Genomic DNA, 57,671 nt, shown 5'->3' with positions numbered 1-57,671 from the left:
ATGGGCGACCGCACCGGCTTCGCCTGGACGCCGCCGCCGACCTACGGCCGGATCGACGAGCTGGTCGCCGCCAAGTGGGCGCGGCTCAAGATCCAGCCCTCCGGCGTCTGCACCGACGCCGAATACCTGCGCCGCGTCTCGCTCGACCTGACCGGCCTGCCGCCGACCGCCGAGGAGGTCCGGGCGTTCCTCGCCGACCCCGCCGAATCGAAGGCCAAGCGCGAGGCCCTCGTCGACCGCCTGATCGGCTCGCCGGCGTTCGTCGACTACTGGACGAACAAGTGGGCCGACCTGCTGCAGGTCAACCGCAAGTTCCTGGGCGTCGAGGGCGCCGCCGCCTTCCGCGACTGGATCCGCGCCCAGGTGGCCGCCGACCTCCCCTACGACGAGTTCGCCCGCAAGATCCTCACGGCCGCCGGATCCAACAAGGAGAACCCCGCCGCCTCGTACTACAAGATCCTCCGCGATCCCGAGGCGACGATGGAGAACACCACCCAGCTCTTCCTGGGGGTCCGGTTCAACTGCAACAAGTGCCACGACCACCCCTTCGAGCGCTGGACGCAGGACCAGTACTACCAGACCGCCGCCTTCTTCGCGCAGGTCGACCTGAAGCCCGACCCGGCCGGCGGCGGCAAGACCCTGGGCGGGACCGAGGTCGAGGCCGCCAAGCCGCTCTACGAGATCATCTCCGACGCCGCCACGACCGAGGTCGTCCACGACCGGACCAAGCAGGCGACCGCTCCCAAGTTCCCGTTCGAGAGCGCCCACGCGAAGGCCGAGCCGGGCTCGTCCCGGCGCGCCGAGCTGGCCTCGTGGATCACGTCGTCCGACAACCCGTACTTCGCCCGCGGCTACGTCAACCGACTCTGGGGCTACCTGTTCGGCGTCGGCCTCGTCGAGCCCCTCGACGACGTCCGAGCCGGCAACCCGGCGACCAACCCCGAGCTGCTCGACCACCTGGCGTCCGAGTTCGTCCAGGGGGGCTTCCGGGTCCGCAAGATCCTCCGCGAGATCTGCACCTCGCGGACCTATCAACTGTCGGTCGAGTCGAACCCGTTCAACGCCGACGACAAGACCAACTACTCCCACGCCTCCGCGCGTCGGCTGCCGGCCGAGGTGCTCTACGACGCGGTGAACCTGGCGACCGGCTCGATCTCGCGGATCCCGGGCGTGCCCGCCGGAACCCGGGCCGCGGCCCTGCCGGACTCGGGCGTCGAGCTGCCCAGCGGCTTCCTCTCGGCGTTCGGCCGCCCCGTCCGCGAGAGCGCCTGCGAATGCGAGCGGTCCAGCGGGCTGCAGCTCGGGCCGGTCATGGCCCTGGTCAGCGGCCCGACCCTGGCCGACGCCCTGGCCGACCCGGCCAACGAGCTGACGAAGATCGCCGCCCGCGAGCAGGACGACGCCAAGCTCGTCGAGGACCTGTTCCTCCGGATCCTGAACCGGCCGGCGACCCCCTCCGAGGTCGTCGCCGGCCGCGCGGCCTTCCAGGAGGTCGACGACGACCACAAGACGCTCGCCGAGACGCTCGGCCGCAAGGAGGCGGAGTACGCCGCCGACCGGCCCCGCGTCGAACGCGAGCGGCTGGCTGTCCTCGCCACCGCCGAGGCCGAGCTGGCCGCCTTCGACCGCGACCACGCGCCGAAGCGGGCCCAGCAGGAGAAGGAGCGGGCCGAGAAGGCCGCCGCCGTCGAGGCCGACCTGAAGGCCTATGAGGCCCAGCTCGCCGCCAAGGTCGCCGAGTGGGAGAAGGCCAACGCCGGCTCGGTCGTCGACCCCTGGGTGGTCGTCCAGCCCAAGGCGATGACGGCCTCCAACGGGTCGACTCCGACCCGCGAGGCCGACGGCTCCATCCTCGTCACCGGGCCGAACAAGAACGGCGAGCTGACCATCACGGCCGAGACCGACCTGGCCGCCGTCGCCGCCGTCCGCCTGGAAGTGCTGACCGACCCCAAGCTCCCGTCGAACGGCCCCGGCCGGGCGAGCGACGGCAACTTCGTGCTGAGCGAGTTCCAGCTCTCGGCCGCGCCCAAGGCGACGCCCGACCAGGCGAAGCCCGTCGCCCTGCACGGCGCGCTCGCCGACTTCAGCCAGGGCGAGTTCGACGTCGCCAAGGCCGTCGACGGCAACCTCGACGACCAGCGCGGCTGGGCCGTCTCCCCCCGCGCCGGCCTGCTCCACTGGGCGACCTTCCGAACCAAGGAGCCCGTCGGCGGCCCCGGCGGGACGGTCCTGACGTTCAAGCTCCACCACCGGTTCCAGGACGTCTGGACCCTGGGCCGGTTCCGGATCTCCGTCGCCCGCCGGGCCGACGTCGGCCTGGGCCTCCCCGAGCCGCTCCGCGCCGTGCTGGCGACGGCCCCCGACGTCCGCACCCCCGCCCAGGTCGAGGTGCTGATGGGCTACCATCGGGCGATGGACCAGGGCTTCCTGGACCGTCGCGCCGCCCTCGCCGCCGCCCAGGCCCCCCTGCCCGCCGACCCGGCCAAGGCCGCCCTGCAGGCCCGGATCGAGGCGGCCCGCAAACCCGCCGGCCCGCCGCCGGCCCTCGTCCAGCTCCGCCGCGACCTCGACATGAGCGTCCAGCAGGCCGCCGCCCGCCGCCTCACCGCCGCCCAGGACGTCGCCTGGGCCCTCATCAACAGCCCGGAATTCCTCTTCAACCACTGACCCGAGGGAGCCTCGCGATGATCATCGTCCCCGGACAGCCCGGCAAGGACCTCTGCGATCCCCAGCTCGGCACGACCCGGCGCGACATCCTGCGCGTGGGCGGGTCGGGTCTGATGGGCGTGAGCCTCGGCACCCTCTTCCAGCTCCAGGCGGCGACCGCCCGCGCCAACGACGCGACCGGCGCCAAGACGGCGCCGGGGTGGGGCAAGGCCAAGAGCATCATCATGGTCTACCTCCAGGGCGGGCCGAGCCACCTCGACCTCTGGGACCCCAAGGACGGCGTCCCCGACAACGTCCGCAGCCAGTTCAACCGCATCCCCACCAAGGTCCCGGGGATGGACCTCACCGAGATCCTCCCCAAGCTGGCCCAGGTCACCGACAAGCTCACGCTCGTCCGCTCGATGAGCTACACGCCCAACGGCCTGTTCAACCACACGGCGGCCATCTATCAGATGATGACCGGCTACACGACCGACAAGGTCAGCCCGTCCGGCCAGCTCGAGCCGCCCAGCCCGAAGGACTTCCCCAACTTCGGCTCGCAGATCGTGCGACTCCGCCCCCAGACGGTCCCGATGCTGCCGTTCGTGATGCTGCCGCGGCCGCTCCAGGAGAGCAACGTCGTCGGCAAGGGGGGCACGGCCGGGTTCCTGGGCAAGGCCTTCGACCCGTACACGCTGTTCCCCGACGGCGACGACATGGACATGACCAAGCTGGACCGGATCAAGATCGAGGACCTCCAGCTCCGCCCCGAGGTCTTCGCCCTCCGCCTCCAGCGCCGGGCGAAGCTCCGCGACGCCCTGAGCGCGGGCATGAAGGCCGTCGACGAGGCCACGGCCGAATACAAGCTCGACGAATATTACGACCGCGCCCTCAGCCTCGTCGTCTCGGGCCGGGCCCGCGACGCGTTCAACATCGGCGCCGAGGACGAGGCCACCCGCGACCTCTACGGCCGCACCACGTTCGGCCAGAGCTGCCTGCTGGCCCGCCGCGTGATCGAGGCCGGCGCGAAGGTCGTCGAGGTGATCTGGCCCAAGGTCGCCAACTCCGACAACCATTCGTGGGACCACCACACCGGCCTGACCGAGCGGATGAAGAACCAGTCCGGCCCCATGCTCGACCAGGGCCTCTCCGGCCTGCTGACCGACCTCGACCGCCGCGGCATGCTCGACGAGACGCTGGTGGTCGCCGTCGGCGAGTTCGGCCGCAGCCCCCGCAAGGGCGTCAGCACCTCCGGCAACGGCAACAGCGCCGACGGCCGCGACCACTGGCCGTACTGCTACACCGCCGTCCTCGCCGGCGCCGGCATCCGTCGCGGCCACGTCCACGGCTCGTCCGACAAGACCGGCTCGGCCCCGCTGACCGACCCCGTCCACCCCGGCGAGTTGCTGGCGACGATCTACCACGCCTTCGGCATCGACCCGGCCACGATGGTCCTGAACCACCTCAACCAGCCCCGCGAGCTGGTCAAGGCCGAGGCCGTCACCCGCCTCTTCGCCTGAGATCGACCCGCAAAGAGTCCGCCATGACCCGCGTCGTCCCCTGGTGCCTCGTCCTCCTGCTCGCGCAGGCGTCCGAGCCGGCCCCCGAAGTCAAGGCCGAGCTGAAGAGGCACCAGGGCGTCTGGCGGGCCGTCTCCTTCCGTCGCGACGGCAAGGAGACGGCCGAGGCGGTCGCCCGCTCGATCACCCGGACGGTCGACGGCGACCGCGTCGTCTGGCGCCGCGACGGCAAGAGCTTCTCGGGCTCGACCATCGTCCTCGACCCGTCCGCCGACCCCAAGACGATCGACATCGTCGCCGACGGCGGCCCCGGTCGCGACAAGACCGTCCGCGGCCTCTACAAGCTCGAAGGCGACGAGCTGACCCTCTGCACCGGCGACCCCGACGGCCCCCGGCCGAAGGAATTCAAGGCCGAGCTCGGCGACCATCAAACCCTGATGGTCTTCGCCCGCGAAAAACCCGACGCCGGGCCGTGACCGCCGGACGTCAGGCCGCCGGCCCGGGCAGGATCGCCTCCACGGCCACGACGCCCGCCTCCCGGCCGTCGAGGACGATGGGGATGGTCTCATCGCGCAGGTATTCCCGGCGCGAGCAATAGCCGGCCGAGGGATCGGCGTCGGTATAAACCTCGACGAGGCCGTCGACGAGGTTGACGATCCAGTAGCACGGGATCCCGCCGGCGGCGTACAGGCGGCCCATGACGTCGCGGTCGACGGCCAGGCTCGATTCGGCGATCTCGACGACGAGCCCCACGTCGAGCGTCGTCAAGTCGCGCCGGGCGTAGTCGCCGATCTCCCCGCGGATCACGGCCAGGTCGGGCTCGGGCTTGCTCCAGTCCGACGCCGTGATCGGATCCTCCTTAGCCACGCGCCAGCCGTCGGGGACGATCCTCAATAAGGCCGCGAAACCGAGCTTGCCGGCCTGGATGCGGGGACGATTCCGACCCGTCTTGGCCACCAACAATCCTTCGATCAGCTCCACCTTCTCGGCATCGAGGATGGCGTCGGCCGCGATCAGACGATCGTACTGCGCGACGCTCAGCCTCGACAGCCGCGAGGCGAGTTGCGGACTGATGTCGATGATGGCTCCAGGCGGTGTCATGGAAACGGCTCCAAGGCGGCGAAGCCTCAACGACTGGGGCGGACGCCCAGGTCCGCGTCTATTGTATACGACCCACCCGGCTTCGACTCGATCTGCACCGACTTCCCGCCGCAGCGGACGGTCGCCTTGCGGCCGAGGCGGGAGCGGATGGTCGCCGAGGTCAGACGGCCGTCCTTCCAGGCGAGGTCGACGTCGAACCCGCCGCGGGCGCGGAGGCCGGTGACGGAGCCGGTCGGCCAGGCGGCGGGGAGCGCGGGGAGGAGGTGGACGTCGCCGTCGGCCTCGTGGCTCTGCAAAAGCATCTCGGCGACGCCGGCGGGGAAGGCGAAGTTGCCGTCCATCTGGAAGGGCGGGTGGCTGCCGAACAGGTTCGCATACACGCCGCCGGGGCCGAGCTGCAACGTCCGCTCGATCAGCCGGAACGCGTGGTCGCCGTCGCCCAGCCGGGCCCAGAGGCTGATCTTCCAGCCGGTCGACCAGCCCGTCCCCTCGTCGCTCCGCGCGATCAGGGATTTCTTCGCCGCTTCGAGCAGTTCCGGCGTCGCGGGCGTAACCTGATTCCCCGGGTAGAGGCCCCACAGGAACGAGAGGTGGCGGTGGTGCGGCTCCGTCTCCGCGAACGGTTGGAACCACTCCTGGAGCCGCCCGTCCGGGCCGATCCGGGGCGGCGGCAGCTTCTTCAGGGCCGCTTCGAGCCGGTCGCGGAACGGGGCGTCGACGCCCAGGACCTTCGTCGCGGCGACGCAGTGGGTGAACAGGTCGTGGATCAGCATCATGTCCATCGTGCTCGCCATGCTCACGGCCGAGCGCTTGCCGTCGGGCCCGATGAAAACGTTCTCGGGCGAGGTCGACGGCGACGTCACCAGCCGGCCCTGGGCGGCCTCCACCAGGAAGTCCAGGCAAAACTCCGCGGCCCCCTTCATCAGGGGGTAGGCCTCGTCCCGCAGGAAGGCCTCGTCGCCGCCGAAGGCGTAATGGTCCCACAGGTGCTGGCAGAGCCAGGGCCCGGACATGGGCCAGAGGGCCCAGGTCGCGTCGCCCTGACCGTAGTCGCCGACCGGGGCCGACTGCCGCCAGAGGTCGACGTTGTGGTGCGCGACCCAGCCTCCGCAGCCGTAGTTGACGCGGGCCGTCTTCGCGCCGTTGACGGCCAGTTCGCGGATCAGTCCGAACAGGGGTTCGTGGCACTCGGCGAGGTTGGTGGTCTCGGCGGGCCAGTGGTTCATCTGGGTGTTGATGTTGACCGTGTAATTGCTGCTCCAGGGGGCTCGCACCTCGTCGTTCCAGATCCCCTGGAGGTTCGGCGGCTGCCCCCCCGGCCGGGCGCTCGAGATCAGCAGGTAGCGACCGTACTGGAAGTGGAGCGCGACCAGGCCCGGATCCCTCGCGCCGAACCGCTTCACCCGCTCGTCCGTGGGGACGTCGGCCGCGCCGGCCGCCGCGGGGCCGAGGTCGACGGCCACCCGACGGAAGAGGGCCTGATGGTCCTGGACATGGTCGCGCAAGAGAACATCGTACGACTTCGCCGCGGCCCCGGCGAGCCGGCCGGCGGCGATCGGCGAGGGGTCGACGCCGTGCCGGCCCGGCGACTTGTCGAAGCCGTTGAAGCTCGTCGCGGCCGAGAGGACGAGGGTCGCGGACGTCGCGGCCGTCACCTTGAGCGCGTCGTCCTCCGCGGTGACGGCCCCGTCCGAGATCGCCTTGAGGCGGACCTCGAATTCCATCCCCTCGTCGTCGGAGTACACGATCGGGTTCGGCCGGTCGTAGTAGTTGGGGTCGACGTGCGCGGGGGCCTTGCCGCGGAGGACCAGCGAGCCGTCGTCGGCCTTCGTGCGGAACCTCAGCCGGCTGCCCAGCCCGGCCGTGAACGCGAGCGCGCCGGGTCGGTCCGCCGTCAGCCGCACGACGAGCACGCGGTCGGGATGCGAGATGAAGGCCTCGCGCGTGTAGGTGACGTCGCCGACCTTGCAGGTCGTGGTCGCGACCGCCGTGTCCAGGTCGAGCGAGCGCCGGAAATCGCGGGGGGCGTCGGCGGGCTTCGCGAATGTCAGAGTCAGGTCGCCCATCGGCAGGTACGTCTGCGTGTAGGGCCCCATCATCTTCTTGCCCAGCTCGTGGGCCTCGGCGTACTCGCCGTCGGCGATGAGCCGGCGCATCTCGGGGAGGACCTTCAGGGCCCCGGGGTTGTCGCAATCCTTGGGACCGCCCGACCACAGGGTCGCGTCGTTGAGCTGGATCCGCTCGACGGGGAAGCCGCCGTAGACCATCGCGCCGAGCGAGCCGTCGCCGAGCGGCAGGGCTTCGAGCCACGCGGCGGCCGGCCTGTCGTACCAGAGTTTGAGCGCCTGCTCGGGCGGCGCCCCGAAGGCGAGAGAGCCCGCATGCAGCATCGCGACCGCGATCCAGGCCGTCGCCCTCGACGCGGGCCGGCCTTGACCGGCGCTGCTCTGCCATTTTGACGTCGTCGTCATGGGAGGGATCCTTCAACCGTTGTAGATTCGACCCGTCCGAGGGGCGTTTTTTGCCCACGCCCGATGCACGCCCGCCGAAGAATCGAGCGTAGCACGGCCCGGGCGACGAGGCCACGGGCGGGCGGTGCGTGGCGTTTCGTCGTCGCGAGCCCGCGAAACGCCGAGAAATCGCCACGCGACCCGCAAGCGTATGCGGGCATCCCGATCCGCCGGGGTTGTTTATGGAGTATTCTTCCTGGTGGCCAAGGCGAGTGGTACGCGGGTTGCTCTAGCAGTCCTGACGTCACCTGTCTTTCGGCAAAGTCTGATCTCCATTCGGAGGCGACCATGAGCCCGAAGAAGCGTCGCAAGATCTACGGGGTGCGTCGGGAATCGCGCAGGACGCGGGGCTGGACGCGATGGTTCCAGGAAGGCATGTTCGACGCCGACTCGGCGGGCGGCATCCGACTTCGCACGGTCCTCTGGGGCCAGAAATAAACGTCGCGGAACCGACGAGCGACCGATCTCTATCTCAGGAGACACCCTTCATCCACGCGCTTCGGGATGATCCCGAGTACCGACGTTTCCCACCTCCTTGACGCGGCGCCGGGCGGCCATCGTGCAACCCGGGCCGCGTCCGCGCTTCGAAGGCGGGTGCCGATGCGATCGGCGGCGCTTCATCCCGTCACGCCAGCATATCCTTGCGGATGCGGACGCCGTCCTCGACGCCGATCAGGCGCTGCTGGAGCCCCTGGTAGGGGTAGCGGAAGGTGTACGGATCCAGGCCGAGCTGGTTCAGGATCGTCGCCTGGAGGTCGTGGACCGGGACGGGGTCGGCGACGATCGAGGAGCCCAGCTCGTCGGTCGCGCCGATCGCGGCGCCGGCCCTGAAGCCGCCGCCGGCGACCCAGAGCGTGAAGCAGTGGGGGTGGTGGTCGCGGCCCAGGAACGTCGAGCCGCCGCGGGCCTCGTTCATCGACGTCCGGCCGAACTCGCCGCCCCAGACGACGATGGTCTCGTCCAGCAGCCCCCGGCGCTTGAGGTCGCGCACCAGGGCGGCGATCGGCTTGTCGACGTCCTTGCACTTCCTGGGGAGTTGATGCACGATGTCGTCGCCGGCGCCGGTGCCGTGGCAGTCCCATCCCCAGTCGAAGAGCTGGACGTAGCGGACCCCGCGCTCGACGAGGCGGCGGGCGAGCAGGCAGTTGTTGGCGAACGACGCCGCGCCCGGCTCGGCGCCGTACTCCTCGCGGATCGAGTCGGGCTCGCGGCCGACGTCCATCACGTCCGGGACCGACGCCTGCATCCGGAAGGCCAGCTCGTACTGGCTGATCCGGGTGAGGGTCTCGGGGTCGCCGTGCTCGCGGGCCTCGATCTCGTTCAGGCGGTCGAGCGCGTCGAGCGTGCGGCGGCGGTCGGCGCGGGTCATCCCCTTGGGGTCGCCGACGTAGAGGACCGGGTCGCCGACGGTCCGGCACTGCACCCCCTGGAAGACGCTGGGCAGGAACCCCGTGCTCCACAGGGCCTTGCCGCCGGTCGGGTCGGTCCCGCCGCTGATCATGACCACGAACCCGGGCAGGTCCTGGTTCTCGGTCCCCAGCCCGTAGGTGATCCACGAGCCCATCGCCGCGCCGCCGTTGCGGGGCGAGCCCGTGAACATGAACAGCTCGGCCGGGGCGTGGTTGAACTCGGTCGTCACCATCGAGCGGACGACCGAGGCCTCGTCGATCACGCCGGCGGTGTGCGGCAGCAGCTCGCTCATCCACTGGCCGCTCTCGCCCCGCCTGGCGAACTTGTAGGGCGTCCCCAGCATCTTGGGCCGGCCCTTGATGAAGGCGAACCGCTGGCCCTTCAGCAGCTCTTCCGGGCACAGCTCCATGTTGTGCTTGATGAGGAGCGGCTTGTAGTCGAAAAGGTCCTGCTGGGGCGGCCCGCCCGACATGTGCAGGTAGATGACGTTCTTGGCCTTCGCGGGCCGCTTCGGGATCGTCGGCGAGGCGTCGGCCCCGGCGGCCGGATCGGCCTTCGCGTCGGCGCCCAGGAACGAGGCCAGGGCGATCGCGCCCAGGCCGGTCTGCGACCGCCTGAGGAACTGCCGCCGGGTCTCCGCGCGGGCGAGCCGCATGCGGAGGATCTGGTTCAGGTCGAGGTCCGCGTCGAGGCCCACGGCGTCACCCCCTGGTCAGCACGGCGTCGAGGTTCAGGAGCACGTTGGCGACGGCCGTCCAGGCGGCCAGCTCGGCCGGGTCCAGGCCGTCGGGCAAGGGGCCGAGCGGCTCGGTCGCGAAGGCCGAGGCGGCCGTCGGGTCGCTGCGGTAGCGTTCGAGCTGCGCCGCGTACAGGGCGACCAGCGGGGCCGCCTGCTCGTCGCGCGGCGGGCGGCCGAGGCAGAGTTCCAGGCCGTAGCGGACGCGCTCCTCGGGCGAGCCGCCCCCCTCGCGGACGATCCGCCGGGCGAGCCCCTGCGCGGCCTCGACGTACACCGGGTCGTTGAGCGTGACGAGCGCCTGGAGCGGCGTGTTGGTGCGGACCCGCTTGACGGCGCACAGCTCGCGGCTGGGGGCGTCGAACGCGGCCATCGACGGGTACGGCACGGTCCGCCGCCAGAAGGTGTAGACGCCCCGGCGGTGGCGGTCGGGCCCCGGGCTGGTCGTCCAGGTCCGCTGGCCGTTGAACGCGGCCTGCCAGAGGCCGTCGGGCTGCACCGGGAAGACGCTGGGGCCGCCGATCTTCCGGCTCAGGAGCCCGGAGAGGGCCAGGACCTGGTCGCGGACCTCCTCGGCGTCGAGCCGCACCCGCGGGGCGTGGGACAGCAGGCGGTTCTTGGGATCTTTGGCGAGCGCCTCGGGGGTCGGCCGCGAGGCCTGCCGGTAGGTCGCCGACCTCACCAGGCGGCGGATCAGGCCCTTCACGTCCCATCCCGAATCCATGAAATCGACGGCCAGGCGGTCGAGCAGCTCGCGATGGCTGGGGGGCTCGCCCTGGGTGCCGAAGTCCTCCTCCGTCTCGACGATCCCCGCGCCGAAGAGGAGCGCCCAGGTGCGGTTCACCGCCACGCGGGCCGTCAGCGGGTTCTTGCGGTCGACGAGCCATTGCGCCAGCACCAGCCGGTCGACGGGCTTCCCCTCGGGGGCGGGGTTGAACGCCTTCGGCAGGCCCGGGCCGACCTCGGGCCCCGGGTCCAGGAAGTTGCCCTTCATGAGCACGCGGGTGACGCGGCGCTTCTCCTTCGGCAGCTCGACCATGACCGGCAGCGTGGGGACGTCGGCCCGGGCCTTCTCGACCTGGGCGATCTCGTCCCGGAGCGCCGGGGCGGGCGGTCCCACGATGGCGTCGAGCTTCGCCTTCAGCCCCGCGAGGCGGGCGTCGAGGCCGCTCAGGCGTTCGGACTCCTCGGCGGTGATCCAGGGCATGACGGGGGCCTCGTCGGGGCGGTCGGCGTCGGCCGTCTGGTTGAAGATCGCGAAGGCGCTGTAGTACTCCTCGTTCGAGATCGGGTCGTACTTGTGCGTGTGGCACTTGGCGCAGCCCATCGTCAGGCCCATCCAGGCCTGGAACGTGACGTCGACGCGGTCCTTGACGGCGGCGATGCGGAACTCCTCGTCGTCGGTGCCGCCCTCGGTGTTGGTCATCGTGTTGCGGTGGAAGGCGGTCGCCGCCCGCTGGCGGTCGGTGGCGCCGGGGAGCAGGTCGCCGGCGATCTGCTCGAGCGTGAACCGCTCATAGGACAGGTTGCGATTGAGGGCGTCGACGAGCCAGTCGCGGTATCCCCAGATGGTGCGCAGCGGGTCGGAGCCGTACCCGGCCGAGTCGGCGTAGCGGGCCAGGTCCAGCCAGGGCCGCGCCCAGCGCTCGCCGAAGGCGGGGTCGGCGAGATAGCGTTCGACGGCCCGCTCGTAGGCGTCGGGCGACGGGTCGTCGGCGAACGCGCGGGCCTCGGCGGGGGTCGGCGGCAGGCCGCGAAGGTCGAGGCTCAGCCGCCGCAGCAGCGTCGGGCGGTCGGCCTCGGTCGAGGCGTGCATCCCCTCGCGGTCGAGTCGCGCCAGGATGAAGGCGTCGAGCGGGTCGCGGGGCCACGAGGCGTCCGACACGGCCGGCGCGGGGGCCGGTTCGGGGGCGACGAGCGCCCAGTGTTCGGCGTACTCGGCGCCCTGGGCGATCCACCTGCGGAGGATCGCGACCTCGGCCTCGGCGAGCCGCGGCCCGGCCTTGCGGGGGGGCATGCGGAGCGTGTCGTCCGCATCGAGGATCCGCTCCAGCAGGACGCTCGCCTCGACGTCGCCGGGGACGATCGCCGCGTCGCCGCTCTCCAGCGGCTTGAGCGCCTCGCCCCGGACGTCGAGCCGCAGCTTGGCGGCCCTGGCGGAGGCGTCCGAGCCGTGGCAGGCGAGGCAGTTCTTCGACAGGATCGGCCGGACTTCGCGGTTGTAGTCGACCCGATCGTCGGCCCCCGCGGACGAGGCCGCCGCCATCGCCGTCGCCGCCGTCCCGAACCATGCCGCGAATCGGTGCATCGGAATGCGACTCCCGTCTCAGGCCGGATTCTTCATCGAGGGATCTTGGAAGGAGGGCCGACGACCAGGGGCGAGGCGGGTGCGGCAGGTCGAGATCGCCCGGCAAGGGCCTGCGGCCTCGCCCATTGTGGCACGACCCGCCGCCGGCGTTCAAGCCCCGGCGTCGGGCGGGCCGACGTCCTCGCGACGCCTCACGCTGGGCGGACGCGTCGACGATACGCGACGCGACGGCGATTCCGTACACCGGCCGGGGCCCCTCGCGTCGGTCGGGGCGTAAAGAACGTCGTGCGACTCGTCGGTGATGCGGGCGCGGCTCCCGTCCGACGACTCGATCGGTCTGGGATCACGAAGGGGTGACATCATGAGGATAGGAATTCGGGCGACCGCCCTGGCATGCCTGGCCTGCGCCGCGTTCGCGGCCCCGTCGTCGGCGGGCGTCGTGTTCACCCTGACCGACGTCGACCTCGTCGCCGGCGGCGGGCTGCCGGCGGGGACGCTGACGGGGTCGTTCACGCTCAGCGACGACCTCCACACCATGCTCGCGGCGGATATCACGGCGTCGGCCGCGACGGTCGATGGCTTCACCTACGCGTCGGCCACGTACACGCTGGCGGACGCCACGTTCACCTACACCGACCAGCTCCCCTACAACTTCCGGATCGACCTCGGCCCGACGAGAGAGCTGCAGCTCGTCTTCCTGAGCGGGCTGGCGGCGACCGGGGCGACGAACATCTATACGGGTTCTTACGAATGGCAGGCCGACGCGGGGTCCCGGACCGTGGCCTCGGGCTCGGTCGTCGCGTCGCACGGCAGCGTCCCCGAGCCTTCGTCCGTCGTGCTCGCCGCCGTCGGCGCCTCGGCGGCCCTCCTCGCCGCCCGCCGCATCCGGCGGCGACGCGCCGGCTGACCACGGCCCCCGCCGGGGGACCGCCCCGCGAAACCCGTGGCCCACGCCGCCGGTCGAGCCGACGGCGTCGGGCCTCGTCGCATCGCCTGCGGAGCCTCTCAGGATGACGCCGTCCGGGAAGGCCCGCCCTGGGGTCCGATCGCGGAGGATGCGACGTCGAGACCGGTCGCTCTCGACGGTGACGACTTCCCGGGGACTCGACGGCGCTGGTAAAGTTAAAGGGCTGTTCAACACCGCACACCCCGCCGAAGCTCGATTCCCGCCCCTTCGGGAGACCCCCCCATGCCTCCTGGTTTCCGACCCCTCGCGGCGGCCGTCCTGATCGCGGCGACGCTCGGCCCGGCGATCTCCCGGGCGGGAGAGCCCTCGCCGACGAAGGCGAAGGTCGATTTCGCACGCGAGGTCCGGCCGATCCTCTCGGACGCCTGCTTCGCCTGCCACGGCTTCGACGAGAAGGAGCGCAAGGCGGGCCTCCGGCTCGACACCCACGAGGGCGCGTTGGCGAAGCTCAAGTCGGGCGACGCCGCGATCGTGCCGGGGAACGTCGAGGACAGCAGCCTGGTCTTCCGGATCGAGACCGACGACGCCGAGATGGTCATGCCGCCCAAGAAGTCGGGCAAGTCGCTGACCCCCGAGCAGGCGGACGTCCTCAAGCGCTGGGTCGCCGAGGGGGCGTCGTGGAGCGGCCACTGGGCCTTCACCCCGGTCGCCAAGCCCGAGGCCCCCAAGACGGCCGACGCCGCCTGGGCGCGGGGCCCGATCGACGCGTTCCTGCTGGCCCGGATCGAGGCCGAGGGCCTGAAGCCTTCCGCCGCCGCCGACCCGACGACCCTCCTGCGACGCGCCACGCTCGACCTGACCGGCCTGCCGCCGACGATCGCCGAGGTCGACGCTTTCCTGGCCGCGGTCGCCGCCGTCGGGCTCGACCCCGCCTATGAGAAGGCCGTCGACCGCCTGCTCGACTCGCCCCGCTACGGCGAGCACATGGCCCGCTACTGGCTCGACGCCGCCCGCTACGGCGACACCCACGGCCTGCACCTGGACAACTTCCGCGAGATGTGGGCGTACCGCGACTGGGTCGTGAAGGCGTTCAACGAGGACAAGCCGTTCGACCGCTTCATCATCGAGCAGCTCGCCGGCGACCTGCTCCCCGACCCGACGCCCGACCAGCTCGTCGCCACCGGCTTCAACCGCTGCCACGTCTCGACGTCCGAGGGGGGGTCGATCGAGCAGGAAGTCTACACCCGCAACGTGGCCGACCAGGTCGACACCAACGGCTCCGTCTTCCTCGGCCTGACCGTCGGCTGCGCCCGCTGCCACGATCACAAGTACGACCCGATCACCCAGAAAGAGTACTACCAGTTCTTCGCCTTCTTCAACAACATCGACGGCCCGGCGATGGACGGCAACAAGTCGCGCTGGGAGCCGATCCTGAAGACGCCGACGCGCGAGCAGGCCGAGAAGATCGCGCGGAACGACGCCAAGCTCGCCGAGCTGAAGGCCAAGGTCGCGTCCGAGGCCGCCCGGTTCGCCGCGTCCTACGACGTGAAGGTCGACGCCGGGCTCTCCGAGGTCGTCCGTCGCGACGACTACACCTGGATCGACGACGAGCCGCCGGCGGGCGCCGCGGCGTCGGGCACGGGCGAGTTCGTCGCGGCCCCCGACCACCCCGTCAAGACCGGCCGCGCCGCGCTGCGGATCGAGGCCAAGGGCCTGACGCAGAAGATCGTCGAGGCGAACGGGCCCAAGCTGAAGGTGGGCAAGGGCGACTCGCTGTTCACCCACGTCTACCTCGACCCCCGGAACCCTCCCCGCGAGGTCATGCTCCAGTGGAAGACCGGCGGCGCGTGGTCGCGGCGGGCCGTCTGGGGCGAGAACCTGATCGACTGGGGCAAGGACGGGAGCGTCGAGCGCCTCCGCATCGGCGACCTCCCCGCCGACGGCGCGTGGGTCCGGCTGGAGGTCCCCGCGGCGAAGCTCGACCTCGCCCCCGGCACCCTGATCGAGGGCTGGGCGTTCACCCTGTTCGACGGCGTCGCCTACTTCGACGAGGCCGGCCTGCGCACCTGGACGCCCCAGGAAGGCCAGTCGTACGAGAACCTCACCGCCTGGATCCGCGCCCGGCTCGTCGACGACGGCGCGGGCCTGCCCGACCCGCTCAAGGCGATCGTCAAGAAGCCCCGGGGCGAGCGGACGGAGGCCGAGCGCAAGCTGCTCGTCGACCGCTTCCTGGCCGACGGGTGGATCGACGCGAAGAAGGCCGTCCAGCCGATCCGCGACGAGATCGCCCGGGTCGAGGCCGAGCGCAACAAGCTCGAGGAGAAGATCTCGACGACGCTGATCTTCCGCGAGCGGAAGGGCGACCCCAAGCCGGCGTTCGTCCTGAACCGCGGCGAGTACGACCAGCCCAAGGACCAGGTCGGGCGGGTCGTCCCCGCGTTCCTGCCCCCCCTCCCCTCCGACGCCCCCGCCGACCGCCTGGGCCTGGCCCGGTGGCTGGTCGCGCCCGAGCACCCGCTGACGGCCCGGGTGGCGGTCAACCGCTTCTGGCAGCAGCTCTTCGGGACCGGCCTGGTCAAGACGTCCGAGGACTTCGGCGCCCAGGGCGAGCCCCCGAGCCATCCCGAGCTGCTCGACTGGCTGGCCGTGACCTTCCGCGAGGAGGGCTGGGACGTCAAGCGGATGATGAAGCGGCTGGTGACGACGGCCGCGTACCGCCAGACCGCGAAGGCCACGCCCGAGGGCCTCGCGAAGGACCCGGGCAACCGCCTGCTGGCGCGCGGGCCGCGGTTCCGGCTCGACGCCGAGACGCTCCGCGATCAGGCCTTCTTCGCCGCCGGCGTGCTCGTCGAGACGATGGGCGGGCCGAGCGTCAAGCCGCCCCAGCCCGGCGGGCTGTGGGAGGCCGTCGCCTACGTCGGCAGCGACACGGGCGTCTTCAAGGCCGACGAGGGGGTCGACAAGGTCCACCGCCGCAGCCTCTACACCTTCTGGAAGCGGACCGCGCCGCCGCCCCAGATGGCCACGCTCGACGCCCCCTCGCGCGAGTCGTGCCGGGTGCGCCGCGAGCGGACCAACACGCCGCTCCAGGCCCTGCTCCTGCTCAACGAGCCCCAGTACGTCGAGGCCTCGCGGGGCCTGGCCGAGCGGGCCCTCCGCGAGTCGGGCGCGACGACCGAGGAACGCCTGGCCCACATGTTCCGCCTGGCCGCCGCCCGCACGCCCGACGCCGCCGACCTCGCCGAGCTGACCGCCGCGCTCAAGGACTTCTCGGCCCACTACGCCGGCAAGCCCGACGAGGCCAAGGCCCTGATCGAGGCCGGCGCGACCAAGCCCGACCCGGCGCTCGAGGCCCGCGAGCTGGCCGCCTGGACCATGATCGCCAACATCATCCTGAACCTCGATGAAGTCGTCACCCGGGGCTGACCCGCCCGACTCGCACCGCCCAGGAGCCCTCCCATGGACCCGATCCGCGAGAACGCCCAGGTCGAGACCCGCCGGAGCTTCTTCGGCCGCGCCGGGGCGATGAGCCTCGGCACGGTCGCCCTGGCCGACCTCCTCGCCCGCGAGGGGATCGCCTTCCCCGGGGCCGACCCGGCCTCCCCGGCCCTGCCCAACGGCGCGGGCGGCCTCCCCGGCCTGCCCCACTTCGCCCCCAAGGCCAAGCGGGCGATCTACCTGCACATGAACGGCGGCCCGTCGCAGATCGACCTCTTCGACTACAAGCCGAAGATGGACGAGCAGTTCGACAAGGACCTGCCCGACTCGATCCGCAAGGGCCAGCGCCTGACCACGATGACCAGCGGCCAGTCCCGCTTCCCCGTCGCGCCGTCGCGGTACAAGTTCGCGCAGCACGGCAAGTCGGGGATGTGGATCAGCGAGCTGCTCCCCTGGACGGCGAAGATCGTCGACGAGATCGCCCTGGTCAAGACCACGTGGACCGAGGCGATCAACCACGACCCGGCCGTCACCTACATCTGCACCGGCAACCAGATCCCCGGCCGCGCCAGCCTGGGCTCGTGGCTCAGCTACGGCCTGGGGGCGATGAACCAGGACCTGCCGGCGTTCGTCGTGATGACGCCGTCGTGGTCGAGCAAGACGTCGGCCCAGGCGATCTACACCCGCCTCTGGAGCGCGGGGTTCCTGCCCAGCAAGCACCAGGGGGTGGCCCTGCGGTCGGTGGGCGACCCGGTGCTCTTCCTGTCGAACCCTTCGGGCGTCGACCGCTCGGTCCGCCGCCGCACGCTCGACGCGATCAACCGGCTGAACCAGAAGGAATACGACTCGTTCGCCGATCCCGAGACCCAGGCGCGGATCGCCCAGTACGAGATGGCCTTCCGCATGCAGACCAGCGTCCCCGAACTGGCCGACATCAGCAACGAGCCCAAGAACATCCTCGACATGTACGGCCCCGACGTCCACAAGCCCGGGACCTTCGCCCGCAGCGCCCTGCTCGCCCGCCGCCTGGCCGAGCGCGACGTCCGGTTCGTGCAGATCTTCCACCGCGGCTGGGACCAGCACGGCAACCTCGCCGGCGACCTCCCCGCCCAGTGCAAGGACGTCGACCAGGCGACCTACGCGCTCATCACCGACCTGAAGCAGCGCGGGCTGCTCGACGACACCCTGGTGATCTGGGGCGGCGAGTTCGGCCGCACGATCTACTGCCAGGGCCCGCTCTCGCGCGAGAACTACGGCCGCGACCATCACCCCAAGTGTTTCCCCGTCTGGTTCGCCGGCGGCGGGATCAAGAAGGGGGTCGTCCACGGCGAGACCGACGACTTCAGCTACAACGTGGTGCAGGACCCGGTCCACATCCACGACATGAACGCCACGATCCTCCACTGCATGGGCATCGACCACCGCCGCCTCAGCTTCAAGTCCCAGGGCCTCGACATGCGCCTGACCGGCGTCCTCGACCAGAACCCGGTCCAGGCCATCCTGGCGTGAGCGAGGCTTGACGCCCGGCGGCCGAGGCTTACGATGCGAAAGAACGCCGAGGCCGGACGCCGGAACGGAGGCTCAGCCATGGGAACCATCACCCTCGAACAGGATGCTTCCAGGGCCGCGGGCGAGGCCCCGACGACCCTGGCGCTCCCGCGCTCCGTCCGGCTCGTGGTCGACGCCGACGACTTCGCGACGCTTTGCGCGGCCAATCGCGACCTCCGGCTCGAACGGGCCGCCGACGGAGGACTGATCGCCATGACGCCCGCATCGTCCGACGGCGGCGGCCGCAACGCCGAGCTGACCATCCAACTCGGGATCTGGAACAAGGCGTCCCGACTCGGCAAGGTCTTCGATTCGTCGACGGGTTTCACCCTCCCCGACGGCGCGATCCGCGCACCGGACGTCTCCTGGATCGCACGCGAACGCTGGGATCGCGTCCCGGCGGAGGACCGCCGGCGGTTCGCCCACGTCGTCCCCGACTTCGCCGTCGAACTGCGCTCGCCCAGCGACGCGATCAAGGACATGCGCGTCAAGATGGCCGAGTACCTCGCCCACGGCGTGCGGCTCGGCTGGCTGATCGACCCGGAGACGCAGACGGTCGAGATCCACCGCCCCGGCCGCGACGTCGAGACGCTGACGAAACCGACGACGCTCCCCGGCGAGGACGTCCTGCCCGGCTTCACCCTCGACCTGAAGGGCGTCCTCTTCGATTGACGCCCCGGGATCGCCCGGATGCGCGACGGGCGTCTGGTTTTCGGCGGGCCCCAGCCTTGACGGGTCGCTTCCATCGAATGGCCGTGTTTTAATGGAAGGACGCCCGCTCGGATGCGGCGGTCGTGCACGCCGTCCGCCGAGGTCCCGATGATGGGAACTTCACAGGTCGACGCGGCCGGTTCGCCGATCCGAACGCCTTCCGGAGACCTCGGCGCTCCGCCTGCGCCTCGGACCCGGGATTTGCCAAACCGCTCCGGGGAGCGGCCCCACGACCGAGGATGTTCTTCGGGGCCTCGCCGAACCTCGAAGCCCCGCAACCGCGGAAAGAGCCCAGGACGCTTATGAATGGCCTCGGGATACCGACGAGGCTCTCTCGGAGCCTCGCCGCGGCGACCCTGATCGCGGCCCTGCCTTCGTCGGACGCATCGGCCCAGGACGCTCCGGCGACGGGCGAATATCGTCGCGCCGTGCTCGCGGCGACGGGCGACGCCGGCCGCGGCCGCCGGCTGTTCGAGGACGTCGCGCGGACGCGCTGCGCCGGCTGCCATCCGGTCGCGGGCAAGGGCGCGGCCCTCGGCCCCGACTTCGCCGGGCTGGGCGGGGAACGGTCGGAGATCCTGGATTCGATCCTCGACCCCTCGGCGAAGATCCACCCCGACTACGTCTCGACGGTCGTGGCCCTGACGTCGGGCCGGGTCCTCCAGGGGCTAGTTCGACCGGCCGGCGACGCCGCGGTCGAGATCGCGGTCGCCGCCGATCAGGCCGTCCGCGTGGCCCGCGCCGACATCGAAGAGCAGGCCCCCAGCCGGGTCTCCCTGATGCCGGCGGGGCTCCATGAGGGCCTCGCGCCCGGCGAGACGGCCGACTTGCTCGCCTTCCTCGCGTCCCTGGCGCCGGCCCGCTCGGCCTCGCCGCGCGAGGCGGTCGACCCTCGCGACGTGCCCCGCGCGGCCGTCCCGGTCGCCTTCCGACCGTGGGGCGACGCGAGCCGGCCCTTCCAGCGGCCCGTCTGGTTCGGCCCCCTGCCCGGCCTCCCCGGCGGGGCGGTCGTGATCGAGATGCAGCGGGGCCGGCTCTGGCTCTTGGAGGACGAGGGCCGTCGCCGCTCGCCGTTCGTCGACGTCGGCGCCGAGACCACCCCCGGCGAGCTGACCGGCCTCACGAGCGTGGCCTTCCACCCCGACTTCGTCCACAACCGCCGCTACTTCCTCAAGCTGCACAGCCCGCGCGACGGGGGCCGGCTGACCGTCCGCGTGATCGAGCGCAAGGCCGCCCTCGACGGCCTCCGCGATTCGGGCGAGCCGTCCCGGCCCGTGATCGACATCCCCGTCTCGGGCGAGACCCACGACGGGGGGTACATGGCCTTCGGGCCGGACGGCTTCCTGTACCTGGGGATGGGCGACGACGGTCCCCAGAACGACCCTCACGGCCGGGGCCAGGACCTTTCCACCCTCCTCGGCAAATTCCTCCGCATCGACGTCGACCGCGCCGAGGGCGGCCGCGCGTACGCCGTCCCGCCCGACAACCCCTTCGCCGGCCGGCCCGACGCGCGACCGGAGATCTGGGCGTCCGGCTTCCGCGAACCCTGGCGGTTCAGCTTCGACCCGCCCAGCGGCGACCTCTGGGTCGGCGACGTCGGCGAAGGGCAGTACGAGGAGGTGACGATCGTCCGGGCCGGCGAGAACCACGGCTGGAACGTCTACGAAGCCTTCCACCCCTTCTCCGACCGCTACGCCCGGCCCGACGCGCGGTACGTCGCGCCGGTCTTCGCCTATCACCACCGGCTCGGTGTCTCGGTGACGGGCGGCTACGTCTACCGGGGGGCGAAGAACCCGGCGCTGGTCGGCAAGTACGTCTTCGGCGACTTCGAGACTCGCCGAGTCTGGGCGATCGAGCAGCGCGATCGGGCCTTGACCTCGATCGTCGAGATCGGCCGCGCGCCCGACCGGGTCGTCTCGTTCGGGCTGGATTCCGAGGGCGAGATCTACGTCGTCGGCCTGGATCGGGGGCTCATCCACCGCATCGACGCGGCGTCCGCCGACCTCACCCCGGCGACGCCCGCGCGCGAGGTCCTCGCCACGTCCCGGCGGGAGCCCGTCGCCTGGCGTCGCACCGAGGCGCGGCCGCCGGCCGAATGGACGCGCGAGGGCTTCGACGACGCCGCCTGGGCCGAGGCCCCCGGCGGCTTCGGCAGCCGCGGCACGCCAGGCGCGGTCGTCCGCACCGAATGGCGGTCGCGCGAACTCTGGCTCCGCCGCGGCTTCGACCTCCCGGCCGGCGACCCGTCGCGACTCGCCCTCTCGGTCCACCACGACGAGGACGCCGAGATCTACCTCAACGGCGTCCTCGCCGCCCGCCTTCCCGGCTTCGTCGCCGACTATCAGGAGATCCCCATCTCCGACGAGGCCCGCGCCGCGCTGCGGCCTGGGGGCCGGAACCTGCTCGCCGTCCACTGCCGTCAGAACGGCGGCGGCCAGTACATCGACGTCGGGATCGTCGAGCGCCCGGGCCGGCCGACGGCGGCGCGCTGACGTCGAGATGCGAAGAAGGCCGCGCGGCCCGTCCCGGGGGGACGGCCGCGCGGCCTTCGATGTCCAGGGGTCGGGCCGGAGGACGTCAGTCCAGCGGCTTCAGCGAGATGGCGCGGAACTCGACCGGGTCGTTGTGGCCGGCGAAGCCGAAGTAGCCCTTTTTGAGGTCCTTGCCGGGGTGCGGGGAGTTGGCCATGAACTCCTTGACGGTGCTCAGGTCGGCGTCGAGGATCGTCGTGCCGTTGAGCTCGACCTGGATCTTCGGGCCCTTGACCGTCACCTTCTCGTAGTTCCACTCGCCGACGGGGCGGAGGTAGCCGCGCTGCGCGGCGACCTGGCCGTAGGCGGAGCCGTGGGCCTGGCGGGGGTCGAGCTTGCCGTACTTCTCATGGCCGTCGTCGAGGACCTGCAGCTCGGTCATGCCCTGGTAGGCGGCGTCGCCCTGGCCGGGGTAGCGGATGGCCAGGCCGTTGTTGCCGCCGGGGGGCAGGCGGAACTCGACGAGGGCGACGAAGTCGCCGTACTCCTTGTCGTAGTAGATCGTGCCGCCGTGCTCGGGCTTGCAGCGGATGGCGCCGTCGACGACCTCGTAGTTGTCGACCGGGCCCTTCCAGCCGGCGAGGTCCTTGCCGTCGAACAGCTCGACGAAGCCGCCGACGGCGGTGTCGAGCTTGGCGAGGTAGGCGTTCGCCTCGGCCGGGGCGATCTCGCGGATCTTGATGTTGCGGAAGCGGGTCTCGCTGCCGTGGGTCTGGAGCTGGATCGGGCCGACGGCGGCCAGCGGGGTCTTGCGGTCCCAGTAGTTCTCCATGACCGCGTCCTGGACGACCAGCTTGCCGTTCAGGTAGATCGTGGTGCGGGCGCCGACCTGGACGACCCGCAGCGTGTTCCACTCGCCGATCGGGTTGTCGGCGAAGACCAGCGGGTCCTTGCCGGGCGCGCCGGCGGAGTTGTTCCAGAGGCCGCCCGAGCCCTTGCCGGCACCGAGGCTGTGCTTGCCGGCCTCCTCGCGGAAGTCCCAGATCTGGATCTGGGGCGTGCCGCGGAGGTAGACGCCGCTGTCGCCCATCGGGCCGATCTTGAAGTCGAGGAACAGCTCGACGTCGCCGTACTCCTTGTCGGTCGCGAGGAAGACGCCGTGGCCGTCGTTGACGATCTCGGCGTCGGCCGCCTTCCAGTGCTGGGCGGCGTCGGCGGCGTCGGCGGCGAGCTTGGCCTTCTGCTCGTCGGGGCTCATCGCCTTGAACTTGCGCGGGTCGATCGTCGACTCGCCGTGCCAGCCGGAGAGGTCCTTGCCGTTGAACAGGGCCTGGAAGGCGGGCTCCTCGGCGGCGGCGGGCCGCGTCGCGAAGGCCGCCGACATCGCCATCAGGGCGAGCGTCAGGTGGGGGTGCTTTTGGATCACGTCGGGTTCCTCGTAAGTCCGGGCAAGGTGGGTTTCGAGAGGCGGGAGGTTGGGGCGGCGAGGCCCGGCGCGGCGGGGGCCGGGCCTCGCGGGGGGTCGGCCCGCGTCAGCGGGCCGCGAAGGTGAAGACGTAGCGGCCCGAGCCGACCTCGACGATCGTCGCGCCCTCCTCGACGCCGGCGACCTTCACGCCCTGGGCCTGGGCCTGGGCGAGCGGGACCCCGCTCTCGGCGATCGCGGCGGGGTCGGCGGCCGGGACGGCGATCTTGGCGGTCGTGTTGGCCGGGATGGTGACGTCCATCGTGACGACGCCGGCGTTCCGCGTCCAGGCCACCGCGACGTCGCCGCGGACGCTCCGGTACGAGGTCGAGGCGAACGTCAGCTTGTCGGTGAGCTTGGGGGCGATCACGATCCGCTTGTAGGCCACGTCGGCCGCGTGGATGCCGCCGATGTTCTCGACGATCCAGCCGTAGACCGCGCCGAAGGAGTAGTGGGCGAACGAGTTCATGCCCGGGTCCTGGAAGCCCTTGTCGGGGGTCCAGCCGTCCCAGCGCTCCCAGATGCTGGTCGCGCCGTGCCTGATCGAGAAGCCCCACGAGGGGAACGTGTCGTTGAACAGGAGCCGGTAGGCGACGTCCTGGCGGCCGATCTTGGAGAGGACGAGCATCAGGTCCTTGGTGCCGACGAAGCCCGTGGAGAGGTGCCAGCCCTTGGCCTCGATGTCCTTCACCAGGTGCTCGGCCGCCTGCTTCGCCTTTTCGCCGTCGACGAGGTCGTTGCTGAGCGCCAGGACGTAGCAGGCCTGGGTGTCGCCCTTGATCCGGCCGTCCTCGGCGACGTACGCCCTGTTGAACGACGCCTTGATCTTCTCGTAAACGTCGGCGTACTTCTTGGCGTCTTCGGCCTTGCCGAGGACCTCGGCGGCCTTGGACGTGGTGCGGGCGGCGAGGGCGAAGTAGGCAGAGTAGATCACGTCCTTGGGCGTGTCGGCGCCGATGCTCAGCCAGTCGCCGAAGGCGTGGTACTTCTCGGGGGGCAGCAGGTCGGGGGTGCTGCGGGCGATCTGGAACTCGACGTACTTCGCCATCGACGGGTACTGGCGTTCGAGCAGCCGTTTGTCGTTGTAGACCTGGTAGATGGTCCAGGGGCAGACGACGCCGGCCTCGGCCCAGGCGGGGCCGCCGTCGTCGCCGGCGACCTTGACCGGGGCGACCATGGGGAACTGGCCGTCGGCGCGCTGGCCGTCGGTCAGGTCGACGAGCCACTTGTCGAAGAAGGCCTGGACGTCGGCGTTGAGGCTCGCGGTCTTGATGTAGACCTGGGCGTCGCCCGTCCAGCCCAGGCGCTCGTCGCGCTGGGGGCAGTCGGTGGGGATGTCGATGAAGTTCGCCCGCTGGGTCCAGTAGATGTTGCTGTGGAGCTGGTTGAGCATCGGGTCGGACGTCTGGAACCGGCCGGCGACGGCCGTGGCGCTGGAGAGGGCCAGGCCGACCACCGTCTCGGTGGTGGGGGGCGACTTCAGGCCCGAGACCTCCAGGTACTGGTAGCCGTGGAAGGTGAACCGGGGCGACCAGACCTCCTCCTCGCCGGTCCCCTTGCAGACGTAGGTGTCGATGCAGCGGGCCTCGCGGAGGTTGGTGACGTAGACGGAGCCGTCGGGGTTGAGCCGCTCGGCGAACCGCAGGGTGATCGCCTGGCCGGGCTCGCCGCGGAGCCGCAGGCGGGGGACGCCGGCGAAGTTCCGGCCGTAGTCGAGCACGTAGACGCCCGGCTTGACCGGGGCGGAAGTCTTGGCGCGCAGCTCGGTGAACGGCAGGACCGGGGGCCCGGGGTGGGCCTCGACCTTCGGGTCCATCTCGGCCCCGGAATCGACCGCGGCCCAGGCCGAGGCGTCGTAGCCGGGCTGGTCCCAGCCGGCCTTCTCGAGGCGGGCGTCGTAGGTCTCGCCCATGAGGAAGTCGGCCTCGAGGATCGGCCCGACGGCCGCCTTCCAGTCCGGGCCGGTGGCGACGACGGAGGTCGACCCGTCGGCGTGCTCGACCACGAGCTGGGCCTTGAGGCGGGGCTTCTTGCCGTAGTGGTCGCGGAGCTTGCCGAAGCCGACGTAGCCGCTGTACCAGCCGTCGGCCAGGATCGCCCCCAGGGCGTTGGCGCCGGGGCGGACGAGCCGGGTGACGTCGTACGTCCGGTAGTAGACGCGCTTCGTGTAGTCGGTCCAGCCGGGGTTGAAGTAGTCGTCGGCGACGCGGACGCCGTTGACGTGGGCGTCGTGGATCCCCAGGGCCGTCGTGTAGAGCGTGGCCCGCTTCACGGGCTTGTCGACCTGGAAGTCCTTCCGCAGGTAGGCCGGCCTGGGCAGGACCAGCTTGGTGACGGTGAGCTTGCCCCAGGGGCCGTCGCCGTACGCGCCCACGACCTCCGCGGCGGGGAGGCCGGCGAGGTCGATGGCCCGGTCGTGCCAGTTGGCCCCGGGGTCGGCGACGGTCTTCCATGAGGGGTCGGTGATCGACTCGACGACCCGGCCGTCCTTCAGCTTGACGACCAGGCGGGCGAGCAGGCCCGCGGGGCTCGGCGCGCCGTTCTCGACCTCGGCCCGCAGGGTGTTCTTGCCGGGCTTCACGAACCGGGCGACGTCGGTCTGGACCGGGACCTTGAAGCTGCTGCCGGCGGCGGCGAGCTGGCCGTTGATCGTGTACTTGTGCGAGTCGTCGGCGACGCTGAGCAGGGTGGCCTCGGCGATCGGCGAGTCGGCGGCGACCTCGAACTCGGTCACGAACAGGCGGTGGCCTTTGGGCTTGTCGCCCCCCTTGTCCTCGCCGTGCCAGATCCACTTCGCCGCGCCGAAGTCGGCCTCCACGGCGCCGGCGGATTCGTCGCGGGCCTTGTCGTGGCCGATCCATTCGGCCTTCCAGTCGGCCGCGTCGAGCAGGCCGACGGTCCAGAAGGCGGGGGCGCTCCAGCCCGAGGGGTTGCCGTCCTTGCCCCAGATCCGGACCTTCCACACGCAGCGCAGGCCGCTCTTGAGCGGGACGCCCGAATACGAGATGCCCGTCGTCTCGTCGCTGGCGACCTTGCCGCTGTCCCAGAGGTCCCCCCCCTCCTCGGCGGCGAGCTTGGCCTCGTCGGTCGCGACGACGATCTGATAGGCCGTCTGCACCTCGCCGCGCCGGGAGGAGGCGACGATCCAGCTCAACCGGGGGTTGACCGAGTCGACCCCGAGCGGGTCGACCTTGGCCTCGACGCGGAGCTGGACCGGCGAGATCCCCAGCACGTCGGGCTGGGCCGGCACCTGCTGCCCCCGCGCCACGGAGGCCGCCCCGAGGCCCGCGAGGGCCGAGGCGAGGAGGGCGTTCACGAGCCGTCGTTTCAACATGATGCGATCCTTATAGCGAACGTCTGCGGGAGAGGGAGGCGCAGCCCGGGCGGTCGTTCCCGGATCAGGGCCGGGACTCGACGGGCGCGGCCGCGGGGGACTCGACGCCGGCCGCCGCCTTGGGCGCGAGCGAGTTGCCGTAGCCGATGATCACGGTGGACCCGATCAGCACGGCCAGGGTGAGGGCGACGAGCCGCTTCGTCCGCGCGCTCGTGCCGTTCCATTCCTTGAGGGCGATCCCCCAGAGGGTGCTGAAGATCATGATGCTGGCCATGTGCAGGGTCCAGCTGGAGAACTTGTAGTCCTCCCCCATCTTGGTCTCGCCCATCGTGTAGAAGAAGAACTGGAAGTACCAGGTCACCCCGGCCAGGGCGCTGAAGAGGTAGTTCCAGAAGAGCGGGACGCGGCCCGATGCCGCCTCGGCGGCCGAGGCGTCGAGGCCGTGCGCCTGCAGGGCCGCCTCCTCGCCGGGGGCGTCGGTCGCGGTCTCCAGCACCTCGGTGCGGTCGCGGGCGAGCGAGGCGTCGGGCCGGACGACCGGGCTCAAGTACTGGTAGGCCGACCCGTTCTTCCAGTGCAGGAAGGCGCACCAGAGGAAGTTGGTCGTGAAGCCGCCCGCCAGGATGACCACCAGCGAGGGAAGGCCGCTCCACAGGTCGGGCGTCCCGTGGACCTTGGTGAGGGCCTTGATCGGCCCGCTGGCGTCCAGGCCGAACGCGAAGCAGGCGCTCATGACGCCCGAGAAGGTGGCGACCAGCAGGCCTTTTTTGAAGTCGAACTCCTGGATCGAGGACTTCTTGGCCTCTTCGGACAGCTCGTGCTCCTTCGACATCCCGGCCAGCCCCGCCACGGCGATGCCGGCGAGGCAGACCAGGACGCCGAACAGGACGACCTGGCCCGAGAGGGTCGGCAGGATCTTCGTGAACAGCTCCCCCTTCACGATCGGCGGCACCATCGTGCCGAAGGCGGCGGTGTACCCGAGCGCCACCGCCATGCCCAGCGACATCCCCAGGTAGCGCATGGTCAGGCCGAACGTCAGCCCTCCCATCCCCCAGAGCACGCCGAACAGGTAGACCTTGAGCAGCGTCTCCGCCGGCGTCTCGGAGATCACCGAGGGGAGGTCGTTCGTCATCCCCAGGCCGAGCGCCCACGGGGCGATGATCCAGCTGAAGACGCCGCCGGTCAGCCAGTAGGTCTCCCACGACCACTTGCGGACGAACCGGTAGGGGACGTAGAAGCTGCCGGAGGCCAGGCCGCCCAGCCAGTGGTACACGAGGCCGAGGAATGGGTTTGGAGTCATGAGAGGTCGCGGATGGCCTTCGAGGGTTGACGGGTTGGAGAGCCGTTCGAAGATATCAAACCAGGTCGAGACGAGCATCGGCGCGACGGGCGGAGCGGTGGAGGGTTCACCCCCTCTTCCCCCGGGAGAAGGTGCCCCGAAGGGGCGGATGAGGGTCGCGGCGCTTCGCGGACGCCTCCGTGCACCCTCACTCGCTCCGAACTCCGACGACCCTCATCCGGACGTCCCGCCCACCTTCTCCCGGCGGGAGAAGGATCGCGCCGGTCCGGGGTCGCACGCGCCCCGTCATCCCCGCTTGCTCAGGACGTCGGCCTCGTAGCGCTTCACGCCGTCGATCCAGGCGCGGCCGACGGGGATGTCCTTCGTCTGGAGGTAGTGGTCCCACACGGCGCCGAAGGGGAGCGACTTCAGCTCTTCGAGGACGGCCAGCCGCGACGTGTAGTCGCCGTCGGCCTCGTACTTCCGCAGGGCGTCGATCGGCTCCAGCAGGGCGAGCAGCAGGGCCTTGATCATCGACCGGGTGCCGATGACCCAGGCGGCGACGCGGTTGATGCTGGCGTCGAAGAAGTCCAGGCCGATGTGGACGCGGTCGAGGTAGTCCCCGCGCACCAGCTCCTGGGCGATCAGCTCGATGTCGTCGGTCAGCAAGACGACGTGGTCGCTGTCCCAACGCACGCCCCGGCTGACGTGCATCAAGACCTCGTCGACGTAGGTCAGGGCCGACGAGAGCTTGTCGGCGACGACCTCGGTCGGGTGGAAGTGGCCCGAGTCGACGGTGAAGACCTTCTTGCGCGTGATCGCGTAGCCGAGGTAGAACTCGTGCATGCCGACCACGTAGGTCTCCGAGCCGATGCCGAACAGCTTGCCCTCGACGGCGTCCTTGTTGAGCCTGGGGTCGATGGGCGTCGCGAACATCGCGTCGAGCGCGTGCAGCAGCCGCTCGCGGGGGCCCTTGCGGTCGACGGTCGCGTCCTTCATGCCGTCGGGGATCCAGACGTTGGTGACGCAGGGCGTGCCCAGCGCCTCGCCCATCGCCGCGCCGATCTTGCGGCAGGCGATGCCGTGGTCGATCCAGAACTGGCGGATCGCCTTGTCGGGGTGGGCCAGGGTCCAGCCGTCGGCCGCCTTGGGGTGCGAGAAGTAGGTGGGGTTGAAGTCCATCCCCATCCCCTTGGCCTTCGCCCACTCGATCCAGGCCCGGAAGTGGGCCGGCTCCAGGGCGTCGCGGTCGACCTTCTCGCCGCCGGTCTCGGCGTAGCTGGCGTGGAGGTTCAGGCGGTGCGTGCCGGGGATCAGCGCGAGCGCCTCGTCGAGGTCGCCGCGCAGCTCGTCGGCCGTCCGCGCCTTGCCGGGATAGTTCCCCGTGACGGCAAGGCCGGCGCCCAGGCCCTCGCCGGCGTTCTCGAATCCGCCGACGTCGTCGCCCTGCCAGCAGTGCAGCGAGATCGGGATCTTCGCCAGCCGCTCCAGGGCCTTCTCGACGTCCACGCCGAGCGCGGCGTAGCGTTCCTTCGCCAGGGCGAAAGCCTGGTCCACGTTCTTCTTGGGAGAGGTCATGGGCGTTCCCTTCCAGGCGTGTCGAGGGCGAGGGATTCGCCCCGGACCACGATTCTCGCACGGCCGCGCCCGGGCTTCCAGGGCCTGGCGCGGCCCCCGACGCTCACCACGAAGACCGCAGCGGATAGACGACGAGCCGCTCCAGCCCGACCGCCCCCCCCTTCGCCGCGATCCCCAGCGAATGGTTCGCGTCGTCGGCCAGGTCGGCCACCGAGATCGCCGTCCGGCCCCCGTTGGCGAAGACCTCGATCGACCCTCGATCCACGAACACATGCAAGGTCACCAGGCCGTCGACCTGGGGCACGAACGTCCGCACCTGCTTGCAGACCACGTCCTGCCGCTTCACGTCGTACACCAGGGGCGTCCCGCGCAGGTCCAGCTCGACGGACTCGGCCCCGTTGGGCCGAAAGGCCAGCTCGATCTCGTAAAGATCGCCCGACGTCGCTCCCTCCAGGGGGTTCTTCGCGCCCGGTTCGAGGGTCGTCTTCGAGAATTCGCGGGCCCCGGCCCGCAGCGACTTCAGCTCGGCGACGGGCTCGGCGAAGATCCGGGGACCGTCCTTGGTCATCCGCAGCGTCAGCTCGGTCGGCAGGCTCATCTGCTGGTTGAACGGCGAGCCCGGGAACGTCACGCCGTTGGCCCAGCCGATCTGGATGCGACGCCCTTTAGGCTCGTCGCTGAACGTCTGCGCCGCGTAGAAGTTGCCGTGGCGGAAGACGAGCTTCTCGGGGCCCGAGACGACCTCGAACGTCTTGCCGTCGAACTTGCCGAGCTTGTACTTGCCGTCGGCCGCGTAGACGACCCAGAGCTTGTTGCTCGGATCGCCGTCGACGGCCAGCTCGAACAGGTCGGGGCACTCGAAGAAGCCGTCGAGCCGGCTGCCGAACGTCCAGGCCTTGAGGTCGGGCGAGGTGTAGAAGTCGATGCTCTGGCGGTCGGGGTTCTTGCCCTCGTCGTACACCGCCATGACCCAGCGCTTCGACGGCTCGTGCCAGAGCAGCCGCGGGTCGCGGCCCTCGTGCTTGACGACCGGGTTCCCCTCGTACTCGGTCATGGTCCGGCCGCCGTCGTTGCTGTAGACGATGCACTCGCCCCGCCCGGTGCTGGTGTAGGCGGCGACGATCGGCGGCTTGTCGCCCTTCTGGAATCCGCCCGTGTTCTTCACGTCGACTACCGCGCTGCCGGAGAAGGCCCAGTCGCCGTACTCGTGGGGGTAGAGCGCGATCCCCGCCTCTTTCCAATGCACCAGGTCCGGGCTGACGGCGTGCCCCCAGTGCATGTTGCCCCAGGCCCAGCCGAAGGGGTTGTGCTGGTAGAAGAGGTGGTACTCGCCGTCCTGCCAGACGAGCCCGTTGGGGTCGTTCAGCCACCCGACGCGCGACGTGAAGTGGAGCTGCGGCCGGTGCTTCTCCTTGTACGCCTCCGCCGCGCCGGGAAGGAAGGCGGACTGCTGGATCCGCCCCAGCGCCGTGGGGTCTTCCAGCTCGTCGACGCGGACCGTGACCGTGCTCCCACGATGGGCGGCCAGGTCGCTGAACGCGAAGAAGTCGGCCTCGCCCGGGGCCAGCTCGACGTCGAAGTCGCGGAGCGTCTCGCCCCGCTCGCCCAGGATCTTGGCGCGGACCTTGGGGGCGCCGGTCTTCACCGGGATGAGCAGGTATCGATCCTTCAGCGCGATGGCCCGCGTGGCGCGGACGGGGAGTTTCGGCGCGTCGGTCTGGACGATCTGGTCGACGTTGACGTGTCCCCACCCCCCCTTGCGGCGGTCGACGACGCGCAGGGTCGCGTCCTTCCCTTGCAGGTCCTTGACGTCCCAGGCGGCCCAGCGGAGCCGCTCGGTGCCGCCGGGGTCGCGGTTGGGGCCGGTCGCCGAGCGGACGACCTTGCCGTCGACGAGCAGGTCGAGGCAGGTCTCGCCGGCCCAGCCGCCGCCGCCGATCAGGAAGTTCAGGTGCTCGCGCTCGATGCGGAAAGGCGGACTCGCCAGCTCGCCGGTCGCGTCGTCGCCGCCGCGGAAGCTGTTCACCAGGCCCTGGCCCAGGTATCCTTCAACGGTCATCTGGCCGGGGAGAGTCCCCCGGGCGGGCGCGGGGCCGAAGGCCTCGCCGGTCGCCTTCCAGCCGCCGTAGTCCGGCCCCTCGAAGTCGGCGATCGGGACGTCCGGCCGCTTCGCGTCCTGGGCCGCCGGCGCACCGGCGAGCAGCCCGACCAAGACCATCGTGGCAAGCATGAAATCCAGCTCCTCGAAGGGGCGTTCGCGTCGTCTCGCACCCCACGAGGATAGACCGACAGGCCACCGAGCGAAAGGGGGCGACCATGGATCCGACGCCGGAACCCCGCCGCGCCGCCGAGGCCGTCTCGCGGGCCGACGCGATCCTCATCGGCGCGGGCGCCGGGATGGGCGTCGACAGCGGCCTGCCCGACTTCCGGGGCCGCCAGGGATTCTGGCAGGCCTATCCGCCCTACGCGAAGCTCGGCCTGGATTTCGTCGCCCTGGCCTCGCCCCGCTGGTTCCGCCAGGACCCCGGGCTGGCCTGGGGCTTCTACGGACACCGCCTGGAACTCTACCGGGCGACCCGGCCGCACAAGGGTTTCGCGATCCTCAAGCGCTGGGCCGACCGAGCCCCGCAAGGGGGGTTCGTCTACACGTCGAACGTCGACGGCCAGTTCCAGCGTGCGGGGTTCCCGGTCGACCGGATCCACGAGGTCCACGGCGCAATCGACTTTCTTCAATGCCTTGATGAGTGCGGCGTGGGGATCTTCCCCGCCGAGGGCCAGGCCGCGACGATCGACCCGGAGACGATGCGGGCCGTCGGCGACCTGCCCCGATGCCCGCGCTGCGGGACGCTCGCCCGGCCCAACATCCTGATGTTCGGCGACGGCGGCTGGGACGGCTCGGCGTCCGACGCCCAGGCCGCGCGGCTTCGCGCGTGGCTGAAGGGCCTGGCCGAGGCCCAGGCCCGGCTCGTCGTGGTCGAATGCGGCGCCGGGACCGCCATCCCCACCGTCCGCGGCTTCTGCGAGCGGGCCGCCCACGGCTTCTCGGCGACCCTGATCCGCATCAACCCCCGCGAGCCCCTCGCCCCGCCGGGGTCGATCGCGATCGCCGCCGACGCCCTCGAAACCCTGGCCGCGATCAATGCATTTATGCAACTCTGATCGCGTGAAAATCCGCGGACGTCACGTCCGCTTGAAGTGTTCGCCCATGATCGCGACCATTTCGTCGTGGACGAGCCCGTTGGAGGCGAGGACGCTCGTCTTGGTCAGGGTCAGGGGCTCGCCATGGCAGGTGGTGACGCGGCCGCCCGCCTCCTCGACGAACAGGCGGCCGGCGGCGAAGTCCCAGGGGGCCAGCTCGTACTCGAAGAAGGCGCCCGTCGAGCCCACGCCGACGTGGGCCAGGTCGAGCGTCGCGGCGCCCATCCGGCGCAGGCCGTGCCCCTTGCGCAACAGGATCTCGCGGCAGACCTCGAGCGTGGCCTCCATCATCGCGCCGCGGTCGTAGAAGTAGCCGAACGAGACCAGCACCTCGTCGATCCGCGTGCAGGGCGAGACCCGCGCCCGCTTGCCCTTGTGGAAGGCCCCCCCGCCTCGCACGGCCGTGTACCAGTCGTCGTAGAGCGGGTTGCCGACGACGCCGACGGTCGCGACCCCTTGGTGGTAGTAGGCGACCGAGATCCCGAAATGAGGGATGCCGTGGACGAAGTTGCTGGTGCCGTCGATCGGGTCGACGATCCAGACGTCCTCGGCGGCGAGGACCGCGGCGGCGTCCTCGCCGGCCTCGTGCAGCTCCTCGCCGTAGACCGCATGGTGGGGGAACGCTTTCTTGATGACCGCGATCACGGCCCGCTCGGCCTCGACGTCGGCCTGGGTAACCAGGTTGTAACTTCCCTCCCCCTCGGCGTTCTTCACGTCCGCCGCCAGCCCGCCCTGGAAATACCCGGCCGCGACCCCGCCCCCGACCTTCGCGGCGGCCTCGGCGACTTCAAGCTCGGCCTTCCACTTTTCCACGAAACACGACCCCCAGGCTCCCGGAATTCACCCGACGACGATCCTCATTATACCCGGGAAGCCGCCCATCCGGCCGGTCGCCGGTTGGCTTTGACTCGGCTTCGATTAGGCTTCGATTAGGCTCCGTTCGCCGCAGGCCGCTGCCGGCCGAATCTCCCGCATCATTCCATCTCCAAACACTTTACGGCCGATTTCGAGGCTCGAAAAATTGGGTTCGCTCGTCGATTTGCGTTGCAGATTTTAAGGCTCTCTCGCGATCGTCCTCGTCACCAGGCGGCGACCGGTTCGTCGCGAGGTCCATGGAGATTATGCCCACGAACGCGGGTCGGGGAATGAATTCCGTGCGGGGGGATTCTCGACCGTGGCGTGTTCGTGCAGGTCGAGTTTCCAACTTCTAACGGCCTTCCCCCCACGGCGGGGAGAAGGGAGTCTCGCGTCGCAAATCGACCAGGGCCTACTTCGCCGCCGGCGGGGAGGGGAGCATGTTGCGGATCCCGGCGATCTTCCAGCCGTCGGCGGTGCGGGTCAGGACGATGGACGTCCACATGGCGCGGACGTCGGCGCCGACCTGGGTGTAGCGGCCGTCGGCGAGGGCGACGTCGGCGGCGAGGAGGCGGACGGACTCGACCTCGATCGTCCGCTTCGCCGGATTCTTGCGCGACGATTCGAGCATCCCCTGGACCAGCGACTCGCGGCCGCGGCGCCAGGTGCCGTCGGAGACGAGTTGATCGGCGTCGGGCGTGAGCAGGGCCTCGACGGCCTTGGCGTCGCGGGCCTCGCGGGCGTCGACGTACCGGGCGACGACGGAGCGCACCGCCGCGTCGTCCTCCTTCGTCGGGGATTGCGCGAGGGCCGGGACGCCCAGCGAGGCGAACAGCAGGCCGGCGAGGACGAGTCGGTTCATGGGGCGGCTCCGGGGGGGGGAGAGGGTTTCGAGGCCTCGGGACGTGACGCCTTCCAGACCAGGTGGAGGCGTCGGGCGATCGTCGCGTAGCCCCGGGCGTCGGGGTGGGTGTCGTACGGCCAGTACTGAGGGGTCCCGGCGGCCTCGGCGGCGACGAGGTCGGCCGTCGCGTCGGCCAGCGGCAGGCCCAGGTCGTCGCAGACTTCGGCCAGGACGCGATTCTGGCTCCGGAATCTCGGGTCGACGGCGAGCGCGGCGGCGGCGTCGCGGTCCATGCCCAGCTCGACGAGGGCCGGGGCGTATCGCGGATGGACGACGCCGCAGAAGGGCGTGTAGGCGACCATCATCCCCGCCCCGACCGACCGGCAGACCGCCTCCATCCGCGCCAGGAACTCCCGGGGCGAGCCGCCTGCGGCGAAGTCGTGCGTCAGCAGCCTGGGCATGTCCCGCGACTGGTGGTACAGCCACGGGTTGAGTCGTCCTGCCTTCATGTCTTGATACAGCTCATCTTTGAGCGCATCGGGCCGGGCCTTGCTGGACCAGGGGTTGGTGCCGTCGGGGACGGGTGCGAAGAAGCGGATCGGCAGGTGCGGCCAGCGGCGGTGGATCGGCTTCTCGTAGAGGGCACGATCCACCAGCACGGCCAGGCGGGGGCGTCGGAAGGCCTCGTCGTTGGGGGCGAACCGCGGCGCGGGCGAGTCGAACGAACGTTCGTCCGCCGGGGCCGGCAGGTCGTTGGGGTAGAGCGCGACGACGACGTCGGTCGGCCGCAGGAGCGCCACCGCGTCGCGGGTCAGGATCCACAGGTGGGGCAGGCTGGCGGCGATCACGCCCAGGTTGATCACCTCGGCGGCCGTCCCGTCGCGGGCCAGGAGCCGCGACCACTCGGCGGTGATCGTCGCCGAATCGTCGACGCCCTCGCCCTCGACGGCGCTGTCGCCGATCACCAGGATCCGCCGACGTCCCGGCGTGGGGGCGATCCGGAAATCGGGCCCCCGGAACCCGTACAGGTTGAGGTTGTGGACCTCCGCGAAGCCGTCGGGCCGGCTGTCGATCAGCAGCCGATCGTAGACCAGCCCGCGCTCCATCGCCTTGCCGATCTGGGGGTGGGACTGAGCCATCTGCTGGTAATGGATCCGGTTGAACCCCAGGACCTCGGGCAGCGGGAAGAGGACGCGGAAGAGCGCCTCCTGCGCGCCGGCGACCGCCAGCAGGGTGACGATGCGGAACAGCCAGCGGCGACGCCGCGAGATCCGCCTCGGCGACGCCGGGGTCGAAACGTCCTCGGCGGGCGAGGTCATGCGGTCGGGGCCTCCCGATGGGTCTCGAACGTGGTCGCGGCCACTCCCTCATCATAGAAGGGAGGCCGCTCGTCGTCGACTCGGCACGCGGTTCAGGCCCGCCGGACCCGGATCGTGAAGGCGGCGCGGGGGTTGTCGACGGTGAGCGTGCGGACGTCGGCCTCGGAGAGCCCCGCCTTGCGGAGGGCCGGGACGAGGTCTTTCCACAGCGTGTCGAACGGCCGGAATTCGCCGCCTCCGGGCTCGCCCACGTGATACCAGCCGGCGTCGTGCGAGAGCAGCACGCGGCCGAGCCGGCCTTTGCCCTTCATCGCGGCGACCAGCTCGACGTGGCGGTCGACCGAGCCGGGCCCGACGCCGTCGAACTCGACCCACGCGCCGCGCGAGGCGGCCTCGGCGTGCAGGGCGGGGTCCGGCTCGGCGTTGGCGTGGACCCAGATGAAGGCCGAGGGGTCGACCCCCTCCTCGCGGAGGACGTCCAGCTCCTGCATCGCGGCCCGGCCGTCGCCGGTGTGCGCGGCGATGGTCAGCCCGCTCGCCAGGTGGACGCGGGCCGCCGCGCGGACGAGCTTGACGCCGACCTCGGGGAGCGGCCCCCCGTCGACGCCGATCTTCTGGAAGCCGGGCCGGATCCCCGTCCCGCCGATCCCGTCGCGCCACTCCGCCAGCCAGCGCGCGGCGAGGGCGTCGGCCGACTCGGTCCGCGCGTGGCCCGGCAGGAACTTCCCGCCCGACGCCGCGTAATACCCCGTGTTGGTCAGGACGTGCAGGCCCGAGGCCTCCGAAAGGCGCCGCAGCAGCGCCGGGTCGCGGGCGAGGAAGGCCGGCGTGCACTCGACGAACGTCCGCACCCCCTGCTCATGAATCCTCTTCAAATACGGCAGCGCGACGGCGAAGACCTCGTCGGCCTTGTAGCGATCGGGCGAGGCGGCGTCGGCCCCGACGAAATCGACCAGGACGTGCTCGTGCGGCAGCGTGACGCCCATGTCCTCGGGCGCGATCGGGCCGAGCACGGTCATGACGCGGCCTTCGGCGACGGCCTGCGCGGGGCTCCGCGAAGCCGTCGCGAGCAGCATCCCGGCCCCGCCGGCGCGCAACGCGTCGCGTCGGGTCATGCGTCTCAAGGCTGCTCATCCTCCGGCGCGGGGGCCGGCAGCGATTCGAGCATCGGCTTGACGACGGACCAGAGCTGTTCCTTGAACCAGATGACGGGCGGGTTGTCGAGCGTGGCCGGCGCCTGGTCTCTGCGGTCGCCGGCGATGAGGACGCCGATGGTCAGCTCGCCGTCGGTGTAATACGCGTCGCCGCCGCCGTTGCGGCCGAACAGGGTCGCGCCCACGCCGGTGACCTGATAGATCTCGCGGAGCCGACCGCGCTCGCGGAGGCCGGCGATCAGGGCGTCGCGCTCGGCGTCGACGTCGGGGCCGATGTGGTGGGTGATCTGGCCGGTGCGGTGGCTCAGGCCGACGCTCCGGTCGAACGTCACGGCCCCGATCCAGAGCGGCACGCCGCCACGGCCCAGCTCGCTCGACTCCCAGAAGCGGACGTGGTGCCGACGCTTGGCGCTCGCGCCGGCGGGCTTCTCGAACGCCAGGTCCTGCTTGCGGCCGAACACGAACAGGGGACTGACCGGCGCGTCGGGATAGGGCTTGCCCCGCAGCACGCTGCCGGCGATCTCCAGGCTGGAGCGGAGCGTCACCGGGTCGGCCGGATCCCACTCCGCGTCGGCCATCGCCAGCACCAGCTCGGCCTTCGTCCCGATCAGGCCCACGTTCAGCGGGTCGCCGGGGATCCCTTGCGCCGTGACCGTCGTCCGCGGCGCCTCGACCATCGCCGGGTGGTGCTCGTAGTGCGTCCAGAAAAACGGCGCGATCAGGTACGCCAGGACCAGCCAGAACACCAACGACGCCGCGAGGATCTTCAGAGCCCGCGTCGACCACCGCCGCGCCCGCGAATGCGGGGGCTTCGCGACGACGACATCGCCCGGCGCGTCGGGCGTCGCCGCCGGCCCTCCCGGATCCTCCGCATGCTCGTCCGTCATCTCGTTCACCGCCAGGTTCGTGGGCGACGTCGTCCCGGACGCACCGAGGCCGTTCCTCTCATCCATCCGCTCACGTCATTCTGGATCGAGCGGGCGCGCCTGTCAAACGACCGGGCGGCGAGAGCGGCCGTCAGGCCTGGCCGGGGGGCTTGGCGGGTTTGATCTGGTCGCAGGCGGCCTTGGCCTGGGTGCGGACCTCGGCGTCGGGGTCTTCGCGGAGGCGTTCGAGGCTGGGGAGGGCGGTCGAGGCGGCGGGGCCGGCGAGGGCGAGGAGCTTGATGGCGAGGAGGCGGACGGCCGGGTGGTCGTGGCCCAGGCGGGCGGCCAGCTCGGGGATGGTGCGGGGGTCGGGCCCTCGGCGTTCGAGGCGCTTGATCATCCGCTCGACGGCCGGGCGGTCCTCCTTCTCGACGGCCATCAGGATGACGTCGGGGGCGAAGTAGGAGGCGGCCGGGCCGAACCGCTGGACGGTCCGCAGGGCGGCCTTGCGGACGACGGACGACTCGTCGCGGAGCGCGCGGGCCAGGCGGGGGCGGACGGCCTCGGCGTCGAGGTCGAGCCCACCGAGCGTCTGGGCGGCGGCCTCGCGGGCCTCGACGCTGGGCGACTCCAGGAGCGCCGCCACCGCCTCGAAGGCCGGCTGCGCGGTGCGGCCCAGCTTGCCGAGCGTCTGCGCGGCGAGGACCTGGAGGCGGGGCGTCGGGCTGCTCAGCAGGGTCGTCAGCGCCGGGACGGCCTCGGCGGCGGAGGGGCCGTGGCCGCCCAGGAAGTCGGCGGCGGCGGCGCGGACGTCGTCGTCGGGGTCGGACAGCTTCGCGATCGCCGGCGGGATGGCGCGGCGGCCGAGCGTCCCCAGGCCGCGGAGGTGTTCGAGGGCCCGGCGCCGGACGGCCGGCGCGGGATCGTCGACCGCGGCCAGGAAGTCGTCGGCGAGCCGGGCGTCGCGCGGGGCCGCCTGGGCGAGCACGTCGACGGCCTTCGCCCGCAGGTCGGCCGAGTCGGCCTTGAGAAGGGCGCGGATCTCGGGGAGCGCCGCGGCGGCCCGCGGGCCGAGATTGCCCAGCGCGGCGAGGCTCGCGGCCGAGACGCCGGGGTCGGGGTCGCGCAGGCCCTTCGAAAGGATCTCGACGGCCCCCGGCGCGAGCGGGCGGAGGCTCCCCAGGGCCAGGATCGCGGCGCGACGGACGCGTGGCGTCGGCGAGTCGACGGCCGCCGTCAAAGCCGGCACGACCGGACGGCCGAGGTGGGCGAGGGCCTCGGCGATCGCCTCGACGGGGCTGTGCTCGTCGGCCAGGGCGCGGAGGAGCCTCGGCGCGGCGTCGGCCCCCATCCGCCCGATCAGGAACGCCGCGCGCCGCGCGACGCCCTCGCCGGGAGCGATCAGCAGCGCCTCCAGCTCGTCGGCCGCCTTCGGCAGGAGCGCGGGCCGCTCGACGAAGCCGTCGACGGCCGCGAGCTGGACCGCCTGGTCGGCGTGGCGGAGGCTCTCCTGGAAGGCCGCCAGGGCGTCGGCCTCGGGGACGGCCGCCTTGAGCTTCGTCAGGGCCCGCAGCGCGGCGGCGCGGACCTCGGGGGCGGCGTCGCGGGCCCGATCGAGCGCGGCGCGGACGGCGCGGGGGTCGGGCGCGGTCGCGTAGCCCAGGGCCTCGACGGCCCCGGAACGGACCTTCGCGTTCTCATCCGAGCATGCGGCGATCAAGGGGTCGACGGCGGCGGGGCCGATCGAGCCCAGCGAGCGGACGGCCTCGGTGCGGATGCGGTCGCTGGGGTCGGCGAGCAGCGGGGACAGGTCGGGGACGGCGGCCGCGGCGTCGGGGCCGATGCGGCCGAAGGCCATGACGACCTCGGCGCGGACGCTCTCCCTGCGCTCCTTCAGGAGCCCGCGGAGCGGCTCGACGGCGGGCTTGCCGATGGCCGCCAGCGCCAGGGCGGAGCGGTAGTCCTGGTGCGACTCCTCGCGGCCCTGGCCGCCGTAATTGGTGCGCAGGGTGTGCACCAGGGCGTCCACGGCCGGCGCGGCGTCGGGGCCGAGGCTGGTCACGGCGTCGAGCACGGAGAGGCGGACCTGGCCGTCCTTCTCGGTCATCAGGCGGTCGATCAGGCCCGGCAGCGCCGCGATGCGGGCGTCGCGAGGCCCCGAGCGGATCGCCGCCGCGGCGGAGCGGCGGAGTTCGACGTCCTCCGACTTCAGGTCGTCGACGGCGCCGGCGAGGGCGGCCGACGCGAACGCCCAGCCGCCCATCGCGATCATCGCCCGGATCGATTCCCGGATGCTCATGTCGGGCTTCCTGATCTTCGAGGAGTCGCCGCCAAGGGTCCTTCTCCCCCCGGGGAGAAGGCGGCCGGAGGCCGGATGAGGGTCGTCGGGGCGGGGAGGGGGTGTGAGTCGCGGGGTGGATCAGCGGCCGAGAGGCGGCCCGATCCGGAGGATGGCGAGGGAGGCCGGAATCCGAGGGCTTCCCGGCTCGTCTCCCCCTCATCCGGCCCTTGGGCCACCTTCCCCCGCGAGGGGGGAAGGCCGTTCGGGGCCGGGTTTCAGACGGCCAGGTCGGAGAGCGACTCGGTGCTGTCGCCGAACTGGTCGATGGGGACGCCGGCCTGCTGGAGCATGGTGAGCAGGACGTTGGCCATGGGGGTCTCCGCGCGGCAGCGGTGGTGGCGGCCGCCGCGGAGGGCGCCGCCCCCCTTGCCGACGAGGACGACGGGCAGGTTGACGTGGTCGTGGCGGTCGCCGTCGGCGATGCCGCTGCCGTAGAGGACCATCGAGTTGTCCAGCAGCGTCGAGCCGTCGGCCTCCTCGATCGTCGTCATCTTCTCGACCATGTAGGCGAGGATCGAGACGTGGTAGCGGTCGATCGCGCGCAGCTTCCGGTTCTTCTCGGGGTCGTTGCCGTGGTGCGACAGCTCGTGGTGGCCGTCGGTGAAGCCGAGCCAGGGGTAGTTCCGGTCCGAGGCTTCCTTGGTCAGCATGAAGGTCGACACGCGGGTGGCGTCCGTCTGGAAGGCCAGGACCATCAGGTCGCACATCAGCCGCAGGTGCTCGTCGAAGTCCTCGGGGACGCCGGCCGGGCGGGCGAAGTCGCCGGGGAGGTCGGCGGCGGACGCGGCCGACTGCTGGATCCGCCGCTCGACCTCGCGGACGCCGGTCAGGTACTGGTCGAGCTTGCGGCGGTCGTTCGACGAGACGGCGCGGCGGACGCGGTCGGCGTCGTCGCGGACGTAGTCGATCAGGCTCTTGCGGTAGAAGTCGCGGTCGGCCACGGTCGCCTGCGTCAGGCTGTTGGTCCCCTTCGTGAACAGGCGGTCGAAGACGACCTTGGGGTTCAGCTCGTAGGGGGCCGGCGAGGTCGGGTTGCGCCACGAGATGTGGGTCTTGTAGGCCCCGCTGTAGCCGAAGGCGTTGCCCGAGCGGGGCGACTCGCAGCCCAGCTCCAGGCTGGGGAAGCGGGTGGCCGAGCCGACGTGGCGGGCGTAGAGCTGGTCGACCGAGACGTCGACGCGGACGGCGTCCTGCGACTTGGCCGCCTGCGCGCCGGTGAGGAAGCTGGCCGCCCCCTGGCCGTGGCCGCAGCCCTCGGTGTCGCCGTTGGTCGACGCCGTGTTGTGGATCAGGCCGTGGAAGGTGGAGAGCGACTCCCGCGCGAACGCCAGGGGTTCGAGCGTCGGCGGCAGGTCGACGATCGCCCCCTCGTGGTCGGGGAACCAGGCCGGCAGGTGGACGCCGTTGGGGACGTACCAGCAGCACATCCGCACGGGGGGCTTGCCCGCGTCGGCCCTCACCGCGCCGGCGGCGCGGGCGAACGGGGCCAGGCTCTCCATCCAGGGCAGGGCGAGGGCCGCCCCCAGTCCGCGGAGCGTGGCGCGTCGGCTGAGATTCGTCATCCGATCCTCCTCACAGGCGTCGACGTTTCGATGCGGGGATGCGGCGGCGGGAGAGGAGGTCCCGTTCAGGGGGCGACGCCGCGGTTCTGGAAGGCCGGGCTCTCCACGATCCCGAGGACGGCGTTGCGGATCCGCCAGCCGTCGCCGGCCAGGCGCGAGCGGACGTCCTCGATCGTGCAGAAATCGGCGGGCTCCAGGCCCCGCCCCAGGGCATAGGTTAGCATATTCTTGATCAGGCACTGCGCGAATTTCTTCGAGGCCGTCGAGCGGAGCACGTTCTTCAGCCCGCCGACGTCCGAGAAGGCGCGGCCGCCGGACAGCTCGCCCGAGGCGTCGACCGGGGCCTCGCCGTCGCTGGCCCGCCAGCGGCCGACGGCGTCGTAGTTCTCCAGGGCGAACCCCAGGGCGTCCATCTGCTGGTGGCACGACGCGCACTGGGGGTCGGCCCGGTGCCGCTCCATCCGCTCGCGGAGCGAGACCGCGTCGCCCGCGTGCTTGTCGTCGTCCAGCTTGGGGACGTCCGGCGGCGGCGGCGGGGGCGGCGTGCCCAGGAGCTGCTGGAGGATGAACTGGCCGCGCTTCACGGGCGAGGTCCGGTTGGGGTTCGACGTCAGGGTCAGCACGCTCGCCTGCGTCAGCACGCCGCCGCGGCGGCCGTCGGTCAGGACGACCCGCCGGAAGCCCTCGCCCTCGACGCCTTCCATCCCGTAATGCTTCGCCAGCGCGGGGTTCACGAATGTGTAATCGGCGTCCAGCAGCTCGAGGATGCTGCGATTCTCGCGCAGGACGTGAGCGAAGGTCCGCTCGGTCTCCTCGCGCATCGCGGCCCGCAGCGTCTCGTCGAAGCCGGGGAAGCGGTCGGGGTCGGGGGCGACGCCCTCCAGGCGGCGGAGCTGGAGCCACTGGCCGGCGAAGTTGGCGACGAAGGCGGCCGACTTGGGGTCGTCGAGCATCCGGGCGACCTGTTCGCGGAGGTTCGCCCGCAGGGACCCCGCGCGGGCCTGCTCGAACAGGTCCGCGTCGGGCATGCTGCTCCACAGGAAGTACGACAGGCGGCTCGCCAACTCGAATTCGTCGAGCGGCCGATCGACGCCGGGCGAGCCCGCGTCGGGCTCGACCAGGTAGAGGAAGCGCGGCGAGGCGAGGATCGACGTCAAGGCGACCTGCACGGCGCGTTCGAAGCTCTCGCCGCGGTCGTCGGCCAGGCGGAAGACGGCCATGACGCGGTCGACCTCGTCGGCGGGCGTGGGCCGGCGGAACGCGGCGTCGGCGAACCGCGCGATCACGCGGCGGGCGGCGTCGAGCCGGGCGGCGTCGCCGAGGTCGGGCGCGGCGAAGAGGATGCGGCGGTGCGACTCGGGCAGGCCCGCCTCGTCGACGACGACCGGCCCGCGGACGACCATCGAGTCGACGTGCAGGCCGCGGTCGCCGCCGTAGCGCTGGTCGCCGCCGGCGGCCGCGCCGACCTGCTTGGGGGCGACGACGTTCTCGCTCTCGGCCTGTCCCGGGGCGAGCGTGACGAAGGCCGACTTGTCGCCGTCGACGACGGTCAGCCAGTAGCGGTAGACGACCGTCTCGTCCTGCACGCTGGCGGCGTCGACGGTGCGGCGGTCCTTGCCCAGGCCGACCACCAGCTTCGGGGGCGTGACCGACTCTTCCACGCCGACGCGGACGAGGCTGAAGTCGACCATGTAGCGGCCGGGCTTGAGCGCGTGGGCGAACTCGACGGGCTTGTCGGGGGGGAGCCGGTACGTCTGCAGGCCGATCAGCTCGACGGGGGGGAAGCCGGCGACGTCCGGGGGCCGGATCGCGGCGGCCAGGGCGGCCTCGGCGGCGTCGAGGTACTTCTCGACCAGCACGGGCGAGACGTTGAGCGCCGAGCCCACGTTGTCGAAGCCGAAGCCGACGTCGTCGGCCGGGAAGAGGGTCGCGGCCAGCTTCAGGTCGAGCCCCAGCAGGTCGCGGATCGTGGCGTCGTACTCCTGGCGGTTCAGGCGGCGGATCACGACGGGGGCCGGGGGCCGGCCCTGGCCGCACTGGGCGGCGAGGTAGTCGTGCTCGATCCAGCCGGTGACGGTTTCGATCTCGGCGAGGGTCGGCCGCGGCTTGTTGGGGGGCGGCATCGTCCCGCCGTCGAGCGCGTCGAGCACGCGGAGCCAGGTCTTGCCGTCCTTCAGCGCGGCGGCCTGGTCGTCGTAGCGGTCGAGGGCCAGGCCGGCCTTCGCGTCCCCCTCCATGTGGCAGTTGATGCAGTACCGCTCCAGGAGCGGCAGCACCCGGCGCGCGTAGGCGTCGTCGCCGTCGGGCTCGCCGGCGGACGCGGTCCCGGCGGCGAGCGAGCAGGCGAGGCCGACGCCCTGGACGACGCGAAGGATTCTCGGCATGGTCATAAGCGGCGGTCGTCTCTGGTAGGCGCGTCGCTCCCTTCGGGTTCCCCCCGAACAAGGGTAAGAGCGTCGTCGGACGCGTTCAAGTCCAAGAATTCGTGGAAACCTGAACCGGTATTCATGCGAGGGCGGCCGACCGGCCGAACTTGCCCCGGCGCGGGGCGTCTGGTAATCCTCGGATCGTCCGGACTTCAACGGGGGTGACGCGATGGCGACGGCGGTTCTCTCCTCCATCCAGGTGGGGCGTCCTCGAGACCTGGGGGCCGAGGGGGCGGCCGACCCGATGGATCGGCCCTGGGTCAGCGGGTTCTGGAAGGAGCCCGCAGTCGGCCCGGTCGCGCTGCGGAGCACGAACCTCGACGGCGACGGCCAGGCCGACCTGGAGAACCACGGCGGCGTGGACAAGGCCGTCTGCTGCTACCCGGCGGCCCACTACCCGGACTGGCGTCGCGAGCTGGGCCTGCCCGACATGGCCTTCGGCGCGTTCGGCGAGAACTTCACGATCGCGGGATTGGCCGAGGGCGACGTCTGCATCGGCGACGTCTTCCGCGTGGGCGAGGCCGTCGTCCAGGTCTCGCAGCCCCGCCAGCCCTGCTGGAAGCTCGCCCGCCGCTGGAAGATCAAGACGCTGACCCTGCTCGTCCAGGACTCCGGCCGCACCGGCTGGTACTTCCGCGTCGTGACCGAGGGCCTCGTCGCCGCGGGCTCTCCCCTCGTCCTCGTCGAACGGCCCCACCCCGACTGGTCGATCGCGCGGGCCAACACGATCATGCACCACGACAAGGCCGACCGCGCCGGGGCCGCGGACCTGGCGGCTCTCCCCGCGCTCTCGGCGAGCTGGAAGGCGACGCTCGGGAATCGCCTGGCGAAGGGCGTCGAGCCCGACGTCGCGCGGCGGCTGGAGGGTCGGCGGGGGACCTGACCGTTGGACGGTCGCGATCCGGTCGTTACGATCGTGCGAGCGGCCCACGCGACGAATCCGTCGCGAGGAGGAGTCGCGTCGCCGCGGGCCTCTCCCCGGGCCTCCGGATCGGCCCGCGCACGCTTCCGTCTCGACGATCAGCCCCGCCCGAACCCGAGAGGCCACGATGAACCGACGCCGCCCGACCCCGGCCGCCTGGGCCTGCGCCTGCCTGCTCCTCGCCGCCGCCCCGCCGGCCCCGGCCCAGCAAGCCGGGCCGGCGCCCGACGTCGCCGCGATCGCCGCGGCCGGTAGGGCCACGGCCGCGCGGATGCAGAAGGAGGCGTGCATTTGGAAGGCGACGACCTACCTGCAAGGCGGGGTCGAGGTGCTGGTCGAGGTCCTGGCGACCCCCGCCCGGAGGCGGACGACGCTCTCGATGGCGGCCCAGGGGCGGCGGTCCGAGATGATCCGCATCATCGAACGCGACGGGGTGTGGTACGCGGCCGAGGGCAAGAAGGCCGGGAAATACCGGCCGTATGAGGCCCCGTTCGAGCTGGGGACGGCCTACCACTTCCTCACCTTGTCCCAGCCGCACGTCATCCCCGACGCCGAGGACGTCGGCCTCGACGTCTACGAGGGGACCAAGGACGGGATCGCGACTTATCGCACGCCGCTCGCCGAGCACCAGAAGCAGCAGGCCCGCCAGATGCTCGCCGCATTCGATCAGGTGGAGAAGCAGACTCCGAAGGCCCTCACCCCCGAGGTTCGCCGGACTATCGACGAGATCCGCGCCGCGCTGGAGCGGGGCGTCGCCGTGAAGGTCGACCTCGCCGCCGGGATGCTGGTCCAGTTCGGGGCCGCCGACAAGCGGACGGAGATCCGGGAGTTCCGCTGGATCGACCGCGAGGATCCCGAAGCCTTCCGCGTCGAAGGGAAGTCCTGGGAGGATTTCACGAGCGACCCGACCGAGGGCGATCGGGCCGAGCTTGCCGTGCTCGGCCACGCCGGGACCTGGCGCCCGGGCATGAAGGGATCGGACACCGACGGCCGGCTGCTCGATCTCAGCACGGGGCGATTCCGCCGCATCCCCTTCGAGGGGTCGACCTCCATCCCGGGGTGCTTCCTGAAGGGCCGGACCCGCGTGGCCGTCTCGAGCGTCGACCCCTTCGAAGGCACGGTCGGCCTGTACGAGATCGACCTGAAGTCGGGCGCCAACCGCCGCCTGGGGGGTGAGTTGCTGGCCATCGGGATCACGATGCAGCCCGCCCTCTCACCCGACGGCGAGACGCTCGTCGCGCTGCACAGGGGGCCGACGGAGCGCGTGCTGGATCAGCAGGCGGTCCTCGTGGACGTCGCGTCGGGCGAGTCCCGGCCCCTGGGCCGGGCCCGAGACCAGGCCTTCTTCTCCTGGCTGCCCGAAGGCCGGGGCTTCGTCTTCCTCTCCCGCGAATCGGCCGACCCGGACGACCTGCAATCCGCGCGGACCCCGTGGATCTGCCGGATGGACATGGAGGGGAAGGTCGAGAGGATCCGCCAGGGGAACTTCCCGGTCCTCCTCGACGGCCGGACGATCCTGTTCCGGGACGACGCGGCGAAGGCCTGGCGGACGTGCGGCCTCGACGGCGGCGACCCCAAGCCCTACGCCGGCGGCCTGCCCGACTACAACTTCCCGTCGCTCGGGCCCGACGGGAAGCGGCTCCTGATGATGCGATTCCGCCAGGGGGCCGCCCCCGAGCCGACCATCCTGCCGCTCGGGTCCGACGCCGGAAAACCCGCCGTCTCGGCCCCCGGCCTGTGGGCGAGCCCGGCCTGGCGCTGAGGCGGGCTCCGGCCCGATCGTGCCATTCGCGGGCCGTCGGCGGTAGAATGTCGCTGTCGAATCGATCGCCCGGAACGGGTCCGCCGCGAAACCTCCCCCGCCGAAGCACCTACCCCCATGACGACCACGCCGAACGAAGGGGCCCCGCCCCGCTCCTGGAAGCCCGAGGATCCCGAGTCGACGCCCCGGCCCCGCCTCGATCGGGCGGTCGGTCGCGGCGAGGTCCGCTATTCGGGACGGCGGTTCGTGATCGGCGGGCTGATCACGATCACGCTCTTCTGGATCGGGCTGTTCGCGATCCTGCGGCCGGGCCTCGTCGGCTACAAACAGCGGTCCGAGTTCGGCCGCCGCGAGGTCGCGCCCGCGGTCTTCGGGATGCTGAAGGTGCAGCCCCCCGGCGTCGACCCCCGCGCCTGGGACGACGCCGTCCGCGCCGCGCACGGCCTGCTGGCGACGGCCACCGATTCCGGCTCGATGTCGATCGAGACGCTGACGGCCCTCCGCGACAAGGTGCAAGCCGCCGCCGCGCGGGCCCAGGCCCGCCCCGAGGCGGCCCTCGCCGAGCTGGCCGCCCTCTGGGACGACGTCGCGGCCGACGCCCAGAAGTTCCGCCGCCCCGGCGAGCCCGACCTCGACCGCCGCCACGCCCGGCCGTCGATCCTTCCGCCGGCGAAGGGCTGACGGGCTGGACGATCGCGGCCGACGCGCCTATCGTGCGAGTGACCGACCTCCAACGGCGGCTCCCCGACGGCCGCGATTCCTCGCGCCTCCACGGCGCGCGTCGGACCCATCGAATGCCTGAAAGCGAGACGGACGCACGTCGGGAGCTGGACGCGAGGCTGGCCGTCGAGGTCGAGCTCCTGGCGGGCGACGACCTGGCCTGGTGGCGGGCCCATCGCGTCGAGCCGTTCGTCATCGAACGTTTCGGTGCGACTCATCTCGCGGTCGCGACGGGCGAGGGCTTCACGCTCGTGTATTTCCATGGGTTCGCATCGTTCGGCGAGTTCTCGCCCGAGCCCTGGAACGACGGCCTGCGAATCTACGACGACCTGGCGCACGCCGTCCGGAGCCTCGCGGCGCGGGAAGCGACGAGCCGCCTGCTGGCCGAGACGGCGGCGCGGCTGGTGGTCCTCGGCGCCTACGAGCGGGGCGGCCCGGAGACGAAGGATCGCATCCTGCGGTTCCTGGCGGCGATCGGCCCCGACGCGGCCGTCGCGGTCCCGATGCTGGCGGCGATCCTGGACGACCGGACCGGCCAGGATCAAGAGTCGGCCGTGGCGACCCTCGCCGCGATCGGCCCCGCGGCCGCGCCGGCGGTCCCGCGGCTGATCGCGATGGCGAAGGACGACGAGGCGAACGCGAGGGCCTTCTGCCTGCACGCTTTCGCCGCGATCGGACCGCCGGCCGCGGCGGCGGTCCCGCTGCTCCTCGACGTCCTGAACCGGCGCGTCGCCCACGACCCCGACCCGTTCTACGTCTCCCTGGCCGCCGACGCGCTGGGGGCCGTCGGCGCGATCGAGGCCGTCCCCGACCTCGTCCGGCTGCTCGATGAGACCGACGACCCCGTCGCGGCCGAATCCGCCCTCGCGGCCCTCGGCAAGCTCGGCCGCGCCGCGGCGGAGGCCCTCCCGGTCATCCGCGAATGGGCCGAAGGCCGCCGGTCCGTCGGGCTGGGCGGGCACGGCGCCGACCCGCGCGACGCCGCGGTCGAGGCCCTGCGCATCCTGCAACGTCCCGGGACGCCCCCTGGCGGGGCGAGGCCGTTATAATGGGGCGAGGGGCCGAGGTCCGCATCCTCGGCTCGTATCCGTCGGCGGTCGCGGGGACGGCCGCCGCGACTCTCAAAGGGGGGGAAGATCCATGACCAGGACGCTCCAGGACGAGGCCCGGGCCGAGGCGACGTCGGCCCGATGGACCGAGGACGCCGAGTACTTCGAGTACAGCAAGGCGGCCAACCCGATCGGCTCGGGGCTGACCCCCAAAATCCCACTGGCCGATTTCCCGGGGCGGATCCACCAGGAGGGCCCGACGCGGATCGTCCCGTTCGACCTGAGCGAGTCGCTGCAGTGCCCGGGCCCGGCCTCCAGCCCGGCGCTCTGCGCCAACTTCATCCGGATCCTGGCGGGCGAATCGATCGCGACGACGCCCGAGGCGACGTCCGAGGTGTATTACGTCATCCGCGGGCGGGGCCGGACCAGCCTGGCGAGCGGCGAGCTGCCCTGGAAGCAGGGCGACTTCTTCGCGCTCCCCGCCGGCAGCCGGGCCGAGCACCACGCCGACGAGGAGTCGGCCTTCTACTGGGTCCACGACGCACCCTTGCTGACCTACCTGGGGGTCAAGCCCGGCGAGCCCCGGTTCGAGCCGACCCTCTACCCGCGCGAGGAGGCCGTCGCCCGGCTGGCCGAGGTCGAGGCCGACCCCGCGGCGGCCAAGCGGAGCCGCGTCAGCATCCTGCTGGCCAACCGCAACTTCGGCCAGACGCGGACCATCACCCACGTCATCTGGACGATGTTCGGCGTGCTGCCGGTGGGCTCGATCCAGCTCCCGCACCGCCACGAGTCGGTCGCGCTCGACTTCATCATCGACTGCCAGCCGGGCTGCTACACCCTGATCGGCCGCGACCTCGACGCCGACGGCAAGATCATCAACCCCAAGCGCGCCGACTGGGCGCCGGGCTCGGCGTTCGTCACCCCCCCGGGCCTCTGGCACGCCCACTTCAACGAGTCGGGGACCCCCGCCTACCTGATCCCCATCCAGGACGCCGGGCTCCACACCTTCCTGCGGACGCTCGGCATCAAGTTCTTCCACGCGAAGAAGGGGACGTCGGACTCGGGCGAGGAGGATTGATCCCCGAGGTTCGACGCGGCCGGCCCCACGGGGGTCGGCCGAATGTCGCACGCGGGGTGCTTTCCTCGATGGGAGGGCCGATCGGGAGCATGGCCGAGGCGGCCGGACGAACGAAACGTCACCTCCCCTTCCAACGCCCGACGACGCGGACGTCCTCGGCCGGGCGGGGAGCCGCCCGGGCCTGTTCGGCACGATCGCGCCCCCGACCGATCCCACCGCCATCGGCGTGACCGCCGTGGCCGCCCGCGACGGCCCTCCGCCGAGACCCCGGCGAAGGGCCCCTCTCACCCCGGCGACGGCCGGTCAGCGGAAGAGGCGCTGAGCGAACAGGTAGAAGTTGTTCTTCCACTCGATCGCGTCGTGGGCGCCGCCGTCCACGTGCCAGACGTGCGGGACGTCCTTCTCCTTCAGGTAGGCGTGGACGCCCTGGCTGATGCGCATCAGGCCGTCCTTGTTGCCGCAGGCGACCCAGAGCAGCTTGAGCTGTTCCCTGGCCCTCGCCGGATCGGGGACCAGCTCCGAAGCGGGTTTCGTGTTGGGCGCCGACGAGAAGCCGCCGATCCAGGCGAACGTGTCGAGGCGGCCGAGGCCGAAGTTCAGCGCCTGGCCGCCCCCCATCGAGAGGCCGGCGACGCCCCGGTGCTCGCGGTCCGCCTGCACCGAGTAGTGCGACTCGACGAACGGGATCACGTCCTCCAGCAGATCCTTCTCGAACGCCGCGAAGGCCGGCGCCGATGCGAAGACGTCCCCCTCCGCCCGGTCGTTCTTCTGGGCGCGGCCGTTGGGCATGACCACGATCATCGGCGCGGCCTTTCCCTCGGCGATCAGGTTGTCGAGGATGAACTCGGGGTGGGCGAAGCGCTGCCATTCCGTCTCGTCGCCGCCGATGCCGTGCAGCAGGTACAACACGGGGTACTTCAGATCGGGCGTGTACCCCGGCGGCGCGTAGACTTGCATCTTGCGCGTCGTGCCGACCGACTTCGAGTCGTAGCCGACCATCTCCAGCTTGCCGTGGGGCACGTCCCTCTCGGCGTCGACGCCGGCGGGCGGGTCGGGGAAGGCGGGGACGTCGTCGGCGTTCAACACGATCGCGCCGCGGCCCGGCGGGCCGGGCCGCCGGGCGGCCGGCGTCTGCGCGGGCGCGGCCGGGACCTGCGCGGCCGATGCGGCGTCCTGGAACAGGAGCGGGGCGAACTCGTGGAGGCAGCGGCGCCACGTCAGCCACTCGTGCGAGGTGCCGGGCGACTCGTAGTAGACGTTCTTGATCCCGGCCTTCTCCAGCGCCTCGTGGTAACCCTTGACGCCGGCGTACATCCGCTCGGGCTCGGCCGTGCCGACGCCCAGCCAGATGAGCCTCATCTTGGAGTTGAACTCGTCGGGTTGGGCCATGACGCCGCCGTGGGCCGTCTTCGGGTCGAAGCCCGCGCCGCCGAATCCTCCGCCGGCGCCGCTGAAGCCGCCCAGGTAGGCGAAGGCGTCCATGTGCTTGAGGCCGATGAGGAACGTCTGCATCCCGCCCATCGAGAGCCCGGCCATCGCCCGGTGCTCGCGGTCGGGGATCGTGCGGTAGGTCGCATCGATCATCGGGATGAGATCCTTGATCATCACGTCCTCGAACGCGCCGAACATGCGGCTAAGATCAAGGCGCGGGGGCGCCCCCTGGGCGGGTGCGGCCGGGGGTGCCGGCCTTCCGGGCTCGGCGGTCGCGGCGGGAGGGGCCGGCGGGCCGAACGAGGGGGGCGCCTCGCCGGGCCGGCGGGCGTAGCCGCGTTCCATCGCCACGAGCATCGGCTTCGCCTTCCCCTCGGCGATCAGGTTGTCCAGGATGAAGGCCATGCGCCCCTGGGCGGGCCAGCCGGTCTCGTCCTCGCCGCCGCCGTGCTGGAGATACAACGCCGGGTACCGCGCATCGCGGCCGGCGTCGTACCCGGGCGGCGTGTAGACGAAGACGCGGCGCCAGGCCTCGGTCGTCTTGGAGTAGTACCAGCGCTCGCGGACCTCGCCGTGCGGCACGTCCTTCGGGAGATAGTAGTCGACGCCCTTCTCCGGGATCTCGATGCCGCTGGCGTCCTTGCCGGTCCCGTAGAACGTCCGGCTCGAAGGGTCGTTGACCTCCGCGCCGCCGATGAACACCCGGTAGTAGTGGAAGCCCGGCGGCTGAGGGTCCGTGGTCGCGGTCCAGAAGCCGTCGTCGCCCTTCGTCCCCGGGTAACGCCGGTTGTCGAAGAAGCCGAAGGCGACCGAGGAGGCATCGGGGGCCTTCATGCGGAACGTCACGCGCCCGTCGGCGTGGACCTTCGGATAGGCCGCCCCCGGGACGTTCGTGGGGGCGGGGACGGGCTCATCGGGCTGCTGGGCCATCGCCGGGGCGAAGGCCGCTAAGAGGGAGAGGGAGAGCAGGAAGACGGAGCGCGCGACGGTCATGAACGGACCTCCGGTGTTTTCACCGCTTCGAGATTCCGGACGGGGACTCCGCCTCGACGGGCCGCGGCGCGTCGCGCCGTGATCGATCCGACCCTTCTGCTCCGCTGAAGCCGGCCCCGGCAGCTCGGCCGTAGGCGGATCGCTCGCGAACCTCGGAGGGTCGCGATCCCCACAGCCGCCGGCGTCGTGACATTAGACCCTCCCGGAGGGGGCTTCGCTACCGGGCCCCCCGCTCATGGACTGGAGAGGACTCCCAGGACGGCCCCGAAGGCGGGCTTGGGCTGATGTCCGCGGTCGAAGAGGAGCGGGTGGTTGGTGCGCCGACCCGCAGGGAAGAAGTTCAGCCAGGACGTCCCGTCGTGAGTGCCCCAGAAGGTGACGCGCGTCGCCACTCCTGGGTGTTTCAGGACGGCCCGGAAGATCCGTTCGTAGAAGCGGGCCTGCGCCTCGGCCACGTCGGGGGGGAGCCCCTCGGTGTAGGGGTCGGCGGCTCCCCGCTCGCGGGCGGCGACGTCCGCCCCCCGGACGCGACGCGGCAGCACGTCCACGTCCAGCTCGGTGACGACGACCTTCACGCCCGCGGCGGCGAGGGCCCCGATCGCCCGTTCGAGCTGATCCGGCGAGTCGGCGTCCTTCAGGACGAAGTGGGCCTGGATGCCGACCGCGTCGAGGCGCGCGCCCGCGGCCTTCAGCTCGCGGACCAGGCGCAGGGTCTTCTCGAGCTTCCCGGGCTCCTCGTCGCCGTAATCGTTGTAGTACAGCTCGGCGTCGGGGTCGGCCTCCCGGGCGAACTCGAACGCCTTGACGACGTAGTCGTCGCCGATCGCGCGGCGCGCCGGCGTGTCGCGCAGGTATTCGCCCGGGCGGTCGCTGATCGCCTCGTTGACCACGTCCCAGCCGACCACCTTCCGCCGGAAGTGCCCCGCGACCGCGTCGATGTGGGCCTTGAGGTTCCTCAGCGCCTCGTCGCGCGGCAGCGGCTTGCCGTCCTCGCCCTCGAACAACCATCGGGGCGACTGACTGTGCCAGCAGAGGGTGTGGCCGACCACCTTCATGCCGTGGGCCTGGGCGAACTCGATGATCCGGTCGGCCGCGTCGAAGCGGAACTGCCCCGGCCGCGGCTGGAGCGATATCGGCTTGAACTCGTTGTCGGCGGTCAGGCTGTCGAACTGCCGCGCGATCAGGTCCGCCATCTTCGGGTCGCCCAGTTGCCGCGACGAGACCGCCGCGCCGATCAGAAAGCGCCCCTTCGCGGCCTGCCGGAGCGTCTCGCCTTCGGGGAGGGCCGTCGCGACGGCCGCCGGGCCCCCGGCCCCGCTCGGCGGCGCTGCGGCGGGGCCGCCCCAGCCGGCGCGAGCGGTCGCGACCGCGGCGGCCGACAGGACCGCGAACGCGAGGGGCGACCACGCGCGGGGACTGAAGGGACGGGACGTGCGGGGCGGGTGAGCGTGCATCGGTGAGCGTCCGCCGGCCTCGGAATCAGCAAAGCCCTGGAGGCGATCGTTCGCCCACGCGAGTCTAACTCGACGGCGCCCGGTCGACAATCGTCATGACGGCTCCTCATCCTACCGCCCGAAGCGGGCTCAAATACGGCACAAGTCGAGCGGGGTCGAGAGGTGATCCAGCGTCCCCCCTCTGCTGATCAGCGCACCAGGCTGGATGTGGCGGCCTACCGACCTCGGTCGCGAGACGTCAGGTCGATGCGGAAATGGTAATAGGATCGACCGGACGGGAAGAGGCAATCGAAGTGGTCGTCCCGTATCGACCCATTCCTCGGGCATGAGAGGGCCAGGCCGGCGTAGGTGGGTTTGACCTCGTCGCTCAAGCGCTTCTCCGCGAGCAGCTCATAGCGCACGCCCTCTGCGTCGGCGGCGCCCCAGACCTGCACGAGCGCGGGCTGGTCGTACGGCATGGCGACGAGGTAATGACGCCCGGCGGTCGACTGGAACATGCGCAGGGTCGACGACGACTGGAACGACATCAGCTCGTTGCGGACGAGCCGCCGCTGCGCGTCCAGGATCGCGTGGCGGTTGAAGGACCCGGGCCGGTGGTTGTTGTCGGTCGACATGTAGAGGACGTGCATGCGCCCCTGCGCGTCGACGTAGGCGTCGCCGCCGTAGTTGTTCTGCACGGTCGGATAGAGGCCGGCTTCCTTGTCGTAGACGGCCACCTCCACGTCGACGGTCGCGTGTTCGGGCCGCCCCAGGTCAGGGATGTTGAACAGGCGCAGCTCGTCCCAGACGTAGTCGGCCTTCCCCTGGCGATGGGGATCCGTCGGGGCGACGCCGGCCGTCTCGATCCGGATGTCGCGCTCCGCGAGCAGGGCCAGGCCGCCGGCGCCGTCCGCGAAGCCGTACATGTAGCAATGGCGGAAGGGCAGGTCCGCGACGATCATCTCCGTCGCCCAGCGTTTCTCGGCCAGCTCGAACCGGGTCCAGGCGAGGTAGCCGGGCGCGTCGCCGCCGCCGTAGACGACGCCGATCTTTCGTCCGGGGGCGTCGACGAAGACGGAACTGTAGCCGTAGTTCCTCCCCCGGCCGAACGGGACGCTCGCACGGTACTCGACGACGGCGCCGCTCGTCCGATCGACGTGCCGTGCGGAGAGCGAGGCCCGCTCTTTCCCGTCGACGGATTCGACGGCCGGGGCCACGACGTAGACCTCCTCGTCGGCGTCGCAGACGACCTGGACGCTGTCGCTGCCGGTCAGCGCCGTGGGGACGGTGAGGAGCCGCTCGGGCCGGCCGTCGCGGATCCGGATCAGGTGGATGACGGCCTGCTTCTCGGCTACTTCCCCCAGATAGGCGACGTACGTCCCGTGCGACGTGCGGCAGATTCGGCTCTGCGTCCCGCCGTGGACGCCCCGTTCGCTCGTCCCCGCGTCGCAGGCGGCGCTCAGGTCCACCAGGTCCGAGATGACGACCGCCGGTTCCTCGGCATGGACCACTACCGCCGAGAGCCAGCACCACAGGATCGCCGCCCCGAAAGTGCGCCTGCACATCACGACCCCTCCAATCAAGAGCATCAATCGCCCGACGAGCCCAGCAGGTCGCCCAGCGCCTCGTCCAGGCGAGGGAAGCGGAAGGCGAATCCCTCGTCCTCCAGGCGCTTCGAGACTACGAAGCGGCCGTAGAGGGCCAGTTCCGGGTCGGTCCGCAAGAACAGAGGGGCGCCGATTCGGACCATCCACGCGAAGGCCGGCAGGCCGATCGGAATGCCGGCGGCGCGGCGCAGAATCCGCATGAATTCGCGCTGGGGGACGGGGCCGGGGGACGAGGCGATGTAAGGCCCTTGCATCGAAGGATCGTCGAGGCCGCGTTCGAACAGGCGATTCATGTCGGCCTCGTGGATCCAGCTCATCCCCTGCTCGCCCGAGCCGACCCGCCCGCCGAGGCCGAGCCTCGCGAGGAACAAAAGCCGCGCGAGCGCCCCGCCGCCGGCACCGCGGTCGCGACCGACGACGAAGCTCGTCCTCAGGACCACGTCCCGCTGCGAGGGCAGGACGGCCCGGGCGAACTCATCCTCCCACGCCCGGCCGACCGTCGGCGCGAGGCCCAAGCCGAACGGCGAATCCTCGGTGCAGACCACGCAGGGAGGGTCGCCGTAGATGTGCGCGGTGCTCATCTGGACCCAGACGGGCGGCGGCGCGCCGACCGACCGGACGGCCTCGCCCAGGATCCGCGTCGCCTCCACGCGCGAACGCAGGATCTCGTCGCGGTGATCGGGCGTCTTCACGCAGTCGACCGTTCGGCCCGCCAGATTGACCAGGCCGCTCGCGCCGTCCAGCTCGCGTCGCCATTCGCCCAGGGTGCGGCCGTCCCACGCGACGTGCCGCCACGGTCCGATCGGCCTCGGCGGCCGGCGCGATAGGATCACGACCGGCCGGCCGGCCTCCGCGAGATGCGTCGCGAGCGAGACGCCGAGGAACCCGCTCCCGCCGGCGACGACGATGGGTCCTCGCCCGGTCGGCTCAGGCATCGGCCTCGGGCTCCTCGTCACCCTCGTCGGCCGGCTTGACGTCGCCCCAGCTTGCCTTCAGCGCCTTCGCCAGGGCGATCCACTGGGGGACTTCCATCGCCTCGGCGCGAGTCTTCGCGTCGAGGCCCAGGGATTCCACGAGGGCGTCGACGTCGGCCTTCGAGATATGGTCGGGGGCGAGCTTAGCCAGGACGACCCGCAGGACCTTGCGGCGATAGAGGAAGACGTCGCGGACGATCCGGTGGAACCAGACGAGGTCGCCGACGGCCTCGCGCTTCGCGGGGTCGGGGCGGATCACGACGACCGCCGATTCGACCTTGGGGCGGGGCCAGAAGACCGACGGGGGGAGGACGCGGGCGATCTCGATCTCGGCCAGCGCCTGGAGGACGATCGAGAGGGCGCTGTTCTCCGAGCGGCCGGCCCGGGCGGTCATCCGCTCGCCCAGCTCCTTCTGGATGGTGACGACCAGCAGCGCGGGCCGATTGGCGTCGTCGACCATGAGGTTCATGATCAACGGCGTGGCGATGTTGTAGGGGAGGTTGGCGACGAGCTTGTAGGGGCGTCCCTCGCGGCCCCGCGCCAGGGTCTCCAGCACCTCGGGCGCGACGGCGTGCTTGGAGGCCAGGGCGTCGATGTTGAGGATCCGGGCGTTGGGGGCGGCGGCGATGGCCTCGGACGCCAGCGCGGCCATGCCGGGGTCGATCTCGACGGCCAGGACGCGCGCGCCTTTGCCCGCCATGAGCGCCGTGAGCGCACCCGCGCCGGGACCGACCTCCAGCACCATGTCGCCGGGCTCGATCGCCGCCTGCTCGACGATCAGGTCGTGGATGTTCAGGTCGACGAGGAAGTTCTGGCCCAGCCGGTGCCGGGGCGCGATCCCGTGGCGGGCGAACAGGCCCCGGAGGTACGACTGAGTCTGGCGGGCGGGATTGGGCTCGGGCGTGGGCTCGGTCAACGGACCTGCCCCAGCAGCTTCTGGACGTGCTTCGCCAGGACGTCGGCCTCGACGTTGACCCGGTCGCCGGGGGCGAGCGTCCCCAGGGTGGTCACGGCCAGGGTGTGGGGGATGAGCATGATCGAGAACCCCGCCGGCTCGACGTCCACCAGCGTCAGGCTCACGCCGTCGACCGCGATCGACCCCTTGGGGACCATGAGCACGGTCCAGGCCGGGTCGACGTCGAAGGCGAGGAACTCCCAGTCGCCCTCGCGGCGGCGCTCGCGGAGGGTGGCGGTGGCGTCGACGTGGCCCTGGACGATGTGGCCGCCGAGCCGGTCGCCGACGCGGACCGAGCGTTCGAGGTTCACCGGGTCGCCGGCCTTGCGGCCGCCGAGGTTGGTGCGGAGGAGCGTCTCGGGGCCGGCCTGCACCTCGAACCGTTCCGGCGCGGTCGCGACGACCGAGAGGCAGCAGCCGTTGACGGCCACGCTCTCGCCGATCGCCAGGGGGGCGTCGAGCCCCTCCCAGCGGACGGCGAGCCGCTTGCCGCCGGCCTCGTCGGCCACCGCCTCGATCCTTCCCATCGCCTCGACCAGGCCCGTGAACACGTCCTCGACCTCCCAAGTCCTTCTCGCGCGGGATGTTCGACTTTCACATAGTAGCACCGGCCGGGCCGGGATAGAATCGGAGGTCCACGTCGGCGGACGGATTCCGTCGCCTTGCCCGGATCGAAATTCCACGAAACGAACGGGGGACCCCGACCCATGACGCCCGCTCTCAACCGCCGCGACTTCCTGGCCACCACCGCGTCCGCCGCGGCGCTCGCCGCGACCGCCGGCGCCGGGACGTCCCGCGCCGCCGCGACCTTCGCCAAGAACGCCCTGCCCGCCGGCCCGCAGGCCCGCGTGACCCTGGGCAAGACGGGGATCGAGACCTCGCTCATCGGCATGGGGAGCGGCACCGTCGGCGGCGGCCAGTCGAGCAACCAGACCAAGCTGGGCGTCAAGGGCTTCACCAAGGTCGTCCGCCACGCGCTCGACCACGGCGTCACCCTGTTCGACGTCGCCGACCAGTACGGCTCGCACGTCTACCTGCGCGAGGCCCTCAAGGGCGTCCCACGCGAGAAGTACCAGATCCAGACCAAGACCCACGCCACCGACGCCGTCACCGCCCGCGACCACCTGCAGCGCTACCGGCTGGAGTTGGGCGTCGACTACATCGACATCCTCCTGCTGCACTGCATGACGAAGACCGGCTGGGACCACGAGCACACCGGC

General features: G+C 71.5%; 39 protein-coding genes (2 of these 39 running past the window's edge). 16 read left to right on the top strand and 23 right to left on the bottom strand.

Annotated elements, in window-relative coordinates; genetic code table 11:
• The 3 genes in view from PZE19_RS29670 to PZE19_RS29660 are tightly spaced (at most 23 nt apart) and all read left to right on the top strand, a layout consistent with a single transcriptional unit that may run on beyond the window.
• Positions 1-2,667 carry the 3' portion of a DUF1549 domain-containing protein gene (locus PZE19_RS29670; protein WP_277864221.1) on the top strand. It extends 2,472 nt beyond the left edge of the window, so 2,667 of the gene's 5,139 nt are visible here — the last part of the coding sequence; its start codon lies off the left edge, out of view; the stop codon is at positions 2,665-2,667.
• A 17-nt stretch (positions 2,668-2,684) separates the two neighbouring features.
• The gene (locus tag PZE19_RS29665) at positions 2,685-4,166 is read left to right on the top strand and encodes a DUF1501 domain-containing protein (protein ID WP_277864220.1); all 1,482 of its coding nucleotides are present in this window, start codon (positions 2,685-2,687) and stop codon (positions 4,164-4,166) included.
• A gap of 23 nt (positions 4,167-4,189) precedes the next feature.
• Entirely contained in the window at positions 4,190-4,642 is a 453-nt protein-coding gene (locus PZE19_RS29660) for a TIGR03067 domain-containing protein (protein ID WP_277864219.1), read from the top strand.
• Positions 4,643-4,652: 10 nt separating this feature from the next.
• Here PZE19_RS29660 and PZE19_RS29655 read toward each other — a convergent pair whose 3' ends face one another.
• Together PZE19_RS29655 and PZE19_RS29650 are read right to left on the bottom strand one after the other, a co-directional pair.
• Positions 4,653-5,267, bottom strand: coding sequence for a Uma2 family endonuclease (locus PZE19_RS29655; RefSeq protein WP_277864218.1), 615 nt, complete (start codon positions 5,265-5,267; stop codon positions 4,653-4,655).
• Between the two features lie 26 nt (positions 5,268-5,293).
• On the bottom strand, positions 5,294-7,738 hold the full coding sequence (locus PZE19_RS29650; RefSeq protein ID WP_277864217.1) for a glycoside hydrolase family 95 protein: 2,445 nt from the start codon (positions 7,736-7,738) through the stop codon (positions 5,294-5,296).
• Between the two features lie 327 nt (positions 7,739-8,065).
• Here PZE19_RS29650 and PZE19_RS29645 point away from each other — a divergent pair, with 327 nt between their 5' ends.
• Positions 8,066-8,215, top strand: a complete 150-nt coding sequence (locus PZE19_RS29645; RefSeq protein ID WP_277864216.1) for a hypothetical protein — start codon at positions 8,066-8,068, stop codon at positions 8,213-8,215.
• Between the two features lie 187 nt (positions 8,216-8,402).
• Here the strand turns inward: PZE19_RS29645 and PZE19_RS29640 are convergent, their stop codons facing one another.
• A complete protein-coding gene (locus PZE19_RS29640) occupies positions 8,403-9,842 on the bottom strand; it encodes a DUF1501 domain-containing protein (RefSeq protein ID WP_303652911.1) in 1,440 nt (479 codons plus the stop codon).
• A 46-nt stretch (positions 9,843-9,888) separates the two neighbouring features.
• Entirely contained in the window at positions 9,889-12,231 is a 2,343-nt protein-coding gene (locus tag PZE19_RS29635) for a PSD1 and planctomycete cytochrome C domain-containing protein (RefSeq protein ID WP_277864214.1), read from the bottom strand.
• Between the two features lie 361 nt (positions 12,232-12,592).
• Here PZE19_RS29635 and PZE19_RS29630 point away from each other — a divergent pair, with 361 nt between their 5' ends.
• The 5 genes from PZE19_RS29630 to PZE19_RS29610 all read left to right on the top strand — a co-directional run bounded on the left by PZE19_RS29630 (position 12,593) and on the right by PZE19_RS29610 (position 21,327).
• The gene (locus PZE19_RS29630) at positions 12,593-13,138 is read left to right on the top strand and encodes a PEP-CTERM sorting domain-containing protein (RefSeq protein WP_277864213.1); all 546 of its coding nucleotides are present in this window, start codon (positions 12,593-12,595) and stop codon (positions 13,136-13,138) included.
• Between the two features lie 282 nt (positions 13,139-13,420).
• Positions 13,421-16,564, top strand: coding sequence for a PSD1 and planctomycete cytochrome C domain-containing protein (locus PZE19_RS29625; RefSeq protein WP_277864212.1), 3,144 nt, complete (start codon positions 13,421-13,423; stop codon positions 16,562-16,564).
• Between the two features lie 33 nt (positions 16,565-16,597).
• Positions 16,598-18,085: a DUF1501 domain-containing protein gene (locus PZE19_RS29620; RefSeq protein WP_277864211.1), complete on the top strand. Its 1,488-nt coding sequence runs from the start codon at positions 16,598-16,600 to the stop codon at positions 18,083-18,085.
• Positions 18,086-18,163: 78 nt separating this feature from the next.
• On the top strand, positions 18,164-18,796 hold the full coding sequence (locus PZE19_RS29615; protein WP_277864210.1) for a Uma2 family endonuclease: 633 nt from the start codon (positions 18,164-18,166) through the stop codon (positions 18,794-18,796).
• 341 nt (positions 18,797-19,137) lie between these two features.
• On the top strand, positions 19,138-21,327 hold the full coding sequence (locus tag PZE19_RS29610; RefSeq protein ID WP_277864209.1) for a PQQ-dependent sugar dehydrogenase: 2,190 nt from the start codon (positions 19,138-19,140) through the stop codon (positions 21,325-21,327).
• Positions 21,328-21,412: 85 nt separating this feature from the next.
• On the opposite strand, the gene PZE19_RS29605 is transcribed toward PZE19_RS29610, so the two are convergent.
• The 5 genes from PZE19_RS29605 to PZE19_RS29585 form a co-directional block, all read right to left on the bottom strand.
• Positions 21,413-22,732, bottom strand: a complete 1,320-nt coding sequence (locus PZE19_RS29605; protein WP_277864208.1) for a 3-keto-disaccharide hydrolase — start codon at positions 22,730-22,732, stop codon at positions 21,413-21,415.
• Between the two features lie 106 nt (positions 22,733-22,838).
• Positions 22,839-26,105 carry a family 78 glycoside hydrolase catalytic domain gene (locus PZE19_RS29600; protein ID WP_277864207.1) on the bottom strand — a complete coding sequence of 1,089 codons (3,267 nt, stop codon included), beginning with the start codon at positions 26,103-26,105 and terminating at the stop codon, positions 22,839-22,841.
• A 64-nt stretch (positions 26,106-26,169) separates the two neighbouring features.
• The gene (rhaT, locus tag PZE19_RS29595) at positions 26,170-27,405 is read right to left on the bottom strand and encodes an L-rhamnose/proton symporter RhaT (RefSeq protein WP_277864206.1); all 1,236 of its coding nucleotides are present in this window, start codon (positions 27,403-27,405) and stop codon (positions 26,170-26,172) included.
• A gap of 285 nt (positions 27,406-27,690) precedes the next feature.
• Positions 27,691-28,962 carry an L-rhamnose isomerase gene (locus PZE19_RS29590; protein ID WP_277864205.1) on the bottom strand — a complete coding sequence of 424 codons (1,272 nt, stop codon included), beginning with the start codon at positions 28,960-28,962 and terminating at the stop codon, positions 27,691-27,693.
• Between the two features lie 103 nt (positions 28,963-29,065).
• Positions 29,066-31,192, bottom strand: a complete 2,127-nt coding sequence (locus PZE19_RS29585) for a glycoside hydrolase family 32 protein (protein WP_277864204.1) — start codon at positions 31,190-31,192, stop codon at positions 29,066-29,068.
• Positions 31,193-31,278: 86 nt separating this feature from the next.
• Between PZE19_RS29585 and PZE19_RS29580 the strand changes: the two genes are divergently transcribed.
• Positions 31,279-32,121, top strand: coding sequence for an SIR2 family NAD-dependent protein deacylase (locus tag PZE19_RS29580; RefSeq protein ID WP_277864203.1), 843 nt, complete (start codon positions 31,279-31,281; stop codon positions 32,119-32,121).
• 21 nt (positions 32,122-32,142) lie between these two features.
• On the opposite strand, the gene PZE19_RS29575 is transcribed toward PZE19_RS29580, so the two are convergent.
• From PZE19_RS29575 to PZE19_RS29540, 8 genes are all read right to left on the bottom strand, one after another.
• The gene (locus tag PZE19_RS29575) at positions 32,143-32,973 is read right to left on the bottom strand and encodes an inositol monophosphatase family protein (protein ID WP_277864202.1); all 831 of its coding nucleotides are present in this window, start codon (positions 32,971-32,973) and stop codon (positions 32,143-32,145) included.
• A 454-nt stretch (positions 32,974-33,427) separates the two neighbouring features.
• A complete protein-coding gene (locus tag PZE19_RS29570) occupies positions 33,428-33,877 on the bottom strand; it encodes a YybH family protein (protein ID WP_277864201.1) in 450 nt (149 codons plus the stop codon).
• Positions 33,874-35,178, bottom strand: a complete 1,305-nt coding sequence (locus PZE19_RS29565; RefSeq protein ID WP_277864200.1) for an SGNH/GDSL hydrolase family protein — start codon at positions 35,176-35,178, stop codon at positions 33,874-33,876. The genes PZE19_RS29570 and PZE19_RS29565 overlap by 4 nt, the downstream gene beginning before the upstream one ends.
• A 92-nt stretch (positions 35,179-35,270) precedes the next feature.
• Entirely contained in the window at positions 35,271-36,293 is a 1,023-nt protein-coding gene (locus PZE19_RS29560) for a phosphotriesterase family protein (protein ID WP_277864399.1), read from the bottom strand.
• Between the two features lie 5 nt (positions 36,294-36,298).
• Entirely contained in the window at positions 36,299-37,219 is a 921-nt protein-coding gene (locus PZE19_RS29555) for an LssY C-terminal domain-containing protein (RefSeq protein WP_277864398.1), read from the bottom strand.
• Between the two features lie 130 nt (positions 37,220-37,349).
• Entirely contained in the window at positions 37,350-39,497 is a 2,148-nt protein-coding gene (locus PZE19_RS29550; RefSeq protein ID WP_277864199.1) for a HEAT repeat domain-containing protein, read from the bottom strand.
• Positions 39,498-39,754: 257 nt separating this feature from the next.
• Positions 39,755-41,101, bottom strand: coding sequence for a DUF1552 domain-containing protein (locus PZE19_RS29545; protein WP_277864198.1), 1,347 nt, complete (start codon positions 41,099-41,101; stop codon positions 39,755-39,757).
• A gap of 65 nt (positions 41,102-41,166) precedes the next feature.
• Positions 41,167-43,491, bottom strand: a complete 2,325-nt coding sequence (locus PZE19_RS29540) for a DUF1592 domain-containing protein (protein WP_277864197.1) — start codon at positions 43,489-43,491, stop codon at positions 41,167-41,169.
• 205 nt (positions 43,492-43,696) lie between these two features.
• Between PZE19_RS29540 and PZE19_RS29535 the strand changes: the two genes are divergently transcribed.
• From PZE19_RS29535 to PZE19_RS29515, 5 genes are all read left to right on the top strand, one after another.
• Positions 43,697-44,410: an MOSC domain-containing protein gene (locus PZE19_RS29535; RefSeq protein WP_277864196.1), complete on the top strand. Its 714-nt coding sequence runs from the start codon at positions 43,697-43,699 to the stop codon at positions 44,408-44,410.
• A gap of 166 nt (positions 44,411-44,576) precedes the next feature.
• Entirely contained in the window at positions 44,577-46,211 is a 1,635-nt protein-coding gene (locus tag PZE19_RS29530; protein ID WP_277864195.1) for a TolB-like translocation protein, read from the top strand.
• A gap of 117 nt (positions 46,212-46,328) precedes the next feature.
• Positions 46,329-46,892 (top strand): hypothetical protein, encoded by a 564-nt coding sequence (locus PZE19_RS29525; protein WP_277864194.1) that lies wholly within the window; start codon positions 46,329-46,331, stop codon positions 46,890-46,892.
• A 113-nt stretch (positions 46,893-47,005) separates the two neighbouring features.
• On the top strand, positions 47,006-47,980 hold the full coding sequence (locus tag PZE19_RS29520; protein WP_277864193.1) for a HEAT repeat domain-containing protein: 975 nt from the start codon (positions 47,006-47,008) through the stop codon (positions 47,978-47,980).
• 91 nt (positions 47,981-48,071) lie between these two features.
• Positions 48,072-49,058, top strand: coding sequence for a cupin domain-containing protein (locus PZE19_RS29515; RefSeq protein ID WP_277864192.1), 987 nt, complete (start codon positions 48,072-48,074; stop codon positions 49,056-49,058).
• Between the two features lie 303 nt (positions 49,059-49,361).
• On the opposite strand, the gene PZE19_RS29510 is transcribed toward PZE19_RS29515, so the two are convergent.
• From PZE19_RS29510 to PZE19_RS29485, 6 genes are all read right to left on the bottom strand, one after another.
• Positions 49,362-51,482, bottom strand: coding sequence for an alpha/beta hydrolase-fold protein (locus PZE19_RS29510; protein ID WP_277864191.1), 2,121 nt, complete (start codon positions 51,480-51,482; stop codon positions 49,362-49,364).
• 233 nt (positions 51,483-51,715) lie between these two features.
• Positions 51,716-52,936 carry an endo-1,4-beta-xylanase gene (locus PZE19_RS29505; RefSeq protein WP_277864190.1) on the bottom strand — a complete coding sequence of 407 codons (1,221 nt, stop codon included), beginning with the start codon at positions 52,934-52,936 and terminating at the stop codon, positions 51,716-51,718.
• A gap of 215 nt (positions 52,937-53,151) precedes the next feature.
• Positions 53,152-54,480 (bottom strand): hypothetical protein, encoded by a 1,329-nt coding sequence (locus tag PZE19_RS29500; protein ID WP_277864189.1) that lies wholly within the window; start codon positions 54,478-54,480, stop codon positions 53,152-53,154.
• A gap of 23 nt (positions 54,481-54,503) precedes the next feature.
• Complete coding sequence (locus tag PZE19_RS29495) at positions 54,504-55,457, bottom strand: epimerase (protein WP_277864188.1); 954 nt, start codon at positions 55,455-55,457, stop codon at positions 54,504-54,506.
• On the bottom strand, positions 55,450-56,412 hold the full coding sequence (gene rsmA / locus PZE19_RS29490) for a 16S rRNA (adenine(1518)-N(6)/adenine(1519)-N(6))-dimethyltransferase RsmA (RefSeq protein ID WP_277864187.1): 963 nt from the start codon (positions 56,410-56,412) through the stop codon (positions 55,450-55,452). Before rsmA ends, PZE19_RS29495 begins: the two co-directional genes overlap by 8 nt.
• Positions 56,409-57,002 (bottom strand): riboflavin synthase, encoded by a 594-nt coding sequence (locus PZE19_RS29485; RefSeq protein ID WP_277864186.1) that lies wholly within the window; start codon positions 57,000-57,002, stop codon positions 56,409-56,411. The genes rsmA and PZE19_RS29485 overlap by 4 nt, the downstream gene beginning before the upstream one ends.
• 156 nt (positions 57,003-57,158) lie before the next feature.
• Between PZE19_RS29485 and PZE19_RS29480 the strand changes: the two genes are divergently transcribed.
• Positions 57,159-57,671, top strand: the 5' portion of a protein-coding gene (locus PZE19_RS29480) for an aldo/keto reductase (RefSeq protein WP_277864185.1). 396 nt of this gene lie beyond the right edge of the window; 513 of the gene's 909 nt are visible here — the first part of the coding sequence; its start codon is at positions 57,159-57,161; its stop codon lies beyond the right edge, outside the window.

This window comes from Paludisphaera mucosa (assembly GCF_029589435.1).
Lineage (GTDB): Bacteria > Planctomycetota > Planctomycetia > Isosphaerales > Isosphaeraceae > Paludisphaera > Paludisphaera mucosa.
This window is presented reverse-complemented; position numbering and strand designations above follow the sequence as displayed.

Bases quoted from the DNA above. Each gene is read 5' to 3' on its own strand.
- PZE19_RS29665 (WP_277864220.1), top strand. From the start codon at position 2,685: ATGATCATCGTCCCCGGACAGCCCGGCAAGGACCTCTGCGATCCCCAG.
- PZE19_RS29660 (WP_277864219.1), top strand. From the start codon at position 4,190: ATGACCCGCGTCGTCCCCTGGTGCCTCGTCCTCCTGCTCGCGCAGGCG.
- PZE19_RS29655 (WP_277864218.1), bottom strand. From the start codon at position 5,267: ATGACACCGCCTGGAGCCATCATCGACATCAGTCCGCAACTCGCCTCG.
- PZE19_RS29650 (WP_277864217.1), bottom strand. From the start codon at position 7,738: ATGACGACGACGTCAAAATGGCAGAGCAGCGCCGGTCAAGGCCGGCCC.
- PZE19_RS29645 (WP_277864216.1), top strand. From the start codon at position 8,066: ATGAGCCCGAAGAAGCGTCGCAAGATCTACGGGGTGCGTCGGGAATCG.
- PZE19_RS29640 (WP_303652911.1), bottom strand. From the start codon at position 9,842: ATGCGGCTCGCCCGCGCGGAGACCCGGCGGCAGTTCCTCAGGCGGTCG.
- PZE19_RS29635 (WP_277864214.1), bottom strand. From the start codon at position 12,231: ATGCACCGATTCGCGGCATGGTTCGGGACGGCGGCGACGGCGATGGCG.
- PZE19_RS29630 (WP_277864213.1), top strand. From the start codon at position 12,593: ATGAGGATAGGAATTCGGGCGACCGCCCTGGCATGCCTGGCCTGCGCC.
- PZE19_RS29625 (WP_277864212.1), top strand. From the start codon at position 13,421: ATGCCTCCTGGTTTCCGACCCCTCGCGGCGGCCGTCCTGATCGCGGCG.
- PZE19_RS29620 (WP_277864211.1), top strand. From the start codon at position 16,598: ATGGACCCGATCCGCGAGAACGCCCAGGTCGAGACCCGCCGGAGCTTC.
- PZE19_RS29615 (WP_277864210.1), top strand. From the start codon at position 18,164: ATGGGAACCATCACCCTCGAACAGGATGCTTCCAGGGCCGCGGGCGAG.
- PZE19_RS29610 (WP_277864209.1), top strand. From the start codon at position 19,138: ATGAATGGCCTCGGGATACCGACGAGGCTCTCTCGGAGCCTCGCCGCG.
- PZE19_RS29600 (WP_277864207.1), bottom strand. From the start codon at position 26,105: ATGTTGAAACGACGGCTCGTGAACGCCCTCCTCGCCTCGGCCCTCGCG.
- rhaT (WP_277864206.1), bottom strand. From the start codon at position 27,405: ATGACTCCAAACCCATTCCTCGGCCTCGTGTACCACTGGCTGGGCGGC.
- PZE19_RS29590 (WP_277864205.1), bottom strand. From the start codon at position 28,962: ATGACCTCTCCCAAGAAGAACGTGGACCAGGCTTTCGCCCTGGCGAAG.
- PZE19_RS29585 (WP_277864204.1), bottom strand. From the start codon at position 31,192: ATGCTTGCCACGATGGTCTTGGTCGGGCTGCTCGCCGGTGCGCCGGCG.
- PZE19_RS29580 (WP_277864203.1), top strand. From the start codon at position 31,279: ATGGATCCGACGCCGGAACCCCGCCGCGCCGCCGAGGCCGTCTCGCGG.
- PZE19_RS29570 (WP_277864201.1), bottom strand. From the start codon at position 33,877: ATGAACCGACTCGTCCTCGCCGGCCTGCTGTTCGCCTCGCTGGGCGTC.
- PZE19_RS29565 (WP_277864200.1), bottom strand. From the start codon at position 35,178: ATGACCTCGCCCGCCGAGGACGTTTCGACCCCGGCGTCGCCGAGGCGG.
- PZE19_RS29560 (WP_277864399.1), bottom strand. From the start codon at position 36,293: ATGACCCGACGCGACGCGTTGCGCGCCGGCGGGGCCGGGATGCTGCTC.
- PZE19_RS29555 (WP_277864398.1), bottom strand. From the start codon at position 37,219: ATGACGGACGAGCATGCGGAGGATCCGGGAGGGCCGGCGGCGACGCCC.
- PZE19_RS29550 (WP_277864199.1), bottom strand. From the start codon at position 39,497: ATGAGCATCCGGGAATCGATCCGGGCGATGATCGCGATGGGCGGCTGG.
- PZE19_RS29545 (WP_277864198.1), bottom strand. From the start codon at position 41,101: ATGACGAATCTCAGCCGACGCGCCACGCTCCGCGGACTGGGGGCGGCC.
- PZE19_RS29540 (WP_277864197.1), bottom strand. From the start codon at position 43,491: ATGACCATGCCGAGAATCCTTCGCGTCGTCCAGGGCGTCGGCCTCGCC.
- PZE19_RS29535 (WP_277864196.1), top strand. From the start codon at position 43,697: ATGGCGACGGCGGTTCTCTCCTCCATCCAGGTGGGGCGTCCTCGAGAC.
- PZE19_RS29530 (WP_277864195.1), top strand. From the start codon at position 44,577: ATGAACCGACGCCGCCCGACCCCGGCCGCCTGGGCCTGCGCCTGCCTG.
- PZE19_RS29525 (WP_277864194.1), top strand. From the start codon at position 46,329: ATGACGACCACGCCGAACGAAGGGGCCCCGCCCCGCTCCTGGAAGCCC.
- PZE19_RS29520 (WP_277864193.1), top strand. From the start codon at position 47,006: ATGCCTGAAAGCGAGACGGACGCACGTCGGGAGCTGGACGCGAGGCTG.
- PZE19_RS29515 (WP_277864192.1), top strand. From the start codon at position 48,072: ATGACCAGGACGCTCCAGGACGAGGCCCGGGCCGAGGCGACGTCGGCC.
- PZE19_RS29510 (WP_277864191.1), bottom strand. From the start codon at position 51,482: ATGACCGTCGCGCGCTCCGTCTTCCTGCTCTCCCTCTCCCTCTTAGCG.
- PZE19_RS29505 (WP_277864190.1), bottom strand. From the start codon at position 52,936: ATGCACGCTCACCCGCCCCGCACGTCCCGTCCCTTCAGTCCCCGCGCG.
- PZE19_RS29500 (WP_277864189.1), bottom strand. From the start codon at position 54,480: ATGTGCAGGCGCACTTTCGGGGCGGCGATCCTGTGGTGCTGGCTCTCG.
- PZE19_RS29495 (WP_277864188.1), bottom strand. From the start codon at position 55,457: ATGCCTGAGCCGACCGGGCGAGGACCCATCGTCGTCGCCGGCGGGAGC.